Source organism: Allobosea sp. 05T433, from assembly GCF_056396065.1.
In genome coordinates, this window is the sequence record NZ_JBFTKS010000001.1 from 113,426 (window position 1) to 169,385 (window position 55,960).

Sequence of the window (55,960 nt, forward strand, 5' to 3'; positions counted from 1 at the left end):
ATACGGGCTGCCGTATCGTCCGTAAGGATTGCTCGTGCTGTCTGGATCGTATGGATTCGCGCTGAGGCGACCTCGATAGTTACCGTCTTGGTCATAGAGCTTCGGCGCGTTTGTTGCGTAAGGGTTCTTTGCTGACTCGTTGCTGTAAGGCGAGCCGTAGCGGCCGTAGGGGTTGTTCAAGCTGTCCGGATTGTACGGGTTACCGGCTCCATACGGATTGTTGATGCACCGGGAATCATAGGGGCAATTTTGGGCGGTGGCTGTACCACTGATGCCAATGACGGCAACTGCCGCGAACAATGCCTGTTTCATCGTGACCACCTGCCGTCGAGTCTCTTGCGTCATCCCGGCGCGAAGATAGCATTCGCGCCCATTTTTGCTAGACGTTGGGCAAGCGCCGTGAGGGGCGTATCGCCAGACTTGCTTCAAAACGCTTCCGCCTGTGGAAAGCTCACTTGGAGCGCCGCGGCGTTTTTGATTGTTGGCCTTATGGATACTTGAATTAGAAAAATATTTTAAATTTGAATGCCATATAGATTTCTTACGGTTCCCTCCTGCGCACCATTGTTTAGCTTGGTTTCACAAGCATTCCGGATCAGCCGTAGGGCCAATCTGGGGCAAAGAGCCGAGCGTTTCCTCGGTCTTATGCTGCTGATCACGAATCGCGAAGCATCACTTCCGAGTGGCGGCCTGCTTTGCATATGTCCGGTAGCAATGCGGGCAAGTCGGCTTCCCGCTCGCAAATGCCATGCTGTCAGGCTCTAGGCGCTGAACGATATGGGTGTGTGGCAGGCGGAAGGTACCTACTCGCGAGCTGCCTGAATGGCTCACACACGATCCGATCAGCAGCGAGTGCTCGCTGCGCCTGCAGGAGGAGATTTCATGTCCTATGTCGATGAACTCGAGCCGCTCATTCGGTTGGAGCAGGAGCTGCGGCAGACGATCGCGCTGAGCCTCGCGGAAGAGAGGGGCCAACCCCACGTCGGGGCCCCGACCGAGGAGCAATTGCTCGCTGCCGATGAGGCGATCGCGGCTTGGGCCGAGGAGGTCGATTTCGAGCAGGACATGCGCGCTTTCCGGCCGCTGACGCCTCTGCAGACGCTGCTCGCCCAACATCTCGGGATATGCGAGCGCATTTTCGACATCCGCGACAGGCGGCTGTCCTGACCAGGATAAGGTCAATCGGGAGCAAGGCCGGGACGCTCCCGCGCGAGCCGGAACGGCCCGAGCGACCCGGCTGCCCCATGTTTCGCAGGTCTAGCTGCCAGCCGTCTCCTCGGCCGTCGCCTTGTCGAGAATCTCGACCACCTCTTCCAGGCTCTCCCTCACGCCGAGCATGAAGTCCTTGCGGAAGCCGATGATGGTGTCCGGCGGGTTGCCCTTGAACGTATAGACCACGCTGACCTGCGCGGGATTGACGTAGACGGGCTTCCCATCGGAGGGCGAAGTGAACTTGCAGAGCTTAGGCATGATCTCTTCCGTCAATGGCGATTCGATGAGCAGAGCTATACGGCAAGGCGGCCGCTCGACGAAAACGCCGGGCGTTGGTGCCAGCCAGCTGATGAAGATCGGCGTCACAATTTGGCGTAGCGAGAGCCGTGTCCGACGACGGCGGAACGTCGCTTGGGCATGCCGTCCCGGACCCAGCATTCCCACTCGGGCATCCCTGCGTCACGCTAAGTGAGGTGCCTCACATATCCGACCGGCCGGAATGCGTAGTCTTTCACGCACTGACGAATGTCGGAGCGCACCATGAGCCCCACCTGTGACGAGAAGCTTGAGCAGTTCCGGCGCAGGGAGGTCGAACGCGCGCAGAAGGCAGGCCTGTCAGCCTATATCCTGAACGAAGACGGCAGCGTGATCCGCATCGCTCCCGACGGCAGGCTGGATCTGATTGTCGTTCAACTCGGTAGCCAACACGCACAGGCCCCCGGGGCTCGCTCTCGATAGCTCACGGCCCGACCTCGGGCAGTCGTACTGCTTGCCCCGGGGCAGTCCCCGAGCCCCGATGTTGGCGGATATCGCCTGGGCCGCTTGACGGTGTCATGCCGCGTCAGCTCGCTCGCCCGCCGCGTTCACAGGTCGATCGCAGCCTCGGTCAATGACGAGCGGCAGCCACCGGAGGCGCCGACTCGCGACTCGACACGGGCCTGCAACAGGTGTGATCTCGACAAGAGCGCCGAGGGCTGCGACGACGCAGGCCTTCCAAGCCGTGCAAGTGCTGGTTGTTCCGGGAGGTCTCACCATGACGCGCAGGTTCACCGCAGCTTTGTCCTTCATGCTCTCCCTGGTTCTGGCAGCGCCGGCCGGGGCGCAGATCGGCACGCCAGGGAACGCGCCGCTCACACCTGGTGGCCCCAGGCAAGGTCTTGGGCCCCCCTCGCTCAGCGACAGTGTGCCGGATATCCGATTGCATTCGAGTGGCGGCGGGATCCCGGGCGCAGGCCCGCCGATCGGCTATGGAGGCACGCAGCCGCTGGGCAACGCCGGCATCGGGGCCGGATATGGCATGGTCGATCGCCGCGCGGTCAGAACGACCGGCCGGCACTGCCAGACATCGAGCCGGATCTGCGTGCTGAAGGGCACGGCGCCTGTCAGGTCCGGGTGCTCATGCCGATTGTCCAATGGCAAACGCGCGCGGGGCCATGTCGTGCCGTGAGGCTGCCGAACGGAGGCCGTTGAGCCCGACGGGAGCCCGAGCCAACTACGCCTCGCGCCCCGCTGGAAGGCGCGACCTATCGAAACCCCGCCAGAAGCCCTGCTGCGACGGCGAGGCCGCTTACGCAGCCGACGCGCAAGCCAAGCGCCATGCCGCCCGTGGAGGCGGCGAGCCCGGCCTTGACCAACGTGTTGACGCCTGTCGCGAGCAGGATCGCATGGCCCGCGAGCGTCGGGTCAATGACGCCGAGCGCCATGCGCGACATCGAGATCACGACGGCATCGACATCAGCAATGCCGGACAGAGCGGCCGTGGCGAGCACGCCCGCATCGCCGAAATGCTGCTGCAGCAGGCGTGCGGCAAGCATCACCACCGCGATGAACGCTGCCATCTTCAGAGCGGAGCCGAGTTCCAGTGGATTCGAGATCTTCAGCTCCGGGCGCTCGGAGGAGCCGCCAGTGTTGATCAGCATGAGGCCGGCGCCTGCCGCCAGGACGCCGCCGGCGCAGGCAAGGGGCAGTGCAAGGAGCGGGATCAGGACCGGGTTCAATGCCATCGCGACCACAGCGACGCGCAGGACCATCACCACCCCGGCGATGAGGATGCCGGCGCTGAGCAGACGGCCGGAATCAGAATGCTGGCGCGCGAGCCCGGCCAGGGTCAGCGTTGTCGCGGTGGAGGAGGCGAGGCCGCCGGCGACCGCCGCCATGATCACGCCAAGGCGGTCGCCAAAGATCCGGACCGCGACATAGCCTCCGAAGGACACGGCCGCGATCAGGATGGCGAGCAGCCAGATCGAATAGGGATTGATCGATCCCCATGGGTCGATCGGGCGGTTCGGCAAAATCGGAAGCAACAGGAACGACATCGCGAGCAGGGTCAGGACCGAGCGGATTTCCTGCCAGCTCAGCGAGGCCACCCACCGGTGCAGCTGTTCGCGCAACGCCAGCAGCAAGGTCATCGCGACTGCGCCTGCAATCGCCGCAGTGAGATCGCCCACCACGGCGAGCGCGCCCAGCATGAAGGTCAGCATCCCGGCGATGACTGAGGTCGCACTGACATTCTGCTCGGAGCGCGCCTCCAGCCAGTGGAAGGCGCCGAAAGCCGCACTGTATCCGAGAAAGACCAGGCCGATCGCGATGCCCCCGAGCTGCTGGCCGATGGCTCCGGTCACGCCGCCGAGCAGCCCGGACAGCGCGAAGGTGCGCAGGCCCGCGGCGCGCTGGTGGTCATCCTCGTCGCGCGTGCGCCAGCCACGTTCGAGACCGACCACGAGCCCGATGGCGAGGGAAACGGCGAGGCGGCTCAGGAGGGCGTGTTCATCCATATCGGTCTGCGGCTTGGCTCGGGCGTGGCGATCGTTCGACGAGCATATCGGAAGCGGCCGGTTCGGATAGCGCCCAGGGCGCATCCCATGTGGCACCCGCGGCTGTCATCTGCAGGTCATGCAGGCGGTCTTTAGACCAGCCCATGTCGTCATCGCGGGCGGCCTGGCCCGTCTTATGCTTGGTGAGTTGGTCATGAATCGGCTGGTCATTATCTACTCGGAAGAGGACTACGCCTGCGCTTGCGAGCGCCTCGAGGAACTGCGCACCAGGCCGGATTGCCGGGCGAAGGACGAGGAACTCGACGCGATCCATGATGCCATGCTCGCCTGGGAGCTGAGGCAGGACGACTGACATCCAGCGGACGGTTCTGCTGCGCGCCCGTCGTGAACCGGCAAGCGCCCCCGTCCATGTTGCGACGCACTCAGCCCACATTCTCACGCTAGCCACCCTGGACCGCCCGAAGAATATCCGGGGCGGATGTCGCATTCCTGCGGGCGCGCGACACTCTGGCCGGCATCTCTCGGCCGCTAGCGAAAGGAGCCTGGCCGATGCTCGTGCAGATCGGAACTCTCATCGCCGCGACGAGCCTCATTCAGCTCGCGAACGGCTTCTTCAACACCTTCCTGTCCCTGCGACTGACGATCGAGGATTTCGGTTCCACGCTGAACGGCGTCGTGCTCAGCGCCTATTTCATCGGCTTCACCATCGGGGCGGTCGGGTCCGGGCAGGTGATCCAGCGCATCGGCCATATCCGCGCCTATGCCGCATTCGCGGGCATGGTGGTGGTTGCGACAGCCACGATGCCGCTTCTTGTCTCGCCATTGGCCTGGATCGTTTGCCGCGCCGTCATCGGCATGGGCTGCGTCGGCCTGTTCATCACCACGGAGAGCTGGCTGAACGCCAAGGCGCAGGCGGATCAGCGCGGGCGGGTGTTCTCGATCTACATGGTCGGCACGTTCCTGGCGCTGGCGCTCGGCCAGTTGCTGATCGGCAAACTCGCCATTCACGCCATGACGCCCTTCAACATCATCGCCGTGCTCTTTGCACTTGCCCTGGTGATGGTCAGCACGACGCGCGCCGAGGCGCCGGGGATCGCACCGGAGGCGACGCTGCGCTATGGCGAGTTGACCCGGCAGGCGCCGGTGGCCGTGGTCGGCTGCGTCATCAGTGGCATGATCAGCAGCGCCTTCTACGCGCTCGTACCGGCCTGGATGCTGAGCAATGGCGTGCCGCAGCAGACGATCGCGCTCTTCATGCTGGTCGCGGTGCTGGGCGGTCTGGCGCTTCAGGTTCCGGTTGGGCGCCTGTCTGATCGTGGCGACCGCCGGCTGGTTCTGGCCGGCCTCGCGCTCGGCTTTGCGGCGGCGGCGCTGCTGCTGGTCATGTTGCCCCCGAAGCTTGCAGCGGTGCTGCCCGTGGCGGCGGTGCTCGGCGGCTTCATGTCGACGCTCTATCCGGTCTGCGTCGCCCATGCGCTCGATCGCATGCCCTCAGATCGCGTCGTTGCCGTCAGCGGCAGGTTGATCCTGGTCAGCGGCTTCGGCTCGGCCCTGGGGCCGATGCTCGGCGCCGCCGTCATGTCGCGCTTCGATATTGGCGGGCTGCTCTATTTCATGGCGGCCGCGACCATCCTGCTCGCCGCGGTCTCCGGCCTGCGCGTGCTCGTCAAGGCGCCGCCTGTCCGGGTCGAGCGTCCCTTCGAGATCATCGACCCATTGACGGCACCGATCTCGCAGGAGCCGGAAGCGACGGATCCGGACGGAACGCCGCGCGCTGTCCCCGCCTGAAGCGTGCGGCGGGCAGCCTCACGCATCGGCCCGAAAAGTGGATTACGGTTTTCGGGAAAGCCGATGCAAGCACAGAGAATCATCGGCTCGAAAGTGGATTACGGTTTTCGGGAGGGCCGATGCAAACGCAGAAGATCACCGGCCGGGATACGATGTCCGGTCCGATGACCTAACCCATGATGTGATAGCCGGCATCGACATAGATCGTGTTGCCGGTCATGCCGGTGGCGGCATCGCTGATCAGGAAAGCGGCGACCTGCCCGACCTCGTCGATGGTGACGACGCGCCCTTGCGGAGCCCGCGCCGCGGCTTGGGACAGAAGCTCGTCGAAACCGGCGATGCCGCCGGCGGCGCGTGTCTTCAACGGGCCCGGCGAGAGCGCGTGCAGGCGGATGCCCTTCTGGCCGAGTTCATGGGCGAGATAGCGGGTCGTGCTCTCGAGCGCAGCCTTCACCGGTCCCATGATGTTGTAATTGTCGAGCACCTTCTCGGCGCCGTAATAGCTCATGGTCAGGATCGCGCCGCCCGCGCTCATCAGCGGCTCGGCCTTGCGGGCCATTTCGATCAGCGAATAGCAGGAGACGCGCATTGCCTGCTCGAAGCCGTCCCGCGTCACATCGACGACCCGGCCATGCAGGTCGTCGCGCGGTGCAAACGCGATCGAGTGGATGACGAAGTCGAGCTTGCCCCAGCGCCTTGTGATTTCCTCGAACACGGCGTCGAGCTGCCCGGGCATCTCGACATCGAGCGGCATGATGATCGGGCTGCCGAGTTCCTCCGCGAGCGGGCGCACCCATTTCTCGGCCTTGGCGTTCAGATAGGTTATGGCCAGCTCCGCGCCGAGCCGGTGCAGGACCCTGCCGCAGCCGAAGGCGATGCTGTCCTCGTTGGCGATGCCGACGATCAGGCCCTTCTTGCCGCGGACGATGTCGTCGATCGTGCCCATCTGGCTAGTCTCCGAAGATCACGCGGCGGAAACGGCTGAGCGCATAGGTGAAGTATACACTGCCGATGACGACGAGCGCGACGAGCTGCAGCCAGACCACGGAGAGGCCCGCGCCGCGATAGAGCACGGCCTGCGAGAACCCCACGAAATGCGGTGTCGGACTGATGATCTGCATCACATATTGCAGCCAGACGGGCATGCTCTCCATCGGCGTGCTGGAACCCGACAGGAGCTGCATGATCACCAGGATCGGAATGGCGAGCAGCCCGAACTGGCCCATCGAGGTGGCGAGCGTGCCGAGCATGATGCCGAGCGCCGCGACCGTGAAGGCGTAGAGCGCCGCACCCGCCAGGAAGAGCGTCAGCGAGCCGGCGATCGGCACCTGCAGCCACCATTGCACGACGACCGCGAGCGACAGCCCGGCCGCGACCAGGATGACGAGCCCGTTGGCGATGATCTTCGCCAGCATGATCTCGGCCGGCACGACCGGCATCACCAGCAGATGCTCGACCGTGCCCTGTTCGCGTTCGCGGATCAGCGCCGCGCCGGTCAGGATCACTGTCAGCAACGTGACATTGTTGATCACCTGCATCACCGAGGTGAACCAGGCCGAATTCAGGTTCGGATTGAACTTGGAGCGGATGACGACATTGATGGGGGCGCTGGTCACGGTTTCCCGGCCGGCCAGGAAATTCGTCACCTCTTGCGCGATGATCGACTGGATATAGACCGAGCCGTTTCCGGCCTGGGTCATCGCGGTGGCATCGACATTGAGCTGCACGGATGCCCGCCGGCCGGAGAGAAGATCGGCCTGGAAGGAGGGCGGGATTTCCAGCACGAAGACCAGCCGGCCGTGATCCATCTCCTCGTCGATGTCGCGTGCGCTGATCGTCAGCGCGCTCTTGAACAGCGGTGGGTTCAGTGCGTTCTGGATCTGGCGCGAGAGATCGGAGCGGTCCTCGTCGACAATGCCGACGGTCAGGTTCTTCGCCTCGGTCGAGGCACCGGTCGCCACCGTGTAGACGGCGATGCTGAAAGCATAGACCACGAGGATGAGCATGACAGGGTCAGCCCGAATGCTGCGCAGTTCCTTGATGACGAGCTGGTAGATATTGGCCAGATGCAGCCGAAGGCCCGTTGGCCCTTGCTGCGCTGGTTCCGTCGTGGCGCTGGTTCTCTCCGGCGACATCTCAGAGCTCCTGTTTGCGCAGGAGAAGCTGCGAGACGACGAGGAAAAGGACTGCGAAGCCAGCGAGCATGATGAGGTTGAACGACAGGTCGTCGAACCCCAGGCCCTTTGTGAAGGCGCCGACGCTGACCGGCTGATACCAGGCCGTCGGGAAGCCGAGCCCGATCATCCGTGCTCCGCCCGACAGCGAGGCGACCGGAACGAGCAGGCCCGAGAAGTTCACTGCCGGTATGATCGACAGGATCGCGGTGGCGAATACGGCGGAGACCTGTGTCCTGGTGAAGGTCGAGATCAACTGGCCGAAGCCCGTCGTCGCGATCACGTAGAGCAGGGTGCCGAGCACCAGCATCGCGATCGAGCCCTTGATCGGCACCCCGAAGAGGATGATCGCAAGCAGCACCAGCAGCACGAAGCTGATCATCGCGATCGCGATATAGGGCAGCTGCTTGCCGAACAGGAACTCGAACTTGGTGATAGGCGTCGACTGGAAATTGGCGATCGAGCCGGTCTCCTTCTCCCTCACCACCGCAATGGCGGACATGACGGCCGGGATCAGGATCAGCATCAGCATGATCACGCTCGGCACCATCGCATTGACGCTCTTGAAGGCCTGGTTGTAGCGGAAACGGGTCTCGACATTGACGAGACTGGCCGCGCTCGTGCCGGCACTGTTCTGGGCGAGCCATTCCTTGGCGTATTGCGCGGCAAGCCCGGTGACGTAGCCCTTCGTCGTCTCGGCGCGGAACGGCATGGCGCCGTCGAGCCAGACCGCGACCTCCGGCTTCCTGCCGGATTGCAGGTCGCGCCCGAAGCCGGGCGGGATCTCGATCGCGAGCTGCAACTCGCCGTTCCTCAGCCGCTGGTCGAGCTCTTCGGCCGTCCTGATCGGCGCACGCTCGTCGAAATAGCGCGAGCCGGAAAAGGCCTCGATCAGCTGGCGGCTTTCGGGGGTATTATCCTGGTCGAGCGCCGAGAAGCGCAGGTTCTCGACATCAAAGGAAATGCCGAAGCCGAAGGCGATCATCAGGACGAGCGGGCCCAGGAAGGCGAAGGCGAGCCGGATCGGATCGCGCAGCAGCTCCATCGTCTCGCGCCGCGAATAGGCCCAGAGCCGCTTCGGGTCGAAGCGGCGCGGGGCCCGGATGGGTTCCGGTGGCGGGAGTACCGCGTTCGGGTCAGGCGCCTCCGATTTCGCTTCGCGATCGATCCCTGCGGCCTCGGCGAGATAGTCGACGAAGGTGTCCTCCAGCGAGGAGCTTCCACGTTCCCTGACCAGTTCCTCCGGTGTGCCGACTGCGAGCACCTTGCCGGCATGCATCAGGGAGATGCGGTCGCAGCGCTCGGCCTCGTTCATGAAATGCGTCGAGAGGAAAATCGTCACGCCGTCATCGCGCGAGAGATCGATCAGCGTGCGCCAGAAGGCGTCGCGCGCGATCGGGTCGACGCCGGAGGTCGGCTCATCGAGAATGAGCATGGCCGGCCGATGGAGTACGGCGACCGCAAGCTGCAGGCGCTGCTTGATGCCGAGGGGCAGGCTGTCGGGCCGCGAGTCCACCACATCCCTGAGGTCGAAGCGCTCGAGCAGCTCCGCGATGCGACCTTCGATCTCATCGTTCGGCAGGTGATAGAGCTTTGCGTGGAGTTCGAGATTCTGCCGGACCGTGAGTTCGGTATAGAGCGAGAAGGCCTGCGACATGTAGCCGACATTCCGGCGCGTCTCCATGTCGTTGGAGCCCATCGGCTTGCCGAACAGCTTGGCCCAGCCCTCGGTCGCCGGCAGCAGGCCGGTGAGCATCTTCATCGTCGTCGATTTGCCGCAGCCGTTCGAGCCGAGGAAGCCGAAGATCTCGCCGCGCTCGATCCGGAAGCTGACATGGTCGACGGCCGTGAAATCGCCGAAGCGTCGGGTCAATCCTTCGGCCTCGATCGCCGGCACGGCGCTGTCGCTGGCCGGGCGCGGGCGTACGATGACCTCCTGGTGCTGCGCCCGCTTCGCCTTCGGGAGCAGCGCGATGAAGGCGGCTTCCAGCGATGTCTGGCCTGTCTTCCCCAGGATCTCGGAGATCGGCCCCGAGGCGATCACCTTGCCGTCATCCATGGCGGCCAGCCAGTCGAAGCGTTCGGCCTCGTCCATATAGGAGGTGGCGACGATCACGCTCATTTGCGGCCGCCGGCCACGGATGGTGTTGATCAGGTCCCAGAACTGGCCGCGCGACAGCGGGTCGACACCGGTGGTCGGCTCGTCGAGGATGAGGAGGTCCGGGTCGTGGATCAGGGCGCAGCACAGGCTGAGTTTCTGCTTCATGCCACCCGACAGCTTGCCGGCCGGGCGGCCTTCGAACGGGTCGAGACCCGTCGCCTTCAGCAACTCGTCGATCCGCCGCCTGCGCTCAGCTTCGCCCTGGCCGAAGAGCCGGCCATGGAAGTCGATATTCTCGAAGACGCTCAGCGTCGGATAGAGATTGCGGCCTAGGCCCTGCGGCATATAGGCGATGCGGGCGCCCTGCTTCTCGCGATGGGCCTTGTCGGCCATGTCGCCACCGAAGACCGTGACATGTCCGGTCTGGATTTCCCTGACGCCGGCAATCAGGGCGAGCAACGCAGATTTGCCGACGCCGTCGGGACCGATCACCCCCACCATGCGGCGGGAGGGGAAGTCGATCGAGACATCGTCGAGCGCAACCGTTTTGCCGTACCGGTGCGAGACATGCTCGACCTTGGCAATGACGCCGTCGTTCATCAGGGGAGCTTCACGGTGAGATCTTCGGGCCACTGGATCGACGGGCTGGTCCGGACGAAGCCCATGCCGCGCACCCCTGTCTTGGCCTGGCGGTGATATTTCTTCAGGACGCGCGGATCGATCTGCAGCTTGACGCGGAACATCAGCTTCTCCCGCTCGTCGGCCGTCTCGACGCTCTTCGGCGTGAACTGGGCGTCCGCCGCGACGAAGCCGACATTGGCCGGGATGACATATTGGGGCAGCGGATCGACGGTGATCCGGGCCTCGTCGCCAAGGGCGAGCAGCCCGGCCTGTGCGGCCGGGAGATAGATCGTCATGTAGACATCGCTGAGATCGAGCAGCGTCAGGATGCGCGCGCCTGCGCCGACGACCTCGCCCGCGCGTGCGAGCTGGTACTGAACCCGGCCGCTGCGGGGCGCGACGAGCGTCATGTCGACGAGAACCGCCTCGATGCGGTCGACCTCGGCTTCGGCGCTCTTGATCGCGAACTGCGCCTGGTCGCGCTGGGCCTCGGCTGCGACGAGCGCGGCCTTGGCGGTATCCGCCTTGGCGACGCGCTGGTCGAAGGTCTGCCTGGTCAGATAGCCCTTGTCGACGAGCTGCTGGCCACGCTCCAGCTCAGCCTGGCTGAGGGTGATCTCGCTCTTGCGCTGGACGATCAGCGCATTGGCTTCCGCCAGCCCATGCTTGGCCTTGAGAACCTGGGATTGGGCGCCGCGAAGCTGGGCTTCGTATTCCGGCGACGAAATGCGCGCGACCACTTGCCCGGCGGTGACGTCGTCGCCTTCATTGACGAGCACTTGCGACAGGCGGCCGGCATATTTGGCGGAGATATCGATCTGCGTCGCCTCGATACGGCCGTTCGACTTGGCAATCCCGCTGGGCATCGAGCCGCTGCGCAAGCGCTGGAGGAACGCCTGGATCTTCGACTGGGCCTGGGCCGGCGCCGTGATCGAGAGGTCGCGCGAGACCGGGGCGAGCACGCTGCCGACGGTCAGGAGCGCCACCGCCAGGGCTGTCGCTGCGGGTAGACGGACCACTATCATCATCACTCTCCGAGCTCGGCGGTTGCGCTTGCGGCGAGAACCGGCTGCTTCCTGATCCTGTGTTATGACCGCGCGGGCTCTCGCGCAGCCACTCCGGTGCTCCGAAGCAGCCGCAGCGTATGCTGCGCGATCATGCGTTCCTCGTCCGTCGCGACGACGAAAATCTGCGTCCGGCTGCCTTCGGCATCGATGCGCCTGTCATTGCGCCGGTTGGCCTCGGCCTTGAGCGACAGTCCTGCCCAGTGCAGGCGATCAACCACGTTCTGTCTGACCTGCCAGGCGTTCTCGCCGACGCCGGCCGTGAAGACGATGCCGTCGAGCCCACCGAGCGTGACCGACAGGCTGGCGATGGCTTGCGCGACGCGGAGGCTGAAGAAGTCGATCGCCATTGCGGCCTCGGGCCTCTCGCTCTCCTGCAGTTCGCGCACATCGTTGCTGATGCCGGACAGCCCGAGCAGGCCGCTTTCGTGATAGAGCATCTGGCCGACTGCGGCCGGGCTCATGCCCTTCTGCTCGATCAGATGCAGGACGACACCGGGATCGAGCGAACCCGAGCGCGTTCCCATCGGCAGTCCGTCCAGCGCGGTGAAGCCCATCGTCGTCTCGATGCTGCGGCCGCCCTGCAAGGCGCAGACGGAAGCCCCGGAGCCGAGATGGGCGATGATCACCCGCTTGTCTGCAATCTCCGGTGCGATGCCGTACAGCGCCTTCGAAACATATTCATAGGACAGGCCATGGAAGCCGTAGCGCCGGACGCCCTCGTCATAGAGCGCACGCGGCAGGGCGAAACGGTCTGAGAGTTCGGGATGGCCGCGATGGAAGGCCGTGTCGAAGCAGGCGACCTGCGGCAGGTCGGGCCGGCGTTGGCGCAGCACGCGGATCGGGTCGAGATTGCTGAGCTGATGCAGTGGCGCGAGCGGGATGAAGGTTTCGAGCGTCTTCATTACCGCGTCGTCGACCAGCACCGGTGCCGAATAGACCGGGCCGCCATGGACGACGCGATGGCCGATGCCGATGATGGCCATGTCCCGGATCTCGCCGACGACCCAGTCGGCAACGACCTGTTGCGCCTGCGCCGAGTTCGCAACCTCCGCGACGGTGAAGCTGCGCTCGATCAGCGACGTTCCGTCATGGCTCTTTGCCTTGAGCCGCGGACGGGTTCCGATCCCGTCCACGGCGCCGCCGAACATCAGCTCGATATCGTCGCCTGCGACGCAGTAGAGCTTGAACTTGATGCTCGAGCTGCCGGCATTGACGACGAACAGGACCTCGGTCACCGGCTAGGCTCCGATTGGCTTGGCCTGCAGCAACGCATGGGCATAKAGCCCGGCAACGGCGCAGGAGGCGAGGCGGGTCCGGACATTGTCGGCGCGGCTGGTCAGAATGATCGGCACGCGCGCGCCGAGTACGATGCCTGCGGCATCGGCCCCGGACAGGAAGGTCAGGTTCTTCGCCAGCATGTTGCCGGCTTCGAGGTCGGGCACCACCAGGATCTGCGCTCGGCCTGCTACCGGCGAGACGATGCCCTTGATGCTGGCCGCCTCCGGGCTGATCGCATTGTCCAGCGCCAGTGGCCCATCGAGCAGGCCTCCGGTGATCTGGCCGCGATCGGCCATTTTGCAGAGCGCTGCCGCCTCGATCGTGCTGGGGATCTTGGTGGTCACGGTCTCCACGGCCGAGAGGATCGCGACCCTCGGGGCTCCCAGGCCGAGCCCGACATGCAGATCGATGGCGTTCTGGATGATGTCGCGCTTGGCTTCGAGGTCAGGAAAGATGTTCACGGCCGCGTCGGTGATGAAGAGCGGCTCGGCATAGGACGGCACGTCCATGATGAAGACATGGCTGATACGCCGGCCGGTGCGCAGGCCTGTCTCCTTATTGGTTACCTCGGCGAGCAGCTCATCGCTATGCAGACTGCCCTTCATCAGGAGGGCCGCCTTGCCGCTGCGGACGAGTTCCACGGCCTTGGCCGCGGAAGCGACGCTATGCGGCGTATCGACGATCTCGAAGCCCGCGATGTCGAGCCCGGCAGCCTTGGCGGTCGCGATGATCCGGGCGGTGGGTCCAACGAGGATCGGTTTGATCAGACCCTGCGCTGCTGCGTCGAGCGCACCCCTGAGAGAGGACTCGTCGCAGGGATGCGCCACCGCCGTCATGACCGGCGCAAATTCGCGCGCCTTCGCGATCAGGCGCTCATATTTGTCGTGAGCATGACCTGATCGGGCGCTCGCGACAGCTTGGGAAGGCTGAGACATTCTGCGCTTCACTTCCGGGGCGATGAACTGCGGTGGGGCGCTGCCTTCGAGGCAGTGTCGAGGGCTGTCTCCTTGCGTGCAACCGACCGGCTCGCCAAGCGATGCAGATTGTCGGCGGTCGCACGCGTTTCGTGAACCGGCGACTGATCGGGAAACATCCGGCTGATCCGCTCGAAACGGACAAGCGCTTCGCCTTCGAGCGGCCCTGCAGCGGTCAGAATGTCGTGAAATTCCTCGAGCGATAGATGGGGGGTCTCGGTTTGCAACACCGTGGCGATCGCTGCGACCGCCGCTTCGCCGTCGAAGCGCAGCATGAAGAACTGTTCGCGGACGTTGAGCTTGAACTGCTGGAGCGTCATGCCGTCGAGCTTTTGATGCTTGCTGTGCAGGCGACGCAGTACGGCAAAGATCCGTTCGTCGATGCCGCCGCGTGCCGCTAGGACGTACATCACCGCACGCAGGATCGCGATCTTTGCGCTGACGCGTCCGACCCGTTGAGCCAGGTCGGAACGGCCTGCTTCGAGCGCCGCGACGCCGCGGTCGCGATCGGCTGGCCACGGGCGCGCCGTCTCGTCGGTGACGCCGAGCGCCGCCTGCAAGGCAGGCGCGCCGTAAATCTGTTTGAAGACGAGTTCGGTCGTGGAATCCCGGATGTCGCGGAACAGGTCGAGCGAGGCGACGATGTTCTGCGAGATGATCTCCTGCCAGGCCAGGAATGGATTGTCCTGGGCCGCGGGGCGGCGGTGTTCCCGAACGAGTTCCGCCCAGCCGCTGACGCCGCGCATGAAGGGGTTGTTGTGCGAAAAGATCTCGAACTGTGAGCGCAGCGGATTGAGCCGGCGTTCCAGCTCTGCAGCGGGCGCCGTGGCGGCAGCCTGCACGAATGGGCGCAGCCAGGTCTTGTAGAAACTGGCATTGATCTCGGAGACCTTGGCGACTGTCGCGAACCGACGGTCATCCTCCGCCGTGTTCAGTCCCAGGGCCCGAATGTCGTCGAGGCTGCGCGCCTCGAAGCGCAGGATATTGTCGCCGGTCACAAGATCGGCGTAGTCTTGGCCGGGCTCGCGCGGTGTGATCACCGCCTCCCACAGCCCGGGTGGCAGGATGTCGATCAGATCCATGTTCTCCGTGAGCTCGGTATGCTCCTTCTTCGCCACGGAGCTTGAAACGAAGACGCCGAGATGTCCGGCCTGCGGGTGGATGGAGTAGACGATCGTCTGCTCGGCTGCGATCAGCGCGAGGTCGCTTCCATAGAGATCGGTGATCCAGCCGAGTGCCTGCTGCGGCGGCGTGATGTTGTCGCCCCAGGAGCAGAACACGACGATCGGCGAGGCGACTTCGCGCAGGTCGATCCGCTTGCCGGAAGAGAGCGTCAGTTCCCCCTTGGTCAGCTTGTTGCCGACGAAGAGCTGTTCGACGATGAACTCGATCTCCTCTCGGTTGAGCAGCACATGCCCGCCCCACCATTTCTCGAAGGAGAGAAAGCGTTCGGCTTCGGTATCGACCTTCGACCAGACATCGTAGAGCTTGCTCCACCACGTATTGGCCGGGTTCAGCTTCTCGAAATTCTGAACGAGATAAGCGCCGTCGAAGATTCCGGCGCCGAGATCGCCGGTCAGCGAGGTGAGCCAGGAGCCGCCGAGCATGCCGCCGGAATAGCGCATCGGGTTGAGCCCATCCTTGCCGTTCCAATAAGCCAGCGGTGCGCCCGCGGCCATGATCGGCCCCATCAGCTCGGGCCGGGCGGCGGCGAGCCCGAGCACGGCCCAGCCGGCCTGGCAGTTTCCGATGACGCAAGGCTTGCCGGAGTAACCGGGATGACGCCTGGTGACGGCCTCGATGAAGGCAGCCTCGGCGCAGCCCACATCCTCGATCGTCTGGCCTCTCACCGGATCCGGCAGGAAGCCGATGAAATAGCAGGGATGTCCGGCAGCGAGCGCTGCGCCGATTTCGCTGTCGGGTTTCATGCCGCCAATGCCCGGACCATGGCCGGCACGCGGATCGACGACGATGAAGGGGCGTGAGGACTCGTCCGTGACGACGCCTTCGGGTGCAATGATCCGGACCAGGCCGTAATTGACCGGACGGGGCAGGCTACGGCCGCTCATGACGATCTCGAAGCCAAATCCGAGGACATTGGGAGCCGCCATCGCCAGATGGTCGAGGTAATTGTCGCCCCGCCGGCGCAACACATCGAGCATCAGCACGTTGCGCTGTGCGACGTCGACCAGATACGCGGCGAGGTCGGAGCCGGCATGGGCCATCGCAGCGGTCGCGCCAGGCGACGTCACGGAATATGCGCTCACCATATCGTTGTCCTCATATGGCCGGGGGGCCGATACGTCAGAAACTTCACGATGATCTTTCGCACTGCAATATCACCAGACTGAGACGCCCGCGCAACCTATGCAAGAGGGGCTTGTCATATGCGGCATTCGCCGGCGCGGGGAATTGACTTCAATCAAGTCGGCTCGCCGGCAGGATGTTCAGGATTCAATGCAATATCCTTAGCCGGAATATGGGGGTAGCTCTTGGCGCGATCATGGGAAATGGCGGTGACTGATGGCTGACAATGCAGCTCCGGGCTTGCGGAGTGCGAGCACGATTGAGTTGAGCCTGACCGATGGTGCACAGTTGTTCAACACGCTCGATCCGTTTCCCTTCCGCCAGCGCGACCTGTCGGGGGATGCCGAGCAGTACATCGTCGAATGGGCCGAGGAGCTGCCCAAGGATCGCGCCATTGAAATCCTCATCGACATCGCGGCGGACGGCGAATCCGGCGGCGCGGCGCCCGATCTTGCTGCGGCCATCGGCAATTGGTTCGACGGGCGTGCGCGATCTGAGACAAAGGCGATGCGGCAGCTGTTTCGGGACGGTCGCTTGGCCTTCCTGATCGGCCTCATCGTCCTGAGCGCCTGTCTCTTCATCGGCTGGTGGCTGTCGGAGCGTATCGAAGGCCCGTTCGCGCGCGTGCTTCAGGAGAGCTTCGTGATCATCGGCTGGGTCGTGATCTGGAGGCCGGCCGAGATGTTCCTCTACGACTGGCTGCCCATGCTTCGCCGGCGGACGCTCTATAGGCGCCTCGCCTCGGCACGGGTTACGGTGAGGAAGACGTCCGCGCCGACGAAGGCGGTGGGCACCTAGAGCATGCTGCGAAAGAGTGGCAACGGTTTTTCGCATTGAGAATGCTCTAAATTATGAGAGTCGATCGCACCGGATCCTGTCCGGTCCGAAGATCTAACTTTCGGTGTTTGCATCGGCTTTCCCGAGGGCCTCAATCCACTGTTCGGGCCGATACGCGAGGCGATCGGCACCGCGCTCGCGCTCAGACCGGCTCGATCGCGACCAGAATGTCGCCGGCTGCCACCGTCGATCCGGCCCTCGGACCGATCCGTTGAACCGTTCCGCCGGCGGGGCTCTTCAACTCCATGAAGAGCTTCATCGATTCCAGCACGGCCACGATCTGCCCGGCCTCGACGGTGTCGCCCGCGGCGACATGCAACGCCGCAAGTGTTCCTGGCATCGGTGCCCGCACGGTGCTGCCGGAATCGCCGCCCGCATCGCGGCGCGCTGCTGCGGCCTCGATCGCGAACGCGATCTCGATCCGGCCTTCGAAGCCGCCGAGGCGCAGGAGCAGACCCTGGGTGTCGCAGACGGCGTATGCCATCTGGCTCGCCCCGCTCATGGCCACCACCCACTCGGCGTCCGAGCCACCGCGACGGAGCGCGATATCATGTTGGCCACCGGCTGACGCGACGCGCAGGAAGCCATCATGGGTTTCGATAGTGAGCCGCGTCGCATCTGCGCCGGCTCCGATGGCCAGATGCGTCGTCGCCGGCCTTCCAGCAGGCGCGAGAAGGCGAAAACCCTTGAGCGCATGCCATGGCGTGCCGTCGGGCTCGGTCCCGCGCGCCGTGAGCCAGAGGGCCGCCGCCACCGCATTGAGCAGGTCCTGCGGCACGGCTTGCGGCTTCCAGCCTCCCGGGAAATTCTCGCTCAGGAACAGGGTTGTGGCCTCGCCCCTCGTGAAGCTCGGAGTTCTCAGGGCATCCGCCAGGAACGCACGGGTGGTCGCCGGCCCGAGCATCACCATCCCATCCAGCCCTCTGGCGAGCCGCTGGGCCGCGCTCGTGCGATCGGGCGCATGGGCGATGACCTTGGCGAGCAGGGAATCGTAATGCGGCGTGACCTCGCTGCCGGCTGCGATGCCGCTGTCGACGCGCGCCGCCTGCGGTTCCCGCCACAGCCTGATCACACCGGTATCGGGCCGGAAGCCGTGGTCCGCCCGCTCTGCCGTCAGCCTGGCTTCGATGGCGTGGCCCGAGCAGCGGATCTCGCCCTGGGCCAGCGGCAGGGGCTCGCCTGCCGCGATGCGGATCTGCCATTCCACCAGATCGAGCCCGGTGATCGCTTCGGTGACCGGGTGCTCGACCTGCAGTCGGGTGTTCATCTCGAGGAAGAACACCTCCTGCGTCACGGCATCGACAAGGAATTCGACGGTCCCGAGATTGTCGTAGGAAATCGCGCGCGACAACCTCAAGGCGTAGTCATGCAGGGCCGCGCGTGTCTCATCCCGCAGGTTCGGGGCTGGCGCTTCCTCGATCAGTTTCTGGTTGGAGCGCTGCACCGAGCAATCGCGCTCGAAGAGATGGACGATGGCGCCGTGCCTGTCGCCCGCGACCTGGACCTCGACATGGCGCGGGCGCGTCACGAATTTCTCGATCAGCAGGCGCCCGTCTCCGAATGCGGCTTGTGCCTCGCTGCCCGCCGCGGAGATGGCGGCATCGAGATCCTCCTCCCGTTCGACCTTGCGGATGCCCTTGCCGCCGCCACCGGCAGAGGCCTTGACCATGACAGGCAGACCGACGCGCAACGCCTCCCGCTTCAGCACGTCGCGGGACTGGTCGGCCCCGTCATATCCGGGCACGCCCGGCACGCCGGCCTCGCGCGCGATCTGCTTGGAGCGGATCTTGTCGCCCATGGCATCGATGGCGGTGGCCGAAGGGCCGATGAAGGTGATGCCTGCCTTTTCGCAGGCGGCGATCAGGTCGAGCCGTTCCGAGAGAAAGCCATAGCCGGGATGGATCGCCTGCGCGCCTGTCGCCAGTGCAGCCTCGATGATCCGGTCGGCTCGCAGATAGCTGTCGCGCGCGGGGGCCGGGCCGATGGAAATGGCCTCGTCCGCGAGGCGCACATGCAGCGCGTCACGGTCCGCATCGGAATGGACTGCAATGGCGCGGATGCCGAGACGGCGGCAGGTCTTGATGATGCGGCAGGCGATCTCGCCGCGATTGGCAATCAGGATGCTCTCGAACATGGCGGCGGTCACATCCGGTAGACGGGGCGAGGGGAGGTGTCGCGCGCTTCGCCTGCGGCAAGCGAGAGACACAGGCCGAGCACGTCGCGCGTCTGCGCCGGCTCGATGATCCCGTCATCCCAGAGCCGTGCAGTCGCATAATACGGGTCGCTCTGCTCCTCGAACTGGGCCCGCGTCCTGCGATCGAGCTCGGCGATCGTTGCCTCGTCGGCCGCGCCCTTCAGGCTCTGGCGGCGCAGTTCCGTGACGACCGTGGCTGCAACCTCGGGGCTCATCGTGGCGATACGGGCATTCGGCCAGGAGAACAGGAAACGTGGCCGGAAGCCGCGCCCGCACATGCCGTAATTCCCGGCGCCATAGGAGCCGCCGATCAGCACGGTGTATTTGGGAACGCGCGCATTCGAGACGGCATAGACCAGCTTGGCGGAATGCTTGGCGATGCCCCCGCGTTCGGCTGCGGTGCCGACCATGAAGCCGGTGATGTTCTGCAGGAAGATCAGGGGGATCTGGCGCTGGTCGCAGAGCTCGATGAAATGGGCGCCCTTCAGCGCCGATTCCGAGAAGAGCACGCCATTATTGGCGATGATCCCGACGGGGTAACCGTGGATGCGGGCGAAGCCGGTGACGAGCGTTGCGCCATAATCGGGCTTGAAGACATTGAAGCTGCTGTCGTCGACGACGCGGGCGATCACCTCGCGCACGTCATAGGGTCTGCGTAGGTCGGTCGGGACGATGTGCTCGAGTTCGGCCGCATCGAGCCGCGGTGGCACGGACGGGTAGGGCGCTGCGCCCAGCCTGCCGATTTCGCCGAGCGAGCCGACGATCTCGCGGAGCTTGGCGAGGCCCTCCATTTCCGTTTCGACCAGATGGTCGCTGACGCCCGAGACCTGGGTGTGCATCTCGGCCCCGCCCAGGGTCTCGCCATCGACGATCTCGTGGATCGCAGCCTTCACGATCGGAGGGCCGCCGAGATGGATGCGCCCGGTGCCCCTGACCATGATCACTTCGTCGGACAGCGCTGGAATATAAGCGCCGCCGGCGGTGCAGCCGCCGAAGACGAGCGAGATCTGGGGAATGCCGGCCGCCGACATCCGGCACTGGTTGTAGAAGGAACCGCCGAAATGGTCGCGGTCCGGAAAGACCCGGTCCTGTTCCGGCAGGAAGGCCCCGCCGCAATCGACCAGGTAGAGGCAGGGCAGGCGATGTTCCTCGGCAATCTCCTGCGCCCTGAGATGCTTGCGCACTGTCTCGGCGAAGAACGAGCCGCCCTTCACCGTCGCGTCATTGGCGATCAGCATGCAGGCACGGCCGGAGACGGTGCCGATGCCGGTGACGATGCCGGCGCCGGGCACCTCGTTGCCGTAGAGCCCCCAGGCTGCCAGCGGCGAGAGTTCGAGGAAGGGGGATTGGGCGTCGAGCAGCAGGTCGATGCGCTCGCGCACCATGATCTTGCCGCGCGTTTCGTGCCGCTCGCGCATTCTGGGGCCGCCGCCATTGGCGACGAGGGCATGGCGCTCGCGCAGGGTGGCGAGCATCTCGGTGAGAGGCGGGGGCACGTTTGCGCGCGCTTCGCTCGTGGAGCCTGCAGACATGGTTCCTCCCGCCTCGGCGCTCGCCCTTGATCTCGTTGATCAAGTCACCTACCGTCCGTTAGGTAGGCGACTTTGCGCCGAGAGGTCAAGCAGCGGGGAGAGTGCGATGACGGCGGTGGACAGACTGGGGCCCAGGACCGACGAAGAGCTGCGCCGCTCGCCTTACTTCACCGAGGAGCACGAGGCGCTGCGCGATCAATTGCGCCGCTTCGTCGAGACCGAGATCAAGCCGCATGCGCTCGCCTGGGAGGAGGCCGGTTTCGTGCCGCGGGAGGTGCTGCGTCGGATGGGCGAGCTCGGTTTCTTCGGCATCCGCTACCCCGCCGAATTCGGCGGCTCGGAGATGGATACGCTGGCGACCGTGATCCTGGCCGAGGAGCTTGGTCGCTCGACTTTCTCCGGCGTTGCTATCACCGCGTTGGTCCATACCGACATGGCCTCTGTCCATGTCTTCAATGCCGGCAGCAAGGCGCAGCATGACCGCTACATGCCGGACATCATCGCCGGCAAGACGATCTGCGCGGTGGCGGTGACCGAGCCTGACGCGGGTTCGGATGTGAAGGGCATCCGCACCACGGCACGGCGCGAGGGCGAAACCTATGTCCTGAACGGCGCCAAGATGTTCATCACCAACGGTGTCCATGCCGATCTCTACTGCGTCGCCGCCAAGACCGATCTCTCGGCCAGGCCCTCGCAATCGGTCTCGATCTTCCTGGTCGAGAAGGGAACGCCCGGTTTCCGGGTCTCACGCGCACTCGACAAACACGGCTGGCGCTCTTCCGACACCGCCGAGCTCGTCTTCGAGGACTGCCGCATCCCGGCCGCGAACCTGCTCGGCCAGGAGGGGCGCGGCTTCTACGCGATCATGCGCAACTTCCAGAATGAGCGCACGGTCATCGGCGCGATGGCGATGGGCGAGGCGCAGGCTGCGCTCGATCTCACGCTGGATTATGTCCGCACCCGCAAAGCCTTCGGGGCTCCACTCTGGGAAAAGCAGGCCATCCGCCAGAAGCTCGCCATGCTCTCCGCCAAGGTCGAGGCGGGGCGCCAGCTCGTCTATCACGCCGCCTGGCTCGACGCCCGTGGCGCTGAGGCAACGCGCGAGGTCTCTATGGTCAAGGCGTATTGCGGCGAACTGGTCAACGAGGTGATGTATGCCTGCCTGCAGTTCCATGGCGGCATGGGGTTCATGCGCGAAAGCGCCATTGAACGCCTGACGCGGGATGCGCGGGTCCAGTCGATTGGCGGCGGGGCCACCGAAGTCATGCTGGAAGAGGTGGCGAAGCGGTTGTGAGCATTCAGACGACGAAAGCGGAGCGCGGTGCCGTAGAAGGGGGCGCGCGCCGGCTGATCCTCGACACGGCTGCACGCCTGCTGCGCCAGGGTGGCTATCACCAGACCACCCTGCGCGAGATCGCCGCGGCGGTCGGTATCCGCAAGGCCAGCCTCTACTATCACTTCGCGTCGAAGGAGGAGATCGTCGAGGCCGTCGTCAATGACGGCGTTCGCTTCGTTCAGGAGGCGGTGGTTGCCGCCTTGCAGGAATCCGAGGGGGCCGAGCCACGTGCCCGGCTGGAATGCGCGATTCACGCACATCTGACGGCGCTGCATGGCCATGGCGATTACACCTCGGCGAGCATCAAGGCCTTTGCCTTCGGCGCGATGTCGGTGCCGGCCAGCGTGCGCAGGGTTCGCCGCGCCTATGAGGACGTCTGGCGCCTCCTGATCGCCGAGCTTCAGGCCGCCGATGTGATCGCCGCGGAGCGTTCGCCAGAGGCGCTGCGCCTCTTCCTGCTCGGCGCCCTTAATGGCTCCACCGACTGGTACCGCCCCGGGCGCTTCGACATCCCGGAACTGGCACGCCAATTGGCCGCTCTGATTGCGCCGCGAGCCGGGCTAGCCACGCCCGATTGAGGCATTGCGCCGCAACAAGTTCCGGCTGCCTTAACGCGGTTTTGACCTTCGCATCGTAACGATGCGGCATGCAACGCGACAGTTTGTTCCGATTTGGTGGAGAATTCCGCGATTCCGACCGGGAGGAGATCTTCCAGGCGGCCCGGTTGCCGGAGACCCTCCGGCAGTGCCGACTGATCTTCCTGATCTCGGCGCTGCTGAACACGTTCTTCCTCGTCAGCGACTGGCGCTTCTTCGGGACGCCGCATTTCCTCGTCGCGGTGTCAGCACGCCTCTCCGTCGTGGCGGTGTCGGTTCTCTGTGCGATCCTGATCCGCAGGGCTACCCGCTTCAAGCAGGCCGAGGCCGTGACTGTCCTGTGGGAGGTCGGCTGCGCCGTGGCGGTCGCCTTCCTGGTCAGCTCGCGCAGCGATCTGGCGCTTTTCGTCGTGCTGCTGCTGCCCTCCATCTTCTATCTGGTGGCGCCGATATCCTTCCGCTGGACCTTCATCCTCGGCTTCTGCACAAGCCTGCTCATGCTGGTCGGCTATCTCGGTTCGGGCCCCTATCCCAGCACCTTCGTCGGGCTGGTGCTCGTGCTGGCGATGCTGAACTTCGCGCTCGGCCTGGTCGTGATCCACGCCAACCGCCTGAGGCGGCTGGAATGGACTGCGACCCAATCAGAGCGGGCTGCAAAGGAGGAGCTCGACGAGAGCCGTGCCATGATCGAGCGCCTCTTCATGGCCGTGCCGATCCCGCTCGTCGTCGCATCGGTGGCGGATGGGCGCTTCGTGCGGGCCAATGACGCGGCGCTGCGCTTCTTCGGCAAGGGGACGGGAGGCGATCTGCGCGAGGTGGCTGTGCCGGATGTCTTCGTCGATGCGGAAAGCCGGCGCAGCCTGACGCGGCAATTGCTTCGCGGCGCACATGTCGGCGAGTTCGAGGCCGCGATCCGTGACGGATCCGGCGCGAGCCGCGACGCATTGATCACTGCGACTTCCTTGTCGATGGGCCAGTCCTCGACGATCGTCGCCGGCATTGTCGACATTACCGAGCGCAAGGCCGCCGAAGCGCATGTTCGCTGGCAGGCGACGCATGACGCTCTGACCGGCCTGCCGAACCGCCTGCTCTTCCAGGAGCGTCTGCAGGAAGCCCTGGCGGCTCTCGGCGATGGCGCGACCGTGAGCCTGTTCCTGGTCGATCTCGACGATTTCAAGTCGGTCAACGACACGCTTGGGCACGATGCCGGAGATGCCCTGCTGAACGAAGCAGCCGCGCGCCTCCTGCGCCATACGGCCCTCGGAGATCTCGTCGCGCGACTGGGCGGCGACGAATTCGTGGTGCTCTCGACCGAGACGATGGACGTGCCCGAGGCTCAGGCCAAGGCGGAACGGCTGCTGACGGCGCTGCGTGGCCCGCTCAGCCATCTCGGACACGCGATTTCCTCTCGCGCCAGTCTCGGCATCGCGCTTGCGCCACAGCATGATCGCGCTCCGATCGAGCTGATGAAGGATGCCGATCTCGCGCTCTATCGCGCCAAGGCCTTGGGCCGGAACATGGCGGTGGTCTATGACAGCGGCATGCGCGAGGCGATGAACGCGCGCGTCGCTATTTGCCGCGAATTGGCCGAGGCGTTGGCGCAGGACCGCATCCTGCCCTTCTATCAGCCGCAGGTTTCACTGGTCTCTGGCGCCATCGACGGCCTTGAGGCGCTGGCACGTTGGCGCCATCCGGAACGCGGGATCGTACCGGCAGCCGCGTTCGTCCATGGGCTGGAAGATCCGGAGACCGCTTCTGCGATTGGCGATATCATCCTGCGCAAGGCGATTGCCGATCTGAGCAGCTGGCTCGCAACAGGGACCAGGGTCCCTCGAGTCTGGGTCAATCTCGCGCCAGCGGTGTTCCGCGATCCGCAGTTTTCTGAGAAGCTGCTGGCCCAACTCGCCGCGGCGGGCGTGCCGACATCCTGCTTCGGCGTCGAAGTCACCGAGACCGTGCTCCTGGCCCGCACCGCCGGCGATGCCGAGCGCGCGCTGAAGACGCTTCGCGAAAACGGTGTCTGCGTCGCTCTGGACGATTTCGGCACCGGCTACGCGTCGCTGACCCATCTCAGGCGCTTCCCCGTCGATGTGATCAAGATCGACCGCGGTTTTGTCCGCCATCTCGATGAGGGCGGGGAGGATGCTGCGATCGTGCGCGCGATCATCAACCTCGCGGCCGACCTGAAGCTGGATCTCATTGCGGAAGGTGTCGAGACGCGGAAGCAGGAGGCCTTCCTGCGCCAGTGCGGCTGCAACTTCGCGCAAGGCTATCGCTATTCCCGCCCGGTCCCGGCGAACCGGGTGCCGTGGCTGAGCCAGCAGTCAGGCTTGCAGCCGGCCGAACCCGCCATGGATGCAGACCGGGGCGGCGTGGCTGCGGCCTGACCACGCGCCCGGCGCTTGCTAAGCATGTCATTGCAAGCTCGCGCACCGTCGAGGGGATGGTGCAGATCAACAAGCCGAGGACCGTTTCCGCATGCGCGCCTTCTACCACTCGGACCAGTCGCTCCACGATCCGCAGCAATACATGCGCTTCGGCCGCGTCGTCGCGCCGAAGGATCTGCCGGAACGCACGGAGCAATTGCTGGGCGCGCTCGCCCGCCATGGCATCACGCCGGAGCGCCCCGGTGCTCACGGCATTGACCCGATACTGGCCGTGCACAGCGAGGAATTCGTCCACTTCCTCGAGACCCTGTGGGAGCGCTGGGTCCAACTGCCCGAGCGTGGCCCCGAAGCGTGGCCCAACACTTTCCCCTATTGGAGCGGCAGGGTCGATGAGGACATGCGTCCGCCTTGTCGGCCAACCGGCCTGATGGGCCAGCTCGGCTGGTTCCTCGGCGATCTCTCCGTGCCGGTCGGCGAGCATTGCTGGACCTCGACACTGCGCTCGGCCGAGACCGCGGTCTCAGGTGCCGAGGCCATCCTGGCCGGCGAGCGCGCGGTCTATGCGCTTTGCCGCCCCTCTGGGCACCATGCCCGCGCCGACCGTGCCACCGGCTTCTGCTACATCAACAATACGGCGGTCGCGGCCCAGCGCCTGCGCTCCAAGTTCGGCAAGGTCGCGATCCTTGATGTCGATGCGCATCATGGCGACGGCACGCAGCAGATCTTCTACCGCCGCTCGGATGTGCTGACGATCTCGGTCCATGCCGACCCGGTGAACTACTATCCCTTCTTCACCGGGTATGCGGACGAGCGCGGCAACGGTGCGGGCGAGGGCTTCAATATCAACCTGCCGCTCGCCCATGGCGCGGGCGGCGCCGAAATGGAAGCCGCCGTCGATCGTGCCGGCAAGGCCATCCGTGACTTCGGCGCCGAGGCACTGGTCATCGCGCTCGGCTATGACGCGCACAAGGACGACCCGATCGGTGTGCTCAAGCTCGAGGCTTCCGATTTCGGCACGATCGGCCGGCAGGTGAAGGCCATGGGATTGCCGACCCTGGTGGTGCAGGAAGGGGGCTATGCGATCGAGGCGATCGGCGGCTGCCTCGACGGCTTCCTGACCGGCTTTAGCGCCTGAAGACGGCGTCATCGTGCAGACGATCGCCCATATCTCGCTGCTGGTGCGCGACTATGATGAAGCGATTGCCTTCTTCGTGGAGAAGCTCGGCTTTCGGCTGGTCGAGGATACGCCACTTGAGCCGGGGAAGCGCTGGGTGCTGGTCGCACCCGAGACTTCCGCTGGCACCGCGTTACTGCTCGCACGTGCTGCTACGCGCGAGCAGCAGGCGCAGATCGGCAACCAGAGTGGTGGACGGGTCTTTCTGTTCCTGCAGACGGACGATTTCGCTCGCGACTATGCCGCGATGCTGGCGCGCGGCGTCGTGTTTCGCGAAGGGCCGCGCCGGGAAGTTTATGGGACGGTCGCAGTGTTCGAGGATCTCTGCGGCAATCGCTGGGATCTCATCGAGCCGGCGGGCTGACGGCTTCGTCTTGCCGCGTCTCGCGTGATGCTCGGTCCTGTGCCGGGCATCACGCATTGAAGTCACAATCGAACAACGAGGGCGCGGGCGGCCGGGGCAAGCCCGGCCTCCGCGCCAGGCGAAATCTCAGATTACCGCCTCGATCAGGAACGGCCCCTTCCGGGACAACGCGCCCTGGAACAGCTTGGTAAATTCCTCGGCGGTGGTCGCGCGGCCCGCTTCGACGCCCATGCCGCGCGCCATCGAGACCCAGTCGAGCGCCGGCTCGTCGAGATTGAGCATCAGCTTGGCGTTGCGGCCGAAATCATTGACACCGACGGCGCGCATCTCGCCATGCAGGATCTGGTAGGTCCGGTTGGCAAAGACCACGGTGACGACGTCGAGATTCTCGCGCGCCTGTGTCCACAGCCCCTGAACCGTATACATGCCGGAGCCATCGGCCTGCATGCCGATGACCTTGCGGTCCGGGCAGGCCACCGCTGCGCCGATGGCGAGCGGAATGCCCTCGCCAATCGCGCCGCCGGTGAGCTGGATATAATCGTGCTGGGGGGCGTTGTGGCACTGCTGGTAGAAGACGCGGCCCGATGAGACCGACTCGTCGCAGATGATGCTGTTCTCGGGCAGCAGCGTCGCCACGATCGTGCAGACCTTGTCGGCGTCGAGCGCGCCGGTCGGCAGGGCAGCAACCTCCTTGCGAGGCTCCGCGACATAGAGCGGTTGGCTCTGGCGCGCGCCAAGTTCATCGGCCAGCGCCTCGATCGCGAGCGGTAGGTCGTCGCCGATCTCGGCCAGCGTCACCACCGCGCAGCTGTCCTGGATCAGGCGGCCGGGCTTGCCCGGATAGGCAAAGAAGCCGACCGGCACCTTGGCGCCGACCAGAACCAAAAGGTCGATATCCTTGAGCGCCTCGAGCGCGATATCGACCGGGTAGGGCACTTTCGGCAGGGCGACACGGCCGACGCCGCGCTCGATGCGGCCATTCGACATCTGGCCGAAAACGCGCGCGCCGGTGACGGCGCAGATCCGCGCCGCCATCGCCATCGGGCCTTCGCGCAAAGCCATATTGGTCATCATCAGGGCGGCACGCTTGCCGTGCTTGCGAAGGGCGGCTGCGGCCTCCTTCACGGCGGTCATATCGACCGATTTCAGCTTCGGCACGGCGACCGGCGCAAGCTTGGCCGGCTCGACGCTGCCCCAGGCGCAATCGGCCGGAAGGATCACGGTGGTTACGCCCGGCAGCGACATGGCGGCGGCATAGGATTCGCCGATCGCCGGGCCGACATCCTCGGGCGTCGTGATCCGACGGACGAAATGGGACATCGGCTGGGCCAGGCTTTCGATATCGCTCGTCAGTGGCGCGTCATGGACGAGATGATAGGTCGCGTGATCGCCGACCACATTGATCATCGGAGTCCAGGCCCGCCTTGCATTGTGCATGTTGGCAAGCGCGTTCGCCATGCCGGGGCCGCAATGAAGCAGCGTCGCCGCCGGCTTGTCGGCCATGCGGGCGTAGCCGTCGGCCGCACCGGTCACCACACCCTCGAACAAGCCGAGTACGCAGCGCATCTCCGGCTTGCGGTCGAGCGCCGCGACGAAATGCATTTCGGAGGTGCCGGGATTGGCAAAGCAGACATCCACGTCATTGACGAGGAGGGTATCGCAAAGGCGGTCGGCGCCGTTCATTCTGGAAGGACCTCTTGGGAGATGCGCGGCGCGCAGGACCCTGTGAAGGGAACGGAACCCTCGTCCGGTGTCAAACAAGAGAAATTTATCACCTTCGTTCAGGAAACTGATCGCCGCCTTGACGGTTTTGCATATGCATTTAACCTGCCTTGGAATGAAGGTTGCATCCCGCCTCGGATGAGGCGATGGGCATTAAGTCTCACGGGCGCGAACGACATCAACCAGGGGAAGGGTTTCGAAATGACAGATTTGAAGCGTATCGGCACCGCGGCCGGACTTGGTTTCGCGGCGCTGCTGGCTGCCACGGGCGCGCAGGCGCAGACCAAGGTTTCGATCGGCATTTCCGGCTGGACCGGTTTCGCGCCCCTGGTGCTGGCCAAGGAGGCCGGCATCTTCGCCAAGAATGGCCTCGACGTGTCGATCAAGAAGATCCCGCAGAAGGACCGTCACCTCGCCATTGCCTCGGGCGATATCCAATGTGCCGCCACGACTGTCGAGACCTGGATCGTCTGGGACGCCGCCGGGATCAAGACCAAGCAGCTCTTCCAGCTCGACAAGAGCTATGGCGCCGACGGCATGGCGGTGCGTAGCGCGACCGGCTCGATCAAGGATCTGAAGGGCAAGACGGTTGCGGCCTCTGCGCCCGGCACGTCGCCCTATTTCGCGCTCGCCTGGTTCCTCAAGGAGAACGGCATGTCGGTCAAGGACGTGACCGTGGTCAACATGGAGCCCGGCCCGGCGGCTCAGGCCTTCATCGCCGGCCAGAATGATGCGGCCATGACCTATGAGCCCTATCTCTCTGCCGTGCGCGACAAGCCGGATGCCGGCAAGATCATCGCAACCACGCTCGATTATCCGATGGTGATGGACACCTTCGGCTGCACGCCGGCCTTCATCGCGGGCAACGAGGCTGCCGTGAAGGGGCTGACCAAGAGCTATTTCGAGGCGCTCGAACTGATCAAGGCCGATCAGGCCAAGGCCTATGGCATCATGGGCGCCGACGTGAAGCAGTCCGGCGAGCAGTTCGGCAAATCCGCCGGCTTCCTGCGCTGGTCGGATGCCGAGGGCAACAAGAAGTTCTTCTCAGGGGAATGGCAGGCCTTCACCACCAAGGCGGCCGACCTGCTGCTCGAGATCGGCCTGATCAAGTCGAAGCCCGATATCACCACGCTGGTCGATACGCGCTTCGTCTCGGGCGGTGCGATGTGACGATCCTGCCGGACGTGCTTGCGCCACGTCTGGGAATCGTCTTCTGCGGCACTCAGGCCGGGCGCGCCTCAGCCTTGCGGCGCGCCTATTACGCCGGACCGGGGAACAAGTTCTGGCGGGTGCTTCACACCATCGGCCTTCTTCCCCGGCAATTCAGGCCTGAGGATTTTCCTCACTTGCTCGACTATGGGTTTGGTCTCACCGACGTCGCGAAAGCGACCTCCGGGCCGGATGCCGCGCTCGTTCGTGCTCATTTCGATGTTGAAGGATTCTTGATGAAGATGCGTGCGACGGCTCCGGCCTTCATCGCCTTCAACGGCAAGCGGGCGGCCGAGGCCGTGCTGGGTCAATCCAGTGCTGCCATCGGCTATGGCCGCCAGCCGGTCGATGTCGCGGGTTGCGCGACTTTCGTGCTGCCATCGACCTCCGGCGCGGCCTCGGGCTTCTGGTCGGTCGAACCCTGGCAGGAACTGGCCACGGCCTGGCGTTCGCGGGCGATTTGACGATGAAGCCGCTTCAGCCCGTTTCCGTCCCGTCCCGCGTCGCGCTGGGGCTCGGCTTCTTCGTACTCTTCGTTGCGCTCTGGTCGGTCGCGACCTTCGGCGGCTATGTCCAGCGCCTCTTCCTGGCCGATCCGCTGACCATGGTCGGCGAGGGCTACAAGCTGCTCGTCGAATACGGCTTCGCGTTCGATATCGGCATGACGATCTGGCGTGTCCTCGGCGGCTTCATCCTCGCGGTCATCGTCGCGCTGCCGCTCGGCATCCTGATGGGCGCCTACAAGCCGATCGAGGCCTTCTTCGAGCCCTTCGTCTCCTTCGCGCGCTACCTGCCGGCCTCGGCCTTCATCCCGCTGCTGATCCTCTGGGCCGGCATCGGCGAGACGCAGAAGCTGCTCGTCATCTTCATCGGCTCGGTCTTCCAGATCATCCTGATGATCGCCGTCGCGGTGGGCTCGATCCGGCGCGATCTCGTCGATGCCGCCTATACGCTGGGCGCCAGCGACCGTTCCGTGGTGATGCGCGTGCTGCTGCCCAATGCTGCGCCCGAGATCGCCGAGATCCTGCGCATGGTGCTGGGCTGGGCCTGGACCTATGTCATCGTCGCCGAGCTGATCGGTTCCTCCTCCGGCATCGGCCACATGATCACCGACAGCCAGGCGCTGCTGAACACCGGGCAGATCATCTTCGGCATCATCGTCATCGGCCTGATCGGGCTGATCTCGGATTTCCTGTTCAAGGCGGTCAATCAGCGCCTGTTCCCCTGGGCCGCGAAATGAGCAAGCTCATCATCGACAATGTCGGAAAATCCTTCCCCGCGCGTCACGGTGGGCAGGCGACACGGGCGCTGATGCCGACGTCCCTCAGCGTCTCCGACAACGACTTCATCACCATTCTCGGCCCCTCCGGCTGCGGCAAGTCGACCTTGCTGCGCATGATCGGCGGGCTGGAGACGCCGACGGAAGGGCGCATCCTGCTCGATGGCGAGACGGTGACAGGGCCCGGTGCGGATCGCGGTTTCGTCTTTCAGAGCTATACCCTCTTTCCCTGGCTGACCGTGGCGCAGAACATCGCCTTCGGCCTGCGCGAGAAGGGCGTGCCGGAGGCGGAGCGGCTGCGGATCGCCGTCGACTGGGCCGGACGCATCGGTCTCAAGGGCTTCGAGAACCATTTCCCCAAGCAGCTGTCGGGCGGCATGCAGCAGCGAACCGCGATCGCGCGTGCCCTCGCCAATGATCCAAAGATCCTGTTGCTGGACGAGCCTTTCGGCGCGCTCGACAACCAGACACGCGCCCTGATGCAGGAAATGCTGCTCGGCATCTGGGAGCGCGAGCAGAAGACCGTGCTCTTCGTCACCCATGACGTCGAGGAGGCGATCTTCATGGCCTCGCGCGTCGTGGTCATCAGCGCCCGGCCGGGACGCGTCAAGGCCGACATCCCGGTCGACCTCCCGCATCCGCGGCCCTACACGATCAAGACGAGCCCGGAATTCGTCGCGCTCAAGGAGCGGCTGGTCGAGGAAATCCGGGCAGAGGTGATGGCGAGCGCGGCTTAGCCCTCGACCTTGCGAAGGCAGGCCCGTGCGAGGGCCAGCCGACCTCAGGGCATGCTCCAGCGAAGGCTCATTGACATGCCGGTCGCTACGATGGTTTCCTCTCCAAAATTGGCCTGACCACATGGCCAAATTGACCTCGGTACTGCCGAGGCAGGGGATGGACCGGGGAGTGACACGTGCCGCTCGAAGCCGTCGAGTCGCCGCGCCTTTATCGTCAGATCGCCGATCAGCTGCGTCATCTCATTGACCGGCAGGAGTTTCCCGTCGGCGCACGCCTGCCACCTGAGCGAGAACTCGCGGAAAAGCTCGGCGTCTCCCGTCCTTCAGTGCGCGAGGCCTTGATCGCGCTCGAGGTCGAGGGGCGGGTGCGTATCCGCATGGGCTCCGGCGTCTACGTGATCGATCCGCCACGTCCGGTTCCCAGCGCCATCCTTGTCTCCGATGATGCGCCCGAGGGGCCTTTCGAGGTCCTGAAGGCCCGCGAGCTGGTGGAGAGCGCGATCTGCGCCGAGGCGGGAGGGCAGGCAACGGGCGAGGATCTCGCGCGCCTCGATGAAATCCTGTGCGGAATGGAGGCTCCCGGATTGCCGAGCGACGAACTCGTCGCGCTCGACCGCGCCTTCCATGTCGCGATCGCCGGAATCCTGGGGAACTCCGTTCTGGCCCGCTTTGTTGGCACCTTGTTCGATCAGCGCATCAATCCGTATTTCCAGCAACTCGCGAGCTACTTCGAGAACGAGACATCCTGGCGCACCGCCGTCGCCGAGCACCGGGTCATCCGTGATGCGCTGGCCGCTGGATCGGGAGAGGCCGCCAGCACGGCGATGCGCCGGCACCTGCGCTGCTCGCAGGAGCGTTTTTCGCAGAGTTTCGGTGAAGGGGTTTCAAGCGGGCAGGAGAGCGTCAACTCCTGCCTGGCCGGCAAGAACTGACGCCAAGCAACGATCTTCGAGTCCATGGGAGGACACCTGATGAAGAGCTATCTGACACTGGCTGCAGCCTTTGCCGCCGGCCTCGTTCTTGCCGGGGCGCCGGCCCAGGCCCAGACCAAGCTGAAATGGGCGCATGTCTACGAGACGTCCGAGCCGTTCCACACCGAGTCGGTCTGGGCTGCGGACGAGATCAAGAAGCGCACCAACGGCAAATACGAGATCACGGTCTACCCGGCCTCGCAGCTCGGCAAGGAAACCGACATCAACCAGGGCCTGACGCTGGGCACCGTCGACATGATCATCTCGGGCTCGAGCTTCGCGGCCCGCGCCTATCCGCCGATCGGCGTGACCTATTATCCCTTCATCTTCCGCGGCCCGGACCACCTCCTCGCCTATGTGAAGAGCGACGTCTTCAAGGAGATGGCGAAGGGCTATCAGGAGAAGAGCGGGCACCAGATCCTGGCCGTCACCTATTACGGCACGCGCCACACCACCGCGAACAAGCCGATCAAGACCTGCGCGGACATGAAGGGGCTGAAGATCCGCGTGCCGGACGTGCCGGCCTATCTCGCCATGCCACGCGCCTGCGGCGCCAACACGACGCCGATCGCCTTCGCCGAGGTCTATCTCGCGCTCCAGAACGGTACGGTCGAGGCGCAGGAGAATCCGCTCAACACGATCGAGGCGAAGAAGTTCTACGAGGTGCAGAAGCACATCGTCCTGACCGGACACATCGTCGACCACCTCAACACGGTCGTCTCCAAGCAGCTCTGGGACAAGCTCTCGCCTGAAGACCGCAAGATCTTCACCGACGTCGCGCAGGAGGCTGCCGAGCGTGCGACCAAGAAGATCCAATCCGACGAGGTCAAGCTCGTGCAGGTCTTCAAGGACAAGGGCCTGTCGGTCACCGAGATCGACAAGGCCGACTTCCTCGCTGCCGTCCAGAAGAATGTCAGTTTCGAGCAGTTCGGCTACCGCAAGGCCGACTGGGAACGCATCCAGGCGATCAAGTGATCTGATCCGTTGCATCGGGCCGGTCTTTGACCGGCCCTTTTTTGTCCTCACGCCGAGCCGAGGCCGTCGATGTCGAGCGAGACCCCGCAGGAGATCCACATCCCCGTCACCAGCGAGGAAATCGCGCATGTCTTCGACGAGGCGCCACCGCCTGCCGATCTGAGCGGCTATGGCGTCGAGGACTGGGTGACGCTCGCCGCCTTCTGGCTGATGGTCGGCTGCGTCGTGCTGCAGTTCTTCACGCGCTATGTCCTGAACGATTCCTACGCCTGGACGGAAGAGATCGCGATCTACGCGCTGATCGTCGTCGTCTTCCTCGGCGCCTCGATGTGCGTGCGGGCCTCGCGCCATATCCAGGTCGATTTCATCTACCGCTACCTGTCGCCCGGCATGGGGCGGATCCTGTCGACGGGCGTCGATCTCTTGCGGATCGTCTTCTTCGGCTACGCCACCTGGCTCATGTACAAATATGCGTCGCTCATCCCCGATGAGATGATGACGACGATCCAGTTCCCGAAGTCGATCGTCTTCAATGCTGTCGTCATTGCCTTCGCTCTGATGACGGTGCGCTCGATCCAGGTCGCCTGGCAGAATGCACGACGCGGCTATTCCGTGCTGGAACGGCCTTCGGCCTTCGACGGCTCGGAGGCCTGAGGCATGCTCATCCTGCTCGGAACCTTCCTCGGCCTGATGATCCTCGGCGTGCCGGTGGCCATCTCCATGGCCGTCGCCTCTCTCGCCTTCATCGTCATTTCCGGCACTGTGCCCGATGTCATCATGGCGCAGCGGATGATCGCCGGCGTCGAGAGTTTCCCGCTGCTGGCGGTGCCGTTCTTCATCCTTGCCGGCAATCTGATGAACATCGCCGGCGTCACCGGTCGCATCTATGCCTTCGCGGTCGCGCTTGTCGGTTGGATGCGCGGCGGCCTGGCCCAGGTCAACATCATCGGCTCGGTGATCTTCTCGGGCATGTCGGGCACGGCGATCGCGGATGCCGCGGGCATCGGCACGATCGAGATCAAGGCCATGAAGGACCATGGCTATCCCATGGATGTTGCCGTCGGCGTGACGGCGGCCTCGGCGACGCTCGGGCCGATCATTCCGCCTTCACTGCCCTTCGTCATCTACGGCATGATGTCGAACACCTCGATCGGTGCACTTTTCCTTGGCGGTGTCATTCCCGGCGTGGTGATGACGCTGTTCATGATGGGCACGGTCGCCGTCTTCGCCCGCATGCGCGGCTGGGGCTCCGACGCCAAATTCTCGCTGCGCCAGATCGGCTCGGCCGGGATCGAGGTTCTGGTCGTGCTTGGCTTCCCGGTCCTGGCTTATCTGCTCGTCTGGGCAGGCCTGTCGGAGAATGTCGCGATCGGGCTCGCGCTCGTCGCCCTGCTGGCGCTCGACTACTATTTCGACTTCTCGGCGGTGATGGCACTGATGACGCCGGTCATCCTGATCGGCGGCATGACGCTGGGCTGGTTCACGCCGACGGAGGCCGCCGCTGCAGCGGTGATCTGGTCGCTCTTCCTCGGCCTTGTCCGCTATCGCTCGATGACGCTGCGCACGCTGACCAAGGCGACCTTCGACACGATCGAGACGACCGCTTCCGTCCTCTTCATCGTCACGGCCGCCTCGATCTTCGCCTGGCTGCTGACGGTCTCGAGCACGGCGCAGATCCTGTCCGACCTGATCCTCGGGCTGACGCAGAACAAATGGGTCTTCCTGATCCTGGTCAATCTGCTGCTGCTCTTCATCGGCTGCTTCCTCGACACCATTGCGGCGATCACCATCGTGGTGCCGATCCTGCTGCCGATCGCCCTCAAGCTCGGCGTCGACCCGATCCATTTCGGGTTGATCATGACGCTGAACCTGATGATCGGCCTGCTGCATCCGCCGCTCGGCATGGTGCTCTTCGTGCTCTCGCGGGTGGCGAAGCTCTCGGTCGAGCAGACCACCATGGCGATCCTGCCCTGGCTGGTGCCGCTCTTCCTGGCGCTCTTCGCCATCACCTTCATTCCCGAGTTGACGCTGTGGCTGCCGCGAACGATGGGGATGTTGCGGTAATATTCGGCGGCGGAGCCGAGCCTCCGCCGCCATGCACTGAAGTCAGGCCCCTGTTGCACTCCCAGGTTGAAGGTGTTGCACTGAAGGGGCTCCATTGCCATTTTTTTGGCGAAGGGGAGTTCGCTGACGGAGTGACGTCCTTGCGCGCGCTCATTGAATCGATGTTGTCCCGGCTGGTGGGGAAATCCCGGCTCGATGTTGTCTTCGCCGACGGATCCCAGCGCTCCGTCGGCGCCGGGAGAAGTCCTGGGCCCACGATGCGTATTCTCGACCGGCCGACCGAGTTGAAACTGGCGCTGAATCCAGAGCTTGCTCTTGGCGAGGCGGTGATGGACGGGCGTGTCGTCGTCGAGCGTGGCAGTCTCTACGACCTTCTCGACATTCTGATCGCCGGCGCATCGCGACAGGAGCTGACCGCGTGGACGCGGCCTCTCACGCAATTCCGCACGGCGATCAGGCGCATCACCCAGAACAACAATCTGGCTTGGGCGAGACGCAACGTCGCCCATCACTATGACCTCAGGACCGAGTTCTTCCGGCTCTTCCTCGACGAAGACCTGCAGTATTCCTGCGCCTACTTTCCGAGCCCGGACATTTCGCTCGTGGACGCACAGGCGGCCAAGAAGCACCACATCATCGCCAAGCTGGCGATCGAGCCGGGCCAGCGCGTCCTCGATATCGGGTCGGGCTGGGGCGGTCTGGGCTTGAGCATCGCGCGCGAAACCGGTGCCTCGGTGAAGGGCATCACCCTCTCGCGGGAGCAGCTTTCCGTCGCGCAGGAGCGGGCTGCTGCCGAGGGGCTGCCGGTCGATTTCCAGTTCCAGGATTACCGCATGCTAGCGGAACCCTTCGACCGCATCGTCTCGGTCGGTATGTTCGAGCATGTCGGCGTGGGCTATTACCGTGCCTATTTTCGCAAGATTGCGGAACTGCTCACGGATAACGGTGCTGCGCTCATTCATACGATCGGTCGCACCACGCCCCCAGGTGCGACGAACCCTTTCATCGCCAAATACATCTTCCCCGGCGGCTACATTCCCGCCATGTCGGAAATCACGGCGGCAATCGAACGCGAGGGCCTGATCATCACTGATGTCGAGGTGCTGCGCCTTCACTATGCCGAGACGCTGAAGGCCTGGCGCGAGCGATTCCTCGCTCGGCGCAAGGAGGCGGTGGACATGTATGACGAGCGCTTCGCGCGGATGTGGGAGTTCTATCTGGCGGCTTCAGAAGCGAGTTTCCGCCACGATGGCCTTGTCGTCTTCCAGCTCCAGCTCGCTAAGCGGCTCGACACCTTGCCGATGACGCGTAGTTACATGGAAGCATGATCGGAGCGTCGGCCGCGCGTCAGATGTGCGGAGCGGCCGACAGCACGATCGCGAAGATCTCGCCGGAGTCGTGAGGACTCGTCAGGACGACGCCTTCGACCGATTCCAGCAGGGCACTGTCCCCGGTGGCGAGGGTTTCCCGGTGCGGGGGCCGCACTATCGTCCAGCCATCGGAGCGAGCGACCAGGACCACGAGTTCTCCCGTCTGGTCGAGCCGGAACGGGCCAGTGCCGCTGAAGCGCATCACCTTGTGCAGCCAGCGCCCGCGCCGGGTCATCACGTTGAGGTCGTCGATCGGCCCGTCCACCAGTCGCCCTTCGACGGGCCTGTCAGCCGCGAACGGATAGGGCTCGGTGGACCGCTCGAGGCGCTTGCTCTCGCCATCGCCGAAAGCGAGGGCGATTCCCCCGCCCGTCAGCACCGACAAGGTCCTGTCAATGCCGGGAAACACGGAGAAGGGGCCATCCGTCCCGACATGGGCCATGGAAATCCGCCAGTCGAAGCCGTCCAGCGAGGCGCCGGGCGGATGCGCTGCGATCTCCGTCGTGGTGCCGCCGCCGTTCTTCCACGGCATGGTGCGGCACGCGCTGGCGCGGATGATGCGCATGATCAGCCGAGAATGCCCGGCAGCTTCAGGCCCTTCGCCTTGGCGCAGTCGATCGCGATCTCATAGCCGGCATCGGCATGACGCATCACACCGGTCGCCGGGTCGTTCCACAGCACGCGCTCCAGCCGCTTTGCCGCCTCCGGGGTGCCGTCGGCGACGATGACGACACCCGAATGCTGCGAATAGCCCATGCCGACGCCGCCACCATGGTGAAGCGAGACCCAGGTCGCGCCGCCGGCGGTGTTGAGCAGCGCGTTCAGCAGTGGCCAATCGGAGACGGCGTCCGAACCGTCCTTCATCGCTTCCGTCTCGCGGTTCGGCGAAGCGACCGAGCCGGAATCGAGGTGGTCGCGGCCGATCACCACCGGCGCTTTGAGCTCGCCCTTGGCCACCATCTCGTTGAAGGCAAGGCCGAGCCGGTGCCGGTCGCCGAGGCCGACCCAGCAGATCCGTGCCGGCAGGCCCTGGAACTTGATGCGCTCGCGCGCCATGTCGAGCCAGTTATGCAGGTGGTGATCGTCCGGCATCAGCTCCTTCACGCGCTGGTCCGTGCGATAGATGTCCTCCGGATCGCCGGAGAGCGCAGCCCAGCGGAACGGGCCCACGCCGCGGCAGAACAGCGGGCGAATATAGGCCGGGACGAAGCCGGGGAAATCGAAGGCGTTGTCGACACCCATATCCTTCGCCATCTGGCGGATATTATTGCCGTAATCGAGCGTCGGCACGCCCATCTGCTGGAAATCCAGCATGGCGCGGACATGCACGGCCATCGATTTCTTGGCGGCCTCGATCGTACCGGCAGGATCGCGCTCCTTGCGCTCTTCCCACTGCTCAAGCGTCCAGCCGGCCGGCAGATAGCCGTTCAGCGGGTCATGGGCCGAGGTCTGGTCGGTGACGACATCCGGGCGGATGCTGCGCCTGACCATGTCGGGGAAGATTTCCGCTGCATTGCCGAGCACACCGACCGAGACAGCCTTGCCTGCCGCATGGGCGCGCTTGATGATCTCCAGGGCCTCGTCGACACTGTCGGCCTTCTCGTCGAGATAGCCGGTGCGCAGCCGGAACTCGATGCTGGAGGGCTTGCACTCGATGGCGATCATCGAGGCCCCGGCCATCGTCGCGGCGAGCGGCTGGGCCCCACCCATGCCGCCGAGACCGCCGGTCAGGATCCACTTGCCCTTGAGGCTGCCGCCATAATGCTGGCGGCCGACCTCGACGAAGGTTTCGTAAGTGCCCTGAACGATGCCCTGCGTGCCGATATAGATCCAGGACCCCGCGGTCATCTGGCCGTACATCATCAGCCCGGCCTTATCGAGCTCGTGGAAATGCTCCCAGTTCGCGTAGGCCGGCACGAGGTTCGAATTGGCGATCAGCACGCGCGGCGCATCCGCATGGGTGCGGAACACGCCGACGGGCTTGCCGGACTGCACGAGCAGCGTTTCGTCGGCCTCGAGCGAGCGCAGCGCGCCGACGATCCGGTCGAAATCTTCCCAGGTCCGGGCAGCACGGCCGATGCCGCCATAGACCACGAGCTCGCCGGGCTTCTCGGCGACGTCGGGGTCGAGATTGTTCATCAGCATGCGCAGCGGCGCTTCGGTCAGCCAGCTCTTGGCGGAGAGCTCGGTGCCCCTGGGGCTGCGGATGACGCGGCTATTGTCGATGCGGGTCATGAATGGCTCCGTTCAAACCGTGATCGGGAAATGCGGAATGCGTTGTTTCCGTCCGATCAGGGTCAGGGTTTCAGCTTTCTGGCCGCATCGAGCGCGGCTTCGATGATGGCGGAGAGGGCGGTTTGCAGTCCCGCGGCCTTGGGCGTGTCGAAGCGCCAGGGCGGCGTCTCCTCGGTGAGATAGCCGCTCAGCGAGATTTCCATCTGGATCGCGTGCACATCCCGCGCCGGCTGGCCGTAATGCCGGGTGATCCAGCCGCCCTTGAAGCGGCCATTGCTGACATGGTTGAAGCCCGAGCCGGCAAGCGCTGCATCGGCCGCGTGCTGGACCGAAGGTGCGCAGCTCGCACCGGAATTGGTGCCGAGATTGAGCATCGGCAGCGTGCCCGGGAACAGGCGTGGAATGACCGACTTGATGGAGTGGCAGTCCCAGAGCAGGCAGAAACCATGCGCGGCTTTGGCCCGTTCGATCTCGGCTGCGAGTGCGTCGTGATAGGGCTGGAAATAGGCGGCGCGACGGCGCGCGATCTCGGCCTCGTCGGGCGCCTTTGCCCAGATCGGCTCGCCGTCGAAGGTCGTGGTCGGCACGAGTTCCGTCGTCGCCTGTCCGGGGTAGAGCGATACGCCGGACGGGTCGCGGTTGAGGTCGATGACATAGCGCGACAGCCCGGCCTCGACGATCGTCGGTGCGAAGCGCTCGGCAAACGCATAGAGCTGGCGCATATGCCAGTCGGTGTCGGGCACGGAACGACCCGTCTCGTTCAGCGCCGCCTTCACCTCCGCCGGCAAGCCAGTGCCGGGATGCGGCATCGACAGGACCAGCGGACCGGCGCCTTGCGTGACGCTGACGATCTCGGAAGGGTTCATGCTCATCACGCCGAGAACTCCGCGAAGCTGTCGAGCCCGGCGGCATCGCTGATCGCGCCGCTGAGCACCAGCTCGGTTGCCGCCGCAAGGTCGGGGGCAAGGTAGCGGTCCGCGTCGAGCGGCGCGATACGCTGCCGGATCAGGGCCAGAACCGGCTCCAGCCGCGGGCTCGTCTTCATCGGGCGATGATGCTCGATCGCTTCCGCCGCAGCCATCAGCTCGACGCCGATGATGCTGGCAGCGTTCCGGGCCATGTCGAGCAGGCGATAGGCGCCGTGCGTCGCCATCGAGACGTGGTCTTCCTGGTTGGCAGAGGTCGGGATCGTGTCGACCGAGGCGGGATAGGCCTTCTGCTTGTTCTCCGATGCCAGCGCGGCTGCCGTGACCTGCGCAATCATGAAGCCGGAGTTCAGCCCGGCATCGCGGGCCAGGAAGGGAGGCAGGCCGCTCATCACGGGGTCGACCAGCAGCGCCATGCGCCGCTCGGACAGGTTGCCGATCTCGCAGAGTCCCATGGCGAGGATGTCGGCGGCGAAGGCGACGGGCTCGGCGTGGAAGTTGCCGCCCGAGACGATTTCGCCCGGCCCCAGCACCAGCGGGTTGTCGGTGACCGCGTTGGCCTCGATCGCAAGCGTCGCGGCGGCATTGGCGAGGAGGTCGCGCACGGCCCCCATCACCTGCGGCTGGCAGCGCAGCGAGTAAGGGTCCTGGACCTTGGAATCGCCGAAGCGATGGCTGTCGCGGATTTCGCTCTTCGCGATCAGCGCGAGCAATGTTTGCGCGACCCGGATCTGGCCGGGCTGGCCGCGCAGCGCCTGGATGCGCGGGTCGAACGGCGTGTCGGAGCCCTTCAGCGCATCCACGGAGAGTGCGCCAGTGACCAGCGCGGCATCGAACACGCGGGCGATGTCGCTGAGCGCCGTCAGCGCGATCGCGGTCGAGACCTGCGTCCCGTTGATCAGCGCCAGACCCTCCTTGGCCCCGAGTTCGAGCGGCTTCTGGCCAATCCGGGCCAGGGCATCCCCTGCGGGAAGCGTTTCGCCCCGCAGTCTGATCTCGCCGACGCCCATCAGCGCCGCGGTGAGATGGGCGAGCGGCGCAAGATCGCCGGACGCGCCGACCGAGCCCTTGGCGGGAACGACCGGAAGCGCCTCGGCTGCGAGCGCGCCGATCAGCGCCTCGACCACGACGGGGCGCACGCCGGAGGCGCCGCGTGCCAGGCTCGCGGCCTTCATGGCGAGGATCAGGCGCACGATCCGGTCCGGCAGGGCAGGGCCGGTGCCGACGGCATGGGAGAGGATCAGGTTGCGCTGCAGGGTTGCCAGGTCGGCATCGGCGATGCGCACGCTGGCAAGCTTGCCGAAGCCGGTATTGACGCCATAGGTCACGGTTCCGGCGGCGACGATGTCGTCGACGATCGCTTGGGCGGCGGCGATCGCTGCGGCGCTTGCGCCATCCAGCTTGGCTGCGGCGCCGTCAATCATGGCGCGCCATTGCTTCAGGGCGGCCTCGCCCGGCTTCAGGGAGAATGTTGCGGTCATTGGCCGTTCCAGATGCGGGAGTGAAGCGGGTTGAAGCCGATGCGGTAGGCGAGTTCGGCGGGGCGCTCGATCTCCCAGATGGCGAGGTCGCAGCGCTTGCCGGCCTCGAGCGTGCCGATCTCGTCCTGCAGGCCGAGCGCCTTGGCGGCATGGCGCGTCAGCCCGGCCAGCGCCTCTTCGGGTGTCAGCCGGAAGAGCGTGCAGGCCATGTTGAGGACCAGCAGCGGCGAGGTCAGCGGCGAGGAGCCGGGATTGGCGTCGGTCGCGAGCGCGATTGCAACGCCATGCTTGCGGAGCAGGTCGATCGGCGGCTTCTGCGTCTCGCGCAGGAAGTAGAAGGCGCCCGGCAGGATGACGGCGACCGTTCCGGACCGGGCCATGGCGATCACGCCCGCCTCGTCGAGATATTCGAGATGGTCGGCCGAGAGTGCGCCATGTTCGGCCGCGAGTGCGGCGCCGCCGAGATTGGAAAGCTGTTCGGCATGGATCTTGACCGGCAGCCCCTTGGCCCTGGCTGCGGTAAATACCCTGGCCGTCTCCTCGGGCGAGAAGGCAATGCCCTCGCAGAACACGTCGACTGCGTCGGCAAGATCCCGCGCGGTCACGGCGTCGAGCATCGGCCCGGTGATCTGGTCGACATAGTCGCCGGAGCGGCCGGTGAACTCCGGCGGAACGGCATGGGCGGCAAGGAAAGTGGTGCGGACGGTGACAGGCCGCTCGCGGCCGAGCTGCCGTGCGACCGCAAGTTGCTTCAGCTCGGTCTGCTGTTCGAGCCCGTAGCCCGACTTGATCTCGACGGTTGTGACGCCTTCCGCGACCAGGGCGCTCAGGCGCCGGTCGGCACTGGCGAAGAGCTCGGCCTCGCTGGCGCCGCGCGTGGCCTTGACGGTGGAGAGGATTCCGCCGCCGGCGCGTGCGATTTCCTCATAGCTCGCGCCCTGCAGCCTGAGCTCGAACTCATGTGCCCGGTCTCCGCCATAGACGAGATGGGTATGGCAATCGATCAGGCCCGGTGTGATCCAGCGTCCGCCGCAGTCGACGGTTTCGCGCGCGTTCAGAGGTGGTGCCTCGCTGCGCGGGCCAGCAAAGACGATGCGACCGTCGCGGGCCGCAACGACACCGTCCTCGACAGCGCCATAGGGCTGGCCGGCGCCGGGCGCCATGGTCGCGAGGCGGGCATTCACCCAGATCCTGTCGCAGTGGGAAGGTTCCGCGGCCATCCGCATCCTCTCGACTTCGTTTGCGATCCGACTATGCTAGACAATTGCATATGCAATTAGCAAGTGTCATTTGCATATGCAAATCGAGCGAGGAGCCAGCGTGACACAAAACCCGACCCTGCATCTCGCCCAGGCACTCTTGCCGGAGGGCTTTGCCGATAACGTGACGCTCACGATCGCGGAGGGGACAATCACCTCCATGCGCGTGGGAGAGGTTGCTCCGGCCGGTGCCCTGCACCTGGCCGGGCTGACGCTGCCTGGCATGCCGAACCTCCACAGCCATCTGTTCCAGCGCGGCATGGCGGGCCTGTCTGAGCGGCGCGGCGCCACGGCGGATTCGTTCTGGACCTGGCGCGAGGTGATGTATCGCTTCCTCGACCGGCTTGATCCCGACGACGTCCAGGCGATCGCGGCGCAGGCAATGGTCGAAATGCTGGAGGGCGGCTTCACCGCGCTCGCCGAGTTCCACTATCTGCACCATGACAAGGACGGCCAGCCGCATGCCGATATCGCGGCGATGGCGCTGGCGGTTGCGGCAGCAGCCGAGGAAACCGGCATCGGCCTGACCCTGCTGCCGGTGCTCTATCGTTTCGGCAATTTCGGTGGCGCTGCCCCGAGCCATGGCCAGCGTCGCTTCATCAATAATCGCGACAGTTTTGCCCGGCTCATGGAGGCGAGCGCTGTCGCGATCGGCACTCTGCCGGATTCGCGGCTCGGCGTCGCGCCGCATTCGCTGCGCGCCGTTTCGCCTGAGGATCTGCAGTGGCTGCTTGGCCTGGCGCCTGATGGACCGATCCATATCCATGTCGCCGAACAGATGCGCGAGATCGAGGACAGCCTGACAATCACTGGGCGTCGCCCGGTCGAGTTCCTGACGGACAGCATTGCGTTGGACAGGCGCTGGTGCCTGATCCACGCCACCCATCTGACGGATGCGGAGCGCGACACCATCGCGCGCAGCGGCGCTGTCGCGGGACTGTGCCCGATCACCGAGTCTAGCCTGGGCGATGGCATCTTCGATGGCGTGCGCTACGTGGCCGCTGGCGGGGCCTTCGGTGTCGGCAGCGATTCCAACATCCAGATCGATGCCGGCGCCGAGCTGCGCCAACTCGAATACTCCCAGCGCCTGCGCGATCGCGGGCGTGCCTTGCTGGCGGATGCCGACGCCTCCACGGGACATGCACTCTGGGCAAAGGCCTGTGTCGGCGGCGCGCAGGCCTGCGGCCGTGCCATTGGAAGCCTTGCGGTCGGCCAGCGCGCCGATCTCGTCTCGCTCGATCCCGATCATCCTGCCTTGGTCGGAAAGCGTGGCGAGGCGGTGCTCGACAGCGCGATTTTCGCTGCCAACGCCTTACCCTTGCGCGATGTCCTGGTTGGCGGGCGGCAGGTTGTCAGCGAAGGTCGCCATGTCGCACGCGCCGCTGTCGCGAGCCGATTCGCCGCGACGATGCGTCGGCTGCTTGCCTGAGTCCTTGAAGGGTCGTCATGTCGGATAACGGGATCGAGGCTGTAAAGCTGGATGGCACGGGCCCGGTCTATGACCAGATCCGCCGTGCCATCCGGGATCTCGTCCTGAATGGGGCCTGGCCTCCGGGAACGGCGGTGCCGCCGGAGCACGCTCTGATGGAGCGGCTCGGCGCGTCGCGCATGACGGTACATCGCGCCTTGGTGCAGCTGGCGCGCGAAGGGTTGATCACGCGGCGCCGGCGGTCCGGCACCATCGTGGCGAACCCGCCGGCAAGCCATGCCATGCTCGACATCCTGTCGATACCCGACGAGGTAAGGCAGCTCGGGCAGGACTATTCCTTCGAGATTCTGTCGCGGCGGGACGCACGGCCTTCGCCTGAAGTCGCTGCGCGCTTCGAACTGAAGCGCTCGGAACAGGTGGCCCATCTCGTGACCCTGCATCGCAGCGGCGGGCAGCCGCATGTGCTGGAGGAGCGGGTGATTCATCTCGCGACCGTGCCCGCAGCCGCGGCCGAACGATTCGAGACGACGCCTCCCGGCGACTGGTTGCTGCAGCACAGTCTCTGGTCGCAGGCCGAGCACGCGATCAGCGCGGTGGCGGCGGGCGAACGGGAGTCGGGGTTGCTGGAGATCGAGCAGGGCGAGCCATGCCTGCTCGTCGAGCGCCGCACCTGGAATCAGAACCAGCCGGTGACGGCCGTTCGCCTGCTCTATCCTGGCGGGCGACACCGCTTCATTGGTCGCTTCGGCCCATACGGTGCGGTCTGAGCGGCGCATGAAAAAGGCCCGCGAATGCGGGCCTTTCTATCTTCAGCTGCTGAACGGTTCAGCAGGCATAGCGAACGCGGCGACCCCATTCGTCGCGACCGTAGCAGACACGGTCAGGTGTCGTGGCCGAGCCGATGATGGCGCCGCCAGCACCGCCGATTGCAGCGCCCGCGAGCGCGCCACCAGCGCGGCCGGTGGCGAGGCCACCAATCAGTGCACCCGTGCCAGCCCCGATCAGGGCGCCCGTTCCGGTATTCTGCTCGCGCTGCGTGCAGGCACCGAGCGAGGCCGCGACCGCGACGAGGATGAGAAGCTTCTTCATTGTTTTGACTCCCAGGATGCAATCGACAGGCCTAATGCACAGTCCGAACCGCTCCATTCGATATGGAAACGCACCCGAAAGGATCGAGACACGATCCGTAACGGGCGACGCAACCAACATCGCGCGACATAGCAACCATGACAAAGGATTAATGTTCCATTTATGGCTTCGCCATGTGGAGCGGAGATACCCAGGGTTGTCTTCCACAGGGAGTGGAGTGGTTCGGCTTTTGCCCGGAACCTTCCGGATTCCCCGGCGTTGATCCGGCAGACTGCGGTGCGAGCCACCGCGTAGCCGTTCAATGGAGGCTCCAATGACCGCAACTGCCACCACGGGGAACCCGCTCATTGCCGGTGCACGTGTCGCCGGAACCAGCGTCTACAATACGTCGGGCGATCATCTCGGCGAGATCTATGACGTGATGCTCGACAAGCAGACCGGCAAGGTCGCCTACGCCATCATGTCCTTCGGCGGCTTTCTTGGCTTGGGTGAGAAATACCATCCCATTCCCTGGAGTGTGCTCGACTACGACACCAATCGCGGTGGCTATGTCGTGCCTCTTACCAAGGAGAAGCTCGAGGCGGCGCCGATGTATGACAGCGAAGGCGAGCCCGACTGGGACGACAGAAATTACGGCAAGCGCGTGCATGATTACTACGGCACGATGCCCTACTGGATGATGTAGGCACCGCCGGCTGCAGGTCGCGGCGGTTGCTATCCCCCCAGCCGAACCGTCGTGACGGCGGGATGCGGGCCGAAAGGCCCGCATCTTCCGTTTGGAGGCCCGACTCCTTCCCTTTTTCGGGAACCAATCCGCTGATCGCGCGTCATCCTGACAGCGCCTTTCCGTCATCGCCGGTACGTGTGGGACTGCCCGCCGGCCTGTTGAGACGGTCCAATTCCTGCCAGGAGCCCCTCATGCAGATCCGTTACGGCTATCGCATCGAACTCGTCTCTCAGCAGGAATTGCCGCTGTTGACGATGCTCGATGTGCATCCTTCCCGTCAGCACGATGTCATCCGCCAAGACGATATGACCGCGGTCTCCCTGGTCGATCCACGTCGCCATGTTCCAGTCGAGCGCTATCGCGACCCGTTCGGCAATATCTGCCGCCGGCTTGTCGCCCCAGCGGGCGGGATCCGGCTGAGTTCAGCGGGACTTCTCCATGATTCCGGCGAGCCCGATCCTTTCAATCCGGCGGCGCGGCAAGCGCAACCGTCCGAGCTGCCCGACGAGGTGCTGATCTATCTGCTCGGCAGCCGGTACTGCGAAACCGACAAGCTCGGGGATCGCGCCTGGCAGCTCTTCGGCCAGATCCCTCCGGGCTGGCAGCGTGTCCAGGCCGTCGTCGATTTCGTCCATAATCACCTGACCTTCGGCTATGCCTATGCGCGCAACACGCGCACTGCGGCGGAGGCCTTCGAGGAACGGATCGGCGTCTGCCGCGACTTCGCCCACCTTGCCGTGACCCTCTGTCGCTGCCTCAATATCCCGGCCCGCTATTGCAACGGCTATCTCGGCGATATCGGCGTGCCGAAGGACCCGGCCCCAATGGATTTCAACGCCTGGTTCGAGGTCTTCCTCAGTGGTCGCTGGTACACCTTCGATGCGCGTCACAATGCCCGCCGCATCGGCCGGATCGTGATCGCCCGGGGGCGTGACGCGACCGATGTCGCGATGCTCAATTCCTTCGGAGCCCATTCGCTTCAGCATTTCGAGGTCACGACCGAAGAGGTCGAAGACGCGGCAACTGCCATGATTGTGACGAAAGACCGTGTTGAGTGGCGCGCGGAGCGGGCCGCTGCATTGTGAAATGCCTTGGCCTGGGCTCCGGCATGGATGGGATGATATCAGGGCGTCATGCGCCATATCGTGATCGTCAATGCGCGGGCGGGAACCGTGCTGGCCGCAGGGCCCGAGGCCTTCGCGGCCAGGATCGAGGCCGCGTTCCATGCCCATGATTGCAAGGCGGAGGTCCGGCTCGTGCCGCCGCGCGAGTTGCATCATGCGCTTTCGACGGCGATCGCCGATGCTGCGGCAACCCCCGTCATTGCCGGTGGCGACGGCACGATCAACGGCGTGCTGCCGGTCCTGCTGCAGGCCGGACGGCCGGTAGGGGTTCTCCCGCTCGGGACGGTGAATATCCTTGGGCGGGATCTCGGCCTCGTCGGGACGCTGGAGGGCCAGATCGAGGCGCTCTGCACGGGGGCGCCGGTGACGATGGACATCGGCCGCGTCAATGACCGGCTGTTCCACTCGATCTCGGGAATGGGCTTCTTCAGCCTGATGGCCCGCGAACGTGAATATGCGCGCAGGCGCTTCCCCTTCAGCCGCGCGGTCGCCTTTGCGGTCGCTGCGACGCGCTCCATCCTGTTCACCCGGGCGATCACCGTGGACATCCGGATCGGCCAGGAGCGCCGCCAGGTCGAGGCCGATGCCGTTCTTGTCACCATCAATAGTTTCGATGGGCCCGAATGGCGCCGCAGCAAGCTCGATGGCGGCGTCTTCGAGGTTCATATCCTCAATGCGGGCGGCCTTCTCTCGCGCACCAAGGCAGCGCTGTCGGTCGCATCCGGGCACTGGCGCTCGTCCCAGAACCTGACCTCCTATACCGGTGACGAAGTCACGCTGACGCGTCGCGACAAGAAGCGCGGTCACATCACCTTTGACGGCGAGGTCGAGCGCAAGGCCGGCGAGCTCCGCTATCGCCTTCTGCCAAAGGCGGTGCGCCTCATCGCTTGCCGGGTGCCCCCGGGCCGGGCGCACGGCTAGAGACACGTTCCTCCGGTCGATTGCCATCATTCAGGATTTCGATGCCGCTTCCTCCCCGCATTCTTGTCCCTCTGGCGGCCGCCTTCGCCTTTCTCGGCCTGGCGCTGTTCATCATGTCCGGCCGCACCTTCGCCTTCGATACCGGCCTCATCCTGCTGTTCCGGCAAGCTGGGGATCCGGCCACGCCGATCGGGCCGCAATGGTTGCCCGAGATGATGCGGGACATCAGCGGGCTCGGCAGTTTCGTCGGGCTTGGTTTCATGACCCTCGCCGCGACGCTCGCTCTCTGGCTTGCCGGCTATCGGCGCCTTGCCGTCGCACTCGTCGTCAATGTCGTGCTGGCAACGCTGGTCAGCACGCTGCTGAAGATCGGGATCGGCCGGGCGCGCCCCGATGTCGTCGAGCCGAGTGCAATCGTCTTCACTGCGAGCTTTCCGAGCGGTCATGCCTTTCTATCGGCGGTTGTTCTGCTCGGCATCGCCGGTTTCATCGGACTGGCGTCCCGGCATCGGGATATCACACGGCTCAGCATCGGGCTGGCCTGGGTCCTGATGCTGCTGATTGGCGTGAGCCGGATCTATCTGGGCGTCCATTGGCCAAGCGACGTGCTGGCCGGCTGGTGCCTAGGCATCGCGTGGTCGAGTCTTTCGCTCGCGCTTGCCGGACAGGGCATGGCAAGGGCGGAGCCCGCCAGTGCCGGCACCCCTTCCGCCGGCTGATCCGCCGGCTCAGCGCATGTCGATCGTGGTGTTGACGCCGAGATCCGGCGCCCGCCCGAGGATCTTGGCCGTGGCAAGCTTGAAGGCGATCACGACGGCACTCGACGGACCGTCCCAGATCTCGGCCGAGACCGGCGTCAGGGCCAGCAAGGTCACATCCGGATCGTCGGGGCCGTTCGGGAACCAGGCTCCAACCAACGGGCTCCAGATTCTCCTGAGCAGGTGGTTGTCATCAAGCCGTTCGGCTCGGCATTCGATCGTCGCATAGAAATTGTGGTTCTCGTCGCTCAGGGCGATCGAGGCGGTTTGCGAGGCATCGAGCTCTTCGACCGGCCCGGTATGGCTGTGCGTGACGAACAGGATGCGGTGTTCTTCACGATCGACATGCCCCGACATCGGCCGGGTCCTGATCCGACCGCGGACGATGGTCGACACCATGCAGATCGTGTGATCGGTGAGGGCGGTCCAAATTCGTTGCTGGAGCGGTGTCTCGACCATTGTCGCCTTTCCTTCCATGCACGCCGCCGTCCTCGTCATTGGGGGAACGCGCCTCTGAGGCGTCCGTTCCTCAGTGCCGGGGCTCCGGGAACTCTTCACGCCTTTCAGCCGCGAGGCAATGCCGATCACGGAATGATGAGGTGGAACCGCAGGCGCTCGCGAAACGTTGACCGGCTGCCGCCCCGTCGCGGTGTCTGGACCACAGGATCGCTGATGTTCACCTCCCGCAATACGCTTCTGCTGCTCGTCGCCATTCTGGTCGCTGGCCTCGCCGTGACCGGTTATGCCCTCTACGAGGAGAAGAAGCAGCCGGATGGTGTCCAGATCTCGGTCGGAAAGAACGGGCTGTCGATCAAGGAGAAGTGAGCCGTCCCCCGCCGCGATCGGGCTGCCCGGCCCTCTCGCACCGGCCTCGGCGCGTCGATCGTCTCGACAGAAACTCTCTGCATACTGTATGCGGATTGACGCGCCGGTGAGCCATGACCGGGACGAATGGCGTTCGCCTGACAAAGGCGTTAACACCGGCTCCGAGAATTCTTCCGACTGGTCGAGAGGCTGCGATGACTGAGATTTTCAAGAACCTGATCGCCGGTGAACGGGTGGGCGGCTCGAACGCCTCGCGCAACATCAACCCCTCCAACACCAATGACGTTGTCGGCGAATATGCCCAGGGTTCGGTCGAGGACCTGAACAACGCCGTCGCGGCTGCCAAGGCTGCGTTTCCGGCCTGGAGCCGCACGACCCCGCAGGAGCGCTACGAGATCCTGAAGAAGGCGTCCGACGAGATCCTCGCTCGCAAGGAGGAGCTTGGCCGCCTGCTTTCGCGGGAAGAGGGCAAGACGCTGCCGGAAGGCATTGGCGAGGCGACCCGCGCCGGCCAGATCTTCGCTTTCTTCGCCGGCGAATGCCTGCGCCTTGCCGGTGAGGCGATCCCTTCCATTCGCCCGGGCGTCGGCGTCGAGGTCACGCGCGAGCCGGTCGGCATCATCGGCATGATCACGCCCTGGAACTTCCCGATCGCAATCCCGGGCTGGAAGATCGCCCCTGCGCTCGCCTATGGAAACTGCGTCGTGATCAAGCCGGCCGATCTCGTTCCGGGCTCGGCCTGGGCGCTGGTCGACATCATCCAGCGCGCCGGCCTGCCCAAGGGCGTGCTGAACCTCGTCATGGGGCGCGGTTCGGTGGTCGGGCAGGCGCTGCTCGAGCACAAGGATGTGCATGCGATCAGCTTCACCGGCTCGGTCTCGACCGGCCGCAAGGTTGCGGCGGCCTGCATTGCCTCCAACCCGATGAAGAAGGTTCAGCTCGAGATGGGCGGCAAGAACCCGCTCGTGGTGCTGGACGATGCCGATCTCACGCTCGCGGTCGAGACCGCGGTCAACGGCGCCTTCTTCTCGACCGGCCAGCGTTGCACGGCTTCCTCGCGCTTGATCGTCACCGAAGGCATCCATGATCGCTTCGTCGAGGCTGCGATCGAGCGCATGAAGGGCCTCGTCGTCGACGATGCCCTGAAGGCCGGCACCCATATCGGCCCGGTCGTCGATCAGAGCCAGCTCGACCAGGACCTGAAATACGTCGCCATCGCCAAGGACGAGGGTGCCAAGCTCGCCTGGGGCGGCGAAGTGCTTAAGCGCGAGAGCCCCGGCTTCTACATGCAGCCGGCTCTGTTCACCGAGGCGAGCAATGCCATGCGCATCTCCCGTGAAGAGGTTTTTGGTCCGGTTGCGAGCGTGATCCGCGCCAAGAACTATGATGAGGCGCTGGCAATCGCCAATGACACCGAGTTCGGCCTTGCCGCCGGCATCTGCACGACCTCGCTGAAGCACGCGACGCATTTCAAGCGCAACAGTGAGGCCGGCATGGTGATGGTCAACCTGCCGACCGCCGGCGTCGACTATCACGTGCCGTTCGGCGGACGTAAGGGCTCGAGCTACGGCCCGCGCGAGCAGGGCGCCTATGCCCGGGAATTCTACACCACGGTGAAGACGGCCTACACGCTCGCCTGATCGCCCTTGATGTCCGACAGAACGGCCGCGCCGGCAAGGCGCGGCCCTTCTTCGTTTCAGAAACTTTCCAGCACGATCTTGCCCTTGGCGCGATGGCTCTCGATCAGGGTATGCGCTCGCTTCAGATTGGCGGCGTTGATCGTCCCGAACTCTCGCTCAGCGTGGTCCGGACCTTGCCGGCATCGACAAGCCGCGAGACTTCCGCCAGCAGATCGCCCTGCGCCTGCATGTCCGCCGTCTGGTACAGCGAGCGCGCGAACATCATCTCCCAGTGCAGCGACAGGCTCTTGCTCTTGAGCGGCATGGCATCGAGTGTCTTTGGATCGTCGATCAGTGCGATCCGCCCCTGCGGTGCGATCAGTTCGAGGATCGCCGGCATATGCGTGTCGGTATGGGTCGTCGAGAACACCAGCCCCGGCGCGCCGATCCCCAGTGCCGCGACCTGCGCGGCGAGCGGTTGTGTATGGTCGACGACGTGATGGGCCCCGAGTTCCAGCGCCCAGGCCTGCGTCTCCGCGCGCGAGGCGGTGGCGATCACCTTCAGATCGGTCAGCTGACGCGCGAGCTGGATCGCAATCGAGCCGACACCGCCGGCTCCGCCGATGATCAGGATCGCCTTGGCCGCGCCGGGCACCGGATCCTTGACCTTGAGCCGGTCGAACAGTGTCTCCCAGGCGGTGATCGCGGTCAGCGGCAGCGCGGCGGCCTCGGCGAAGCCAAGTGTGGTGGGCTTGGGCGCGACGATGCGCTCATCGACGAGATGGAACTCGGCATTGCTGCCGGGGCGATCGATCGCGCCGGCATAGAACACCGCATCGCCCGGTTTGAAGCCCGTCACCTCGGGCCCCACCGCCTTGACGATGCCGGCAGCGTCCCAGCCGAGGACCTTGGTATCGCCAGGCTTCGGCTCACTGCGCATACGCACCTTGGTGTCGACCGGGTTCACCGAGACGGCTTTCACCGCGACGAGAAGGTCTCGTCCGGTTGCCACAGGTTCGGGCAGATCGAGATCGAGCAAGGCCTCGGCCGATGAAATGGCGAGGGATTTATGATAGCCGATGGCGCGCATGGCGGGCTCCTTGATTGCGGGAGCTCTGAGATGAGAGATACACTCGTTCATCGCAAGAACGCACAATTTTCGCATATAGTATCGAAAAGGATACCGTCGTGCGTCGGGCGCGCCACAAGACGCTGAACTGCCTGCCGGGCTGTCCGGTCGAGAGTACGCTCGCCCTGATCGACGGCAAGTGGAAGGGCATCATCCTCTATTTCCTGATGGACGGGACGATGCGCTTCAACGCGATCCGCAAGCGCATGCCGCAGGTGACCCAGCGCATGCTCACCAATCAGCTGCGCGAGCTGGAGGCCGATGGCCTGATCATTCGCGTCGTCTATCCCGAAGTGCCGCCTCGGGTGGAATACAGCCTCTCCGCGCGTGGTCGGAGCCTTGAGCCGATCATCCTGGCGCTCAAGGCCTGGGGCGAAGCCAATCTGCGGAATGTGCCGCCGGTCGAAGCAGCAGCCTGAGCTTCAATAGGGCAGGCCGACATAGTTCTCGGCCAGTGCCGCCATGGCGTGGTCCGACGAGACGAGATAATCGAGCTCCGCCCGCTGCATCCGCCGTGCGAAGGCGCCGTTCTCCGGGAAATGGTGCAGCAGCGAGGTCATCCACCAGGAGAAGCGTTCGGCTTTCCAGACACGCGCCAGGGCTCTGGCCGAATAGGCGTCGATCCCGGCCGATGAGCGCTCCGTGAAACGCTCGATCAGCGCCTGCGACAGGTAATGCACGTCGCTGGCCGCGAGATTGAGCCCCTTGGCGCCGGTCGGCGGCACGATATGGGCGGCATCGCCGGCCAGGAAGAGGCGCCCGAACCGCATCGGCTCGGCGACGAAGGAGCGCAGCGGCGCGATCGATTTCTCGAACGACGGGCCGGTGACGAGCGCCTCGGCGGTTGCCGGATCAAGGCGCCGGCGCAATTCGTCCCAGAAGCGCTGATCCGACCAGTTCCCGACATCGTCGTCGAGCGAGCACTGCACGTAGTAGCGACTGCGGTGGGGGGAGCGCATCGAGCAGAGCGCGAAGCCGCGCTCATCTCCGGCATAGATCAGCTCATGCGAGACGGGTGCCACCTCGGCGAGGATGCCGAGCCAGCCGAAGGGATAGACCCGCTCGAAGCTCTGGAGCGCAGCCTCGGGAATGCTGGCCCGCGAAATGCCGTGATATCCGTCGCAACCGGCAATGAACTCGCAATCGAGGCGATGCGCCTGACCATCCCTGACGAAGGTGACGAAGGGCTTGTCGCGGTCGAAATCATGCAGGGCGACGTTCTCAGCCTCGAAGACGGTCGCGGCACCGGACGCCTCGCGCAGGTCCATCAGGTCGCGCGTGGCTTCGGTCTGGCCATAGATGGTGACGTGCTGGCCGCCGGTCAGTCGGGCGAGGTCGACATGGTGGCGCGCCCCACCGAAGAGCAGGTCGAAGCCATCATGCCTGAGGCCCTCGGCATGCAGCCGGCCCGCGGCGCCGACCTCCTCGAGCAACCGCACCATGCCTTGCTCGAGCACGCCGGCACGAATGCGTGAAAGCACATAGTCGCGGCTCTTGCGCTCGATGATGATGGTGTCGATGCCGGCTTGGTGCAGCAACTGGCCGAGCAGAAGCCCGGCCGGGCCCGAGCCGATGATGGCGACCTGCGTGCGCACGAGCGTTCCCTGCAACCCTCGCACTCAGCCGGCGAGCCGCAATTAAGTTGCCATAGCAACGATCACGGGAAAAGCGCGATCTCCAGTTCCGCGATGCTGCCGAGGCATAGATCGCTGATCGGCTCCAGCGTCGTGCGCGTTCCAGTTCCCGTCAGCACGCCGATACGCAGGCCGGCAGCGGCCGCTCGGCCCATTTCCATGTCATGGGCGTTGTCGCCGATCACGGCAACTTCGCCAGGCGCAAGCCCGCAGGCGGCGCAAAAGGCCTGCACCATACCGGGGCCCGGTTTGGCGCCGTGGCCGGAATCGTAGCCCGCGACGAAGGAGAGATGCGGCGCGATGCCGAAATGCGTGGCTGTGGCCGAGACCGCTGCGGCGCTGTCGCTGGAAGCGATCCCGAGCGCGAGGTCGCGGGCGCGCAGGCGCTCGAACAGCGCGGATAGCTCGCAGACCGGAACCATCCGCACGACCGCAGCCTGAAAGAGAGCATCAAGACGCTGGACCAGAGGGGCAATGCCGAGCGGGCTTCCCGCTTCATGCCAGGCTTGCGCCAGCTCCTCGGTATTCCCGGCCGCAAGCAGGCTGTCGGCCACCGCCCGGCCGGTCTCCGGATCGGCGCCTGCGCGCCGCAGCAGGTCGGCGGCCAGCATCGCGTCGCCATCCGCCGCCAGCAGTCCGGCCTCGCGGTTGATCGGCGGCCAACTCGCGCCATAGTCGAGCAGAGTGCCGTCCTTGTCGAAGAGCAGTCCACGCAGCGGCAGCACCCTCAGGCTTCCTGCACCGGAATGACGTCGACGGCGACGCCGACCTTTTGCGTGCCGGGACCGACGATCACGCCATCGAGCGGCGAGACATCGGCATAGTCGCGGCCGATCGCGGTGACGATATGATCGTCGGCGACGACGAGATCATTTGTCGGGTCGAGGCCGATCCAGCCCGTCTCCGGCCCGCACCAGAGATGCACCCAGGCATGGCTGGCGTCGGCCCCTTCGAGACGTTTTTCACCGGGCGGCGGAATGGTGCGGATATAGCCGCTGACATAGGCGGCCGGCAGGCCGAGTCCACGCAGCCCGGCGATCATGATATGCGCGAAATCCTGGCAGACGCCGTGGCGCTGGCGGAAGGCTTCCGCCAGCGGGGTCGAGACTTCGGTTGCCTCGGGATCATAGACGAAATCGGTGCGGATGCGGCGCATCAGCTCGCTCGCCGCTTCCAGCACGGGGCGCTGCGGCGCAAAGCTGGAGCGCGCATAATCGACCACCTCGGCGACCGGCGGCACCAGCCGACTGGGAAAAAGCTGATGCGCCGGGGAATTCGGCGCGAGGCTGTTGGACGCCAGCGCCAGTGCACCGACCTCTTCCCAGTCGCGCGTCAACCCGGGAAAGGGCGCCGCCGGCCGGTTCACCTCGACCCGCGCCCGCATGTCGAGCTTCAGCTCGCGATGCGGCTTGGTTATGGTCAAGGTCGTCATGTGGTTGCCGAAGAAGCAGATCCCGTCATTGCGCTCGCTGGTGCGCGGCGTCACGCTCAGGCTGCTCTTGCGCACGCTCTGGCCGACGCCGTCACGCGGCAGCAGCCGCAGGATGCAGCGTGCAAAGGGCACAGGCCGACTATAGGCATAGGTCGTGACATGACGGACGTCGTAGATCACGCGATGCCTGTCATCCGCGAGCCTTCGGGTTCGCTGTTCTGCAGGAAGTAGCGGTCCGCCACGGCGCTGGCCAACCCCATCAGCAACTGCTCGAACAGCAGGATGCTGGTGCGGTCGAGGCGGCTTGCCTCGGCGGTGCGGCATTCGGC

At 65.1% G+C, this 55,960-nt stretch carries 53 protein-coding genes and 1 pseudogene (2 of these 54 cut by a window edge); 29 read left to right on the forward strand and 25 right to left on the reverse strand.

Features of this window, described 5'->3' with window-relative positions; translation table 11 throughout:
• Nucleotides 1-312, reverse strand: partial view of a hypothetical protein gene (locus AC1DGP_RS00495; RefSeq protein WP_441506064.1) — the 5' portion only. The gene continues 78 nt to the left of window position 1, outside the view; only the first 312 of its 390 coding nucleotides appear in the window; it begins with the start codon at nt 310-312; its stop codon lies beyond the left edge, outside the window.
• A 570-nt stretch (nt 313-882) separates the two neighbouring features.
• On the opposite strand from AC1DGP_RS00495, the gene AC1DGP_RS00500 reads away from it, so the two are divergent.
• Nucleotides 883-1,167, forward strand: a complete 285-nt coding sequence (locus AC1DGP_RS00500; protein WP_441506065.1) for a hypothetical protein — start codon at nt 883-885, stop codon at nt 1,165-1,167.
• 90 nt (nt 1,168-1,257) lie between these two features.
• On the opposite strand, the gene AC1DGP_RS00505 is transcribed toward AC1DGP_RS00500, so the two are convergent.
• A complete protein-coding gene (locus AC1DGP_RS00505) occupies nt 1,258-1,470 on the reverse strand; it encodes a hypothetical protein (RefSeq protein ID WP_441506066.1) in 213 nt (70 codons plus the stop codon).
• A 282-nt stretch (nt 1,471-1,752) separates the two neighbouring features.
• On the opposite strand from AC1DGP_RS00505, the gene AC1DGP_RS00510 reads away from it, so the two are divergent.
• Complete coding sequence (locus AC1DGP_RS00510) at nt 1,753-1,950, forward strand: hypothetical protein (RefSeq protein WP_441490085.1); 198 nt, start codon at nt 1,753-1,755, stop codon at nt 1,948-1,950.
• A 295-nt stretch (nt 1,951-2,245) separates the two neighbouring features.
• A complete protein-coding gene (locus tag AC1DGP_RS00515; RefSeq protein ID WP_441506067.1) occupies nt 2,246-2,659 on the forward strand; it encodes a hypothetical protein in 414 nt (137 codons plus the stop codon).
• Between the two features lie 76 nt (nt 2,660-2,735).
• Here the strand turns inward: AC1DGP_RS00515 and AC1DGP_RS00520 are convergent, their stop codons facing one another.
• Nucleotides 2,736-3,986, reverse strand: coding sequence for an MgtC/SapB family protein (locus tag AC1DGP_RS00520; protein WP_476831601.1), 1,251 nt, complete (start codon nt 3,984-3,986; stop codon nt 2,736-2,738).
• 193 nt (nt 3,987-4,179) lie between these two features.
• Here AC1DGP_RS00520 and AC1DGP_RS00525 point away from each other — a divergent pair, with 193 nt between their 5' ends.
• Nucleotides 4,180-4,338, forward strand: a complete 159-nt coding sequence (locus AC1DGP_RS00525; protein WP_441490082.1) for a hypothetical protein — start codon at nt 4,180-4,182, stop codon at nt 4,336-4,338.
• A 197-nt stretch (nt 4,339-4,535) separates the two neighbouring features.
• Complete coding sequence (locus tag AC1DGP_RS00530; RefSeq protein WP_476831602.1) at nt 4,536-5,774, forward strand: MFS transporter; 1,239 nt, start codon at nt 4,536-4,538, stop codon at nt 5,772-5,774.
• A gap of 169 nt (nt 5,775-5,943) precedes the next feature.
• Here AC1DGP_RS00530 and fabI read toward each other — a convergent pair whose 3' ends face one another.
• From fabI to AC1DGP_RS00565, 7 genes are all read right to left on the reverse strand, one after another.
• Complete coding sequence (gene fabI / locus AC1DGP_RS00535; RefSeq protein ID WP_441506070.1) at nt 5,944-6,720, reverse strand: enoyl-ACP reductase FabI; 777 nt, start codon at nt 6,718-6,720, stop codon at nt 5,944-5,946.
• Between the two features lie 4 nt (nt 6,721-6,724).
• On the reverse strand, nt 6,725-7,909 hold the full coding sequence (locus AC1DGP_RS00540; protein ID WP_441506071.1) for an ABC transporter permease: 1,185 nt from the start codon (nt 7,907-7,909) through the stop codon (nt 6,725-6,727).
• A 1-nt stretch (nt 7,910) separates the two neighbouring features.
• A complete protein-coding gene (gene rbbA / locus AC1DGP_RS00545; RefSeq protein ID WP_476831603.1) occupies nt 7,911-10,649 on the reverse strand; it encodes a ribosome-associated ATPase/putative transporter RbbA in 2,739 nt (912 codons plus the stop codon).
• Nucleotides 10,649-11,695, reverse strand: coding sequence for an HlyD family secretion protein (locus AC1DGP_RS00550; protein WP_441490077.1), 1,047 nt, complete (start codon nt 11,693-11,695; stop codon nt 10,649-10,651). The genes rbbA and AC1DGP_RS00550 overlap by 1 nt, the downstream gene beginning before the upstream one ends.
• A 62-nt stretch (nt 11,696-11,757) precedes the next feature.
• Complete coding sequence (locus AC1DGP_RS00555; RefSeq protein WP_441506073.1) at nt 11,758-12,972, reverse strand: acetate/propionate family kinase; 1,215 nt, start codon at nt 12,970-12,972, stop codon at nt 11,758-11,760.
• Between the two features lie 3 nt (nt 12,973-12,975).
• Nucleotides 12,976-13,950 carry a phosphate acetyltransferase gene (locus AC1DGP_RS00560; protein WP_441506074.1) on the reverse strand — a complete coding sequence of 325 codons (975 nt, stop codon included), beginning with the start codon at nt 13,948-13,950 and terminating at the stop codon, nt 12,976-12,978.
• Nucleotides 13,951-13,958: 8 nt separating this feature from the next.
• Nucleotides 13,959-16,259 carry a DUF3141 domain-containing protein gene (locus AC1DGP_RS00565; protein ID WP_441506075.1) on the reverse strand — a complete coding sequence of 767 codons (2,301 nt, stop codon included), beginning with the start codon at nt 16,257-16,259 and terminating at the stop codon, nt 13,959-13,961.
• Between the two features lie 253 nt (nt 16,260-16,512).
• Here AC1DGP_RS00565 and AC1DGP_RS00570 point away from each other — a divergent pair, with 253 nt between their 5' ends.
• The gene (locus AC1DGP_RS00570; protein WP_441506076.1) at nt 16,513-17,094 is read left to right on the forward strand and encodes a hypothetical protein; all 582 of its coding nucleotides are present in this window, start codon (nt 16,513-16,515) and stop codon (nt 17,092-17,094) included.
• Between the two features lie 181 nt (nt 17,095-17,275).
• Here the strand turns inward: AC1DGP_RS00570 and AC1DGP_RS00575 are convergent, their stop codons facing one another.
• Together AC1DGP_RS00575 and AC1DGP_RS00580 are read right to left on the reverse strand one after the other, a co-directional pair.
• Nucleotides 17,276-19,267 carry an acetyl/propionyl/methylcrotonyl-CoA carboxylase subunit alpha gene (locus AC1DGP_RS00575; RefSeq protein WP_476831604.1) on the reverse strand — a complete coding sequence of 664 codons (1,992 nt, stop codon included), beginning with the start codon at nt 19,265-19,267 and terminating at the stop codon, nt 17,276-17,278.
• An 8-nt stretch (nt 19,268-19,275) separates the two neighbouring features.
• Nucleotides 19,276-20,859: an acyl-CoA carboxylase subunit beta gene (locus AC1DGP_RS00580; protein ID WP_441506078.1), complete on the reverse strand. Its 1,584-nt coding sequence runs from the start codon at nt 20,857-20,859 to the stop codon at nt 19,276-19,278.
• Nucleotides 20,860-20,965: 106 nt separating this feature from the next.
• Here AC1DGP_RS00580 and AC1DGP_RS00585 point away from each other — a divergent pair, with 106 nt between their 5' ends.
• The 5 genes from AC1DGP_RS00585 to AC1DGP_RS00605 all read left to right on the forward strand — a co-directional run bounded on the left by AC1DGP_RS00585 (nt 20,966) and on the right by AC1DGP_RS00605 (nt 26,716).
• The gene (locus AC1DGP_RS00585; RefSeq protein WP_441490070.1) at nt 20,966-22,153 is read left to right on the forward strand and encodes an acyl-CoA dehydrogenase family protein; all 1,188 of its coding nucleotides are present in this window, start codon (nt 20,966-20,968) and stop codon (nt 22,151-22,153) included.
• Nucleotides 22,150-22,773, forward strand: a complete 624-nt coding sequence (locus AC1DGP_RS00590) for a TetR/AcrR family transcriptional regulator (RefSeq protein ID WP_476831605.1) — start codon at nt 22,150-22,152, stop codon at nt 22,771-22,773. Before AC1DGP_RS00585 ends, AC1DGP_RS00590 begins: the two co-directional genes overlap by 4 nt.
• A gap of 68 nt (nt 22,774-22,841) precedes the next feature.
• Nucleotides 22,842-25,178, forward strand: a complete 2,337-nt coding sequence (locus tag AC1DGP_RS00595; RefSeq protein ID WP_476831606.1) for a putative bifunctional diguanylate cyclase/phosphodiesterase — start codon at nt 22,842-22,844, stop codon at nt 25,176-25,178.
• A gap of 91 nt (nt 25,179-25,269) precedes the next feature.
• The gene (locus AC1DGP_RS00600) at nt 25,270-26,313 is read left to right on the forward strand and encodes a histone deacetylase family protein (RefSeq protein ID WP_476831607.1); all 1,044 of its coding nucleotides are present in this window, start codon (nt 25,270-25,272) and stop codon (nt 26,311-26,313) included.
• A 10-nt stretch (nt 26,314-26,323) separates the two neighbouring features.
• Complete coding sequence (locus AC1DGP_RS00605; protein WP_476831704.1) at nt 26,324-26,716, forward strand: VOC family protein; 393 nt, start codon at nt 26,324-26,326, stop codon at nt 26,714-26,716.
• Nucleotides 26,717-26,842: 126 nt separating this feature from the next.
• On the opposite strand, the gene AC1DGP_RS00610 is transcribed toward AC1DGP_RS00605, so the two are convergent.
• Entirely contained in the window at nt 26,843-28,399 is a 1,557-nt protein-coding gene (locus tag AC1DGP_RS00610; protein WP_476823953.1) for an acetolactate synthase large subunit, read from the reverse strand.
• Nucleotides 28,400-28,639: 240 nt separating this feature from the next.
• On the opposite strand from AC1DGP_RS00610, the gene AC1DGP_RS00615 reads away from it, so the two are divergent.
• The 9 genes from AC1DGP_RS00615 to AC1DGP_RS00655 all read left to right on the forward strand — a co-directional run bounded on the left by AC1DGP_RS00615 (nt 28,640) and on the right by AC1DGP_RS00655 (nt 37,001).
• Nucleotides 28,640-29,608 (forward strand): ABC transporter substrate-binding protein, encoded by a 969-nt coding sequence (locus tag AC1DGP_RS00615; RefSeq protein WP_476831608.1) that lies wholly within the window; start codon nt 28,640-28,642, stop codon nt 29,606-29,608.
• Nucleotides 29,605-30,111 (forward strand): mismatch-specific DNA-glycosylase, encoded by a 507-nt coding sequence (locus AC1DGP_RS00620; protein ID WP_476831609.1) that lies wholly within the window; start codon nt 29,605-29,607, stop codon nt 30,109-30,111. Before AC1DGP_RS00615 ends, AC1DGP_RS00620 begins: the two co-directional genes overlap by 4 nt.
• Before the next feature lie 2 nt (nt 30,112-30,113).
• Nucleotides 30,114-30,887 carry an ABC transporter permease gene (locus AC1DGP_RS00625; RefSeq protein WP_069877596.1) on the forward strand — a complete coding sequence of 258 codons (774 nt, stop codon included), beginning with the start codon at nt 30,114-30,116 and terminating at the stop codon, nt 30,885-30,887.
• On the forward strand, nt 30,884-31,663 hold the full coding sequence (locus AC1DGP_RS00630) for an ABC transporter ATP-binding protein (protein WP_441506084.1): 780 nt from the start codon (nt 30,884-30,886) through the stop codon (nt 31,661-31,663). Before AC1DGP_RS00625 ends, AC1DGP_RS00630 begins: the two co-directional genes overlap by 4 nt.
• Before the next feature lie 176 nt (nt 31,664-31,839).
• Complete coding sequence (locus tag AC1DGP_RS00635; protein WP_476831610.1) at nt 31,840-32,595, forward strand: FadR/GntR family transcriptional regulator; 756 nt, start codon at nt 31,840-31,842, stop codon at nt 32,593-32,595.
• 39 nt (nt 32,596-32,634) lie between these two features.
• The gene (locus AC1DGP_RS00640; protein WP_441490059.1) at nt 32,635-33,609 is read left to right on the forward strand and encodes a sialic acid TRAP transporter substrate-binding protein SiaP; all 975 of its coding nucleotides are present in this window, start codon (nt 32,635-32,637) and stop codon (nt 33,607-33,609) included.
• A 69-nt stretch (nt 33,610-33,678) separates the two neighbouring features.
• Nucleotides 33,679-34,263 (forward strand): TRAP transporter small permease, encoded by a 585-nt coding sequence (locus AC1DGP_RS00645; protein WP_476831611.1) that lies wholly within the window; start codon nt 33,679-33,681, stop codon nt 34,261-34,263.
• Nucleotides 34,264-34,266: 3 nt separating this feature from the next.
• Nucleotides 34,267-35,673 carry a TRAP transporter large permease gene (locus AC1DGP_RS00650; RefSeq protein WP_441490057.1) on the forward strand — a complete coding sequence of 469 codons (1,407 nt, stop codon included), beginning with the start codon at nt 34,267-34,269 and terminating at the stop codon, nt 35,671-35,673.
• A gap of 257 nt (nt 35,674-35,930) precedes the next feature.
• Entirely contained in the window at nt 35,931-37,001 is a 1,071-nt protein-coding gene (locus AC1DGP_RS00655) for a class I SAM-dependent methyltransferase (protein ID WP_441490056.1), read from the forward strand.
• Nucleotides 37,002-37,020: 19 nt separating this feature from the next.
• Here AC1DGP_RS00655 and AC1DGP_RS00660 read toward each other — a convergent pair whose 3' ends face one another.
• The 5 genes from AC1DGP_RS00660 to hutI all read right to left on the reverse strand — a co-directional run bounded on the left by AC1DGP_RS00660 (nt 37,021) and on the right by hutI (nt 42,905).
• The gene (locus AC1DGP_RS00660) at nt 37,021-37,608 is read right to left on the reverse strand and encodes a HutD/Ves family protein (RefSeq protein ID WP_476831612.1); all 588 of its coding nucleotides are present in this window, start codon (nt 37,606-37,608) and stop codon (nt 37,021-37,023) included.
• 2 nt (nt 37,609-37,610) lie between these two features.
• On the reverse strand, nt 37,611-39,278 hold the full coding sequence (gene hutU, locus AC1DGP_RS00665; protein WP_476831613.1) for a urocanate hydratase: 1,668 nt from the start codon (nt 39,276-39,278) through the stop codon (nt 37,611-37,613).
• A gap of 62 nt (nt 39,279-39,340) precedes the next feature.
• The gene (hutG, locus tag AC1DGP_RS00670) at nt 39,341-40,150 is read right to left on the reverse strand and encodes an N-formylglutamate deformylase (protein WP_476831614.1); all 810 of its coding nucleotides are present in this window, start codon (nt 40,148-40,150) and stop codon (nt 39,341-39,343) included.
• A complete protein-coding gene (hutH, locus tag AC1DGP_RS00675; protein ID WP_476831615.1) occupies nt 40,150-41,685 on the reverse strand; it encodes a histidine ammonia-lyase in 1,536 nt (511 codons plus the stop codon). Before hutH ends, hutG begins: the two co-directional genes overlap by 1 nt.
• Nucleotides 41,682-42,905: an imidazolonepropionase gene (gene hutI, locus AC1DGP_RS00680; protein ID WP_476831616.1), complete on the reverse strand. Its 1,224-nt coding sequence runs from the start codon at nt 42,903-42,905 to the stop codon at nt 41,682-41,684. The genes hutH and hutI overlap by 4 nt, the downstream gene beginning before the upstream one ends.
• Before the next feature lie 100 nt (nt 42,906-43,005).
• Here hutI and AC1DGP_RS00685 point away from each other — a divergent pair, with 100 nt between their 5' ends.
• The gene (locus AC1DGP_RS00685; protein ID WP_476831617.1) at nt 43,006-44,373 is read left to right on the forward strand and encodes a formimidoylglutamate deiminase; all 1,368 of its coding nucleotides are present in this window, start codon (nt 43,006-43,008) and stop codon (nt 44,371-44,373) included.
• Between the two features lie 17 nt (nt 44,374-44,390).
• Nucleotides 44,391-45,140: a UTRA domain-containing protein gene (locus AC1DGP_RS00690; protein WP_441490049.1), complete on the forward strand. Its 750-nt coding sequence runs from the start codon at nt 44,391-44,393 to the stop codon at nt 45,138-45,140.
• A gap of 58 nt (nt 45,141-45,198) precedes the next feature.
• On the opposite strand, the gene AC1DGP_RS00695 is transcribed toward AC1DGP_RS00690, so the two are convergent.
• A complete protein-coding gene (locus AC1DGP_RS00695) occupies nt 45,199-45,462 on the reverse strand; it encodes a glycine zipper domain-containing protein (RefSeq protein WP_069877583.1) in 264 nt (87 codons plus the stop codon).
• Nucleotides 45,463-45,775: 313 nt separating this feature from the next.
• Here AC1DGP_RS00695 and AC1DGP_RS00700 point away from each other — a divergent pair, with 313 nt between their 5' ends.
• The 4 genes from AC1DGP_RS00700 to AC1DGP_RS00715 all read left to right on the forward strand — a co-directional run bounded on the left by AC1DGP_RS00700 (nt 45,776) and on the right by AC1DGP_RS00715 (nt 48,953).
• Nucleotides 45,776-46,147 (forward strand): PRC-barrel domain-containing protein, encoded by a 372-nt coding sequence (locus tag AC1DGP_RS00700; protein WP_476831618.1) that lies wholly within the window; start codon nt 45,776-45,778, stop codon nt 46,145-46,147.
• Between the two features lie 233 nt (nt 46,148-46,380).
• The gene (locus AC1DGP_RS00705; RefSeq protein WP_441490048.1) at nt 46,381-47,274 is read left to right on the forward strand and encodes a transglutaminase-like domain-containing protein; all 894 of its coding nucleotides are present in this window, start codon (nt 46,381-46,383) and stop codon (nt 47,272-47,274) included.
• Nucleotides 47,275-47,322: 48 nt separating this feature from the next.
• Complete coding sequence (locus AC1DGP_RS00710; protein ID WP_476826529.1) at nt 47,323-48,234, forward strand: diacylglycerol/lipid kinase family protein; 912 nt, start codon at nt 47,323-47,325, stop codon at nt 48,232-48,234.
• Between the two features lie 41 nt (nt 48,235-48,275).
• Nucleotides 48,276-48,953, forward strand: a complete 678-nt coding sequence (locus AC1DGP_RS00715) for a phosphatase PAP2 family protein (protein WP_476831619.1) — start codon at nt 48,276-48,278, stop codon at nt 48,951-48,953.
• A gap of 9 nt (nt 48,954-48,962) precedes the next feature.
• Here AC1DGP_RS00715 and AC1DGP_RS00720 read toward each other — a convergent pair whose 3' ends face one another.
• Nucleotides 48,963-49,451, reverse strand: a complete 489-nt coding sequence (locus tag AC1DGP_RS00720; protein ID WP_441490045.1) for a pyridoxamine 5'-phosphate oxidase family protein — start codon at nt 49,449-49,451, stop codon at nt 48,963-48,965.
• 213 nt (nt 49,452-49,664) lie between these two features.
• On the opposite strand from AC1DGP_RS00720, the gene AC1DGP_RS00725 reads away from it, so the two are divergent.
• Together AC1DGP_RS00725 and AC1DGP_RS00730 are read left to right on the forward strand one after the other, a co-directional pair.
• A complete protein-coding gene (locus tag AC1DGP_RS00725; RefSeq protein WP_441490044.1) occupies nt 49,665-49,817 on the forward strand; it encodes a hypothetical protein in 153 nt (50 codons plus the stop codon).
• Nucleotides 49,818-50,011: 194 nt separating this feature from the next.
• The gene (locus tag AC1DGP_RS00730; RefSeq protein ID WP_441506093.1) at nt 50,012-51,457 is read left to right on the forward strand and encodes an aldehyde dehydrogenase family protein; all 1,446 of its coding nucleotides are present in this window, start codon (nt 50,012-50,014) and stop codon (nt 51,455-51,457) included.
• A 56-nt stretch (nt 51,458-51,513) separates the two neighbouring features.
• On the opposite strand, the pseudogene AC1DGP_RS00735 reads toward AC1DGP_RS00730, so the two are convergent.
• Nucleotides 51,514-52,526, reverse strand: a pseudogene (locus AC1DGP_RS00735) (zinc-binding alcohol dehydrogenase family protein).
• A gap of 98 nt (nt 52,527-52,624) precedes the next feature.
• Here AC1DGP_RS00735 and AC1DGP_RS00740 point away from each other — a divergent pair.
• The gene (locus AC1DGP_RS00740) at nt 52,625-52,984 is read left to right on the forward strand and encodes a winged helix-turn-helix transcriptional regulator (RefSeq protein WP_441493518.1); all 360 of its coding nucleotides are present in this window, start codon (nt 52,625-52,627) and stop codon (nt 52,982-52,984) included.
• Nucleotides 52,985-52,987: 3 nt separating this feature from the next.
• Here AC1DGP_RS00740 and pobA read toward each other — a convergent pair whose 3' ends face one another.
• From pobA to AC1DGP_RS00760, 4 genes are all read right to left on the reverse strand, one after another.
• Nucleotides 52,988-54,160 carry a 4-hydroxybenzoate 3-monooxygenase gene (gene pobA / locus AC1DGP_RS00745; RefSeq protein ID WP_476831620.1) on the reverse strand — a complete coding sequence of 391 codons (1,173 nt, stop codon included), beginning with the start codon at nt 54,158-54,160 and terminating at the stop codon, nt 52,988-52,990.
• 62 nt (nt 54,161-54,222) lie between these two features.
• The gene (locus tag AC1DGP_RS00750) at nt 54,223-54,924 is read right to left on the reverse strand and encodes an HAD family hydrolase (protein ID WP_476831621.1); all 702 of its coding nucleotides are present in this window, start codon (nt 54,922-54,924) and stop codon (nt 54,223-54,225) included.
• Nucleotides 54,925-54,926: 2 nt separating this feature from the next.
• A complete protein-coding gene (locus tag AC1DGP_RS00755) occupies nt 54,927-55,811 on the reverse strand; it encodes a transglutaminase family protein (RefSeq protein ID WP_476831622.1) in 885 nt (294 codons plus the stop codon).
• On the reverse strand, nt 55,808-55,960 hold the 3' portion of the coding sequence (locus tag AC1DGP_RS00760) for a circularly permuted type 2 ATP-grasp protein (RefSeq protein WP_476831623.1). 2,367 nt of this gene lie beyond the right edge of the window; only the last 153 of its 2,520 coding nucleotides appear in the window; the start codon falls outside the window, past its right edge; its stop codon occupies nt 55,808-55,810. The genes AC1DGP_RS00755 and AC1DGP_RS00760 overlap by 4 nt, the downstream gene beginning before the upstream one ends.

What these genes read in the sequence shown, in the direction of transcription:
- AC1DGP_RS00525 (WP_441490082.1), top strand. Translation starts at nt 4,180, where the DNA reads ATGAATCGGCTGGTCATTATCTACTCGGAAGAGGACTACGCCTGCGCT.
- AC1DGP_RS00570 (WP_441506076.1), top strand. Translation starts at nt 16,513, where the DNA reads ATGGCTGACAATGCAGCTCCGGGCTTGCGGAGTGCGAGCACGATTGAG.
- AC1DGP_RS00585 (WP_441490070.1), top strand. Translation starts at nt 20,966, where the DNA reads ATGACGGCGGTGGACAGACTGGGGCCCAGGACCGACGAAGAGCTGCGC.
- AC1DGP_RS00690 (WP_441490049.1), top strand. Translation starts at nt 44,391, where the DNA reads ATGTCGGATAACGGGATCGAGGCTGTAAAGCTGGATGGCACGGGCCCG.
- AC1DGP_RS00515 (WP_441506067.1), top strand. Translation starts at nt 2,246, where the DNA reads ATGACGCGCAGGTTCACCGCAGCTTTGTCCTTCATGCTCTCCCTGGTT.
- hutU (WP_476831613.1), bottom strand. Translation starts at nt 39,278, where the DNA reads ATGACCCGCATCGACAATAGCCGCGTCATCCGCAGCCCCAGGGGCACC.
- AC1DGP_RS00625 (WP_069877596.1), top strand. Translation starts at nt 30,114, where the DNA reads ATGAAGCCGCTTCAGCCCGTTTCCGTCCCGTCCCGCGTCGCGCTGGGG.
- AC1DGP_RS00695 (WP_069877583.1), bottom strand. Translation starts at nt 45,462, where the DNA reads ATGAAGAAGCTTCTCATCCTCGTCGCGGTCGCGGCCTCGCTCGGTGCC.
- AC1DGP_RS00530 (WP_476831602.1), top strand. Translation starts at nt 4,536, where the DNA reads ATGCTCGTGCAGATCGGAACTCTCATCGCCGCGACGAGCCTCATTCAG.
- AC1DGP_RS00520 (WP_476831601.1), bottom strand. Translation starts at nt 3,986, where the DNA reads ATGGATGAACACGCCCTCCTGAGCCGCCTCGCCGTTTCCCTCGCCATC.
- AC1DGP_RS00630 (WP_441506084.1), top strand. Translation starts at nt 30,884, where the DNA reads ATGAGCAAGCTCATCATCGACAATGTCGGAAAATCCTTCCCCGCGCGT.
- AC1DGP_RS00510 (WP_441490085.1), top strand. Translation starts at nt 1,753, where the DNA reads ATGAGCCCCACCTGTGACGAGAAGCTTGAGCAGTTCCGGCGCAGGGAG.
- AC1DGP_RS00610 (WP_476823953.1), bottom strand. Translation starts at nt 28,399, where the DNA reads ATGAACGGCGCCGACCGCCTTTGCGATACCCTCCTCGTCAATGACGTG.
- AC1DGP_RS00705 (WP_441490048.1), top strand. Translation starts at nt 46,381, where the DNA reads ATGCAGATCCGTTACGGCTATCGCATCGAACTCGTCTCTCAGCAGGAA.
- AC1DGP_RS00725 (WP_441490044.1), top strand. Translation starts at nt 49,665, where the DNA reads ATGTTCACCTCCCGCAATACGCTTCTGCTGCTCGTCGCCATTCTGGTC.
- AC1DGP_RS00580 (WP_441506078.1), bottom strand. Translation starts at nt 20,859, where the DNA reads ATGTCTGCAGGCTCCACGAGCGAAGCGCGCGCAAACGTGCCCCCGCCT.
- AC1DGP_RS00645 (WP_476831611.1), top strand. Translation starts at nt 33,679, where the DNA reads ATGTCGAGCGAGACCCCGCAGGAGATCCACATCCCCGTCACCAGCGAG.
- AC1DGP_RS00505 (WP_441506066.1), bottom strand. Translation starts at nt 1,470, where the DNA reads ATGCCTAAGCTCTGCAAGTTCACTTCGCCCTCCGATGGGAAGCCCGTC.
- AC1DGP_RS00710 (WP_476826529.1), top strand. Translation starts at nt 47,323, where the DNA reads ATGCGCCATATCGTGATCGTCAATGCGCGGGCGGGAACCGTGCTGGCC.
- AC1DGP_RS00500 (WP_441506065.1), top strand. Translation starts at nt 883, where the DNA reads ATGTCCTATGTCGATGAACTCGAGCCGCTCATTCGGTTGGAGCAGGAG.
- hutG (WP_476831614.1), bottom strand. Translation starts at nt 40,150, where the DNA reads ATGAGCATGAACCCTTCCGAGATCGTCAGCGTCACGCAAGGCGCCGGT.
- AC1DGP_RS00660 (WP_476831612.1), bottom strand. Translation starts at nt 37,608, where the DNA reads ATGCGCATCATCCGCGCCAGCGCGTGCCGCACCATGCCGTGGAAGAAC.
- AC1DGP_RS00730 (WP_441506093.1), top strand. Translation starts at nt 50,012, where the DNA reads ATGACTGAGATTTTCAAGAACCTGATCGCCGGTGAACGGGTGGGCGGC.
- AC1DGP_RS00715 (WP_476831619.1), top strand. Translation starts at nt 48,276, where the DNA reads ATGCCGCTTCCTCCCCGCATTCTTGTCCCTCTGGCGGCCGCCTTCGCC.
- AC1DGP_RS00655 (WP_441490056.1), top strand. Translation starts at nt 35,931, where the DNA reads ATGCGTATTCTCGACCGGCCGACCGAGTTGAAACTGGCGCTGAATCCA.
- fabI (WP_441506070.1), bottom strand. Translation starts at nt 6,720, where the DNA reads ATGGGCACGATCGACGACATCGTCCGCGGCAAGAAGGGCCTGATCGTC.
- AC1DGP_RS00575 (WP_476831604.1), bottom strand. Translation starts at nt 19,267, where the DNA reads ATGTTCGAGAGCATCCTGATTGCCAATCGCGGCGAGATCGCCTGCCGC.
- AC1DGP_RS00720 (WP_441490045.1), bottom strand. Translation starts at nt 49,451, where the DNA reads ATGGTCGAGACACCGCTCCAGCAACGAATTTGGACCGCCCTCACCGAT.
- AC1DGP_RS00650 (WP_441490057.1), top strand. Translation starts at nt 34,267, where the DNA reads ATGCTCATCCTGCTCGGAACCTTCCTCGGCCTGATGATCCTCGGCGTG.
- AC1DGP_RS00640 (WP_441490059.1), top strand. Translation starts at nt 32,635, where the DNA reads ATGAAGAGCTATCTGACACTGGCTGCAGCCTTTGCCGCCGGCCTCGTT.
- AC1DGP_RS00615 (WP_476831608.1), top strand. Translation starts at nt 28,640, where the DNA reads ATGACAGATTTGAAGCGTATCGGCACCGCGGCCGGACTTGGTTTCGCG.
- hutH (WP_476831615.1), bottom strand. Translation starts at nt 41,685, where the DNA reads ATGACCGCAACATTCTCCCTGAAGCCGGGCGAGGCCGCCCTGAAGCAA.
- rbbA (WP_476831603.1), bottom strand. Translation starts at nt 10,649, where the DNA reads ATGAACGACGGCGTCATTGCCAAGGTCGAGCATGTCTCGCACCGGTAC.
- AC1DGP_RS00700 (WP_476831618.1), top strand. Translation starts at nt 45,776, where the DNA reads ATGACCGCAACTGCCACCACGGGGAACCCGCTCATTGCCGGTGCACGT.
- AC1DGP_RS00540 (WP_441506071.1), bottom strand. Translation starts at nt 7,909, where the DNA reads ATGTCGCCGGAGAGAACCAGCGCCACGACGGAACCAGCGCAGCAAGGG.
- hutI (WP_476831616.1), bottom strand. Translation starts at nt 42,905, where the DNA reads ATGGCCGCGGAACCTTCCCACTGCGACAGGATCTGGGTGAATGCCCGC.
- AC1DGP_RS00565 (WP_441506075.1), bottom strand. Translation starts at nt 16,259, where the DNA reads ATGGTGAGCGCATATTCCGTGACGTCGCCTGGCGCGACCGCTGCGATG.
- AC1DGP_RS00550 (WP_441490077.1), bottom strand. Translation starts at nt 11,695, where the DNA reads ATGATAGTGGTCCGTCTACCCGCAGCGACAGCCCTGGCGGTGGCGCTC.
- AC1DGP_RS00600 (WP_476831607.1), top strand. Translation starts at nt 25,270, where the DNA reads ATGCGCGCCTTCTACCACTCGGACCAGTCGCTCCACGATCCGCAGCAA.
- AC1DGP_RS00595 (WP_476831606.1), top strand. Translation starts at nt 22,842, where the DNA reads ATGCAACGCGACAGTTTGTTCCGATTTGGTGGAGAATTCCGCGATTCC.